Genomic DNA, 41,504 nt, shown 5'->3' on the forward strand with positions numbered 1-41,504 from the left:
AATGCCATCCGCATCGCTGTCTTTGCTCAGTGGATTGGTGCCCAGTGTTTTTTCCACGCTATCCGATAAGCCATCGCCGTCGGAATCTGCACTTTTGGGATCAGTGCCAAGGGTCGCTTCTTCGGCGTTGGTTAGGCCGTCCTTATCCGTATCAGCGAGTGGCCCATCGGTATCATCTTTATCAAGGTAGTCAGGGATTTTGTCGCCGTCCGTATCATCATCCAGCGGTGTACCGCCGTTGTAATTCTCAGATTTGGTGAGAATACCATCGTTATCATCGTCAGAATCCACGGCGTTGATTTTGCCGTCATTGTCGGTGTCGATCGCAACACCATCAGGTGCTTCTATGTTATCAGGAATGCCATCACCATCACTATCAGCGTTCAGCGGGTCTGTACCTATGGCTTTTTCTACACCATCTTTGAGACCGTCACCATCCGAGTCAAGGCTGTCCTTACAATCCGCAGTAGTGCCGTAATTTTGTAGGTAGTTATTTTCAGAAAAGTCACCCCAACCTCCGTTGGTGAATTGGTTGCCAGGGTTCGTACCAGCGGAGTTACTTCCACTGTTAACGATGAATGGGTCAGTCTGATTGTTGATTAAAGCAACAGCTCCTATGCATTCCCCGCTATTCCCAAAGTTATAGACTTCTTGTTCTACATTAGCTTTCCATTGAAAGGCATCAGGCTTGAACATACTCAGGCTGAATGATAGATAGTCAACACTGGGCTCTTCAATCGGCGCATCAACGCGAGAGTCATTTGACCAGTTGGTATTCGCTACATTGGCCTGTGGGTTATTCACCGTAAAGGCTTTGGTACCCTCAGCATGAGGTACTCGAATGGTAAACTGTCCTGTTGTACTGATGTCTTTAGGGGTTGGTGTCGCATTCGGCTTCATGAAGACGTGATAACGGTCATCCTTTGTGTCCCAGCGGATACTGTACTCAAGTGTTTGGGCAGCCCAAGCACTATTGCCCGCCAGTAATAGCACTGATGTACTTAAGCCAAGATATTTACTAAGTTTAATGGAGCGCATGGTCAGACTCTCTTGCCTATTTTTATAATTGTTGGATACGAGATTTTCTAACGAAAAGGAAGCGATAAACGTATTATTTTTTACAGGTGATGGCGTCACCGTAATTACCTAAATAATGATTTTCGCTGACAGAGCCCCAGCCTAAGTTGGTAAATTGGTTGCCAGGATTCGTGTTAGCAGAATTAGGACTTACATTAAAAGCATCCTCATTAGCGATCAACGTTACATCCTCTACGCATCCACCTTCGTTTTGAAAGCTGAAAACCACTTGTTCTGTACCTTTTTTCCAAGCGTAATTACGTGCACTAGCGCCTTGTAAACCAACGAAAGAGAAAGAAATATAATCATGTTCAGCATCTTCTTTGGGGGCATCGACACGTGATGCTTCAATCCAATTGGTGCCATCGATAGCGCTGGTAAGGTTCGTAACGTTGAAGTTGCTATTGTGTGGTGCTTTAAGTGTTACCTGACCCGTGAGGCTAATATCTGGTTTTGGTGTGACTGATGGCTTCATGACTATTTGATAGGTTTTACCATCTTCTGCCAATGTGATTTTGTATGAAAGTACTTGTGCAGAAGTCTCTTCCGTATCTGCTTTGGCGGTGCTGGTAGCCTTGTCTTTAGCCGCTACATTCCCTGCTGCCATAGCAAGAACAACAGCGCCAGTTAACGTGATAAAATGGTGGAAAAATTTATTGGTTTTCATTTATTAATTCCGGTTGATTCTAGATAAGGCGATACAGTTTTCAAGTGAAGACATCTATGGTTGGTAAGTGGTAAGGGATACTTGAATAAAACATGGCACGTGCCCATAGACGCTGTTTGTTATTTGAAAATGTAGTATTACTTCAGCAATGTTCCCTGAACAATGTTATTCGTTGCAGATAGCTCCTTAACAGGATGCAACAACACATCATAGTTACGAGGATTGTTCCAGTTAATGACATTAACGGCAATAAATAAGTGATTAGCGGTAGTAAAGGTGTGTGAATGGCAGGCGTAGTGAGCTTGCTGGGCTACAACCCTTAACGTTTTTTGATAGACTCTCTGACTTGTTTTCTAGCGTTATGTAAATAATAAAATGAGCTTACAAATTCCTGCTTTTGAACGGGCGCGTGTACTAGTGGTCGGCGATGTGATGCTGGATCGTTATTGGTCAGGCCACACCTCGCGCATTTCTCCTGAAGCCCCGGTTCCGGTGGTGCATGTGAAAGCCAATGAAGAGCGCCCCGGCGGTGCGGCCAACGTGGCTTTGAATATTGCCAGCCTTGGCGGTCAGGCGGTATTGCTGGGTTACGTCGGTAATGACGAAGCCGGGCGCTCGCTCGACAGCACCTTGCAGGCGCGTGGCGTGCAAACCCGTTTCGTGGCGCTGGATAATGCGCCGACCATTACCAAATTGCGTGTCCTCAGCCGTCATCAGCAACTGATCCGGCTGGATTTTGAGGAAGGTTTTGCGGGGCAAGATCATGCCGCGCTATTACGCCATTTCAGCGAATTGCTGGCAGCAGCAGATGTGGTGGTGCTTTCCGATTACCGCAAGGGCACGCTGGAACGGGCGCGGGAGTTGATCGCGTTAGCACAGGCCGCAGGCAAACCGGTGGTGGTTGACCCTAAAGCGCAGGACTTCGCCACCTATCAGGGCGCGACTGTGATTACCCCGAATCTGGCGGAATTCCGCGAAGCCGTCGGCGATTGGACAGATGAAGCCGATTTGGTACAGCGTGGGCAAGCCTTGCTGGCGCGTTGTGGGCTGGGCAATTTGCTGATTACCCGCAGCGAACAGGGCATGACCTTGTTGCGCGATGGGGTAGCCCCTTACAACTTGCCGACCCGCGCCCGCGAAGTCTTCGACGTGACCGGCGCTGGCGATACCGTGGTGGCAGTGTTAGCGGCGAGCATGGCAGCCGGTTTAGTCGTGGAACAGGCTATGGCGCTGGCGAACCTCGCGGCGGGTATTGTGGTGGGCAAAGTCGGTACGGCCACGGTTAGCGTCCCCGAATTGCACAAGGCATTGCAAGCACACCATGCGCAAGCCAAAGGGGTGGTCAGCGAGGCACAATTGCTGGCGGCGGTGCAGGATTCGCGCATCCACGGCGAACGCATTGTCATGACCAATGGTTGTTTCGACATCCTCCACATCGGGCACGTCACCTATCTGGAAGAAGCCCGCAAGCTCGGCGACCGCCTGATCGTTGCGGTAAATACTGATGAATCAGTACGTGAGTTGAAAGGTCCAACCCGCCCAGTCAATACCATGGCGAACCGTATGAAAATGCTGGCGGCACTTTCCTGCGTCGATTGGGTAGTGGACTTCAGCGAAGATACCCCCGAACGCCTGATATGCGCCGTCAAACCCGATTTGCTGGTAAAGGGCGGCGATAACGACCCACAGAAAATTCCCGGCAACCGCTGCGTGTGGGATAACGGCGGCGACGTGGTGGTACTGAGTTTTGTGGATGGCGTGTCGACCACCAGCACGATTGCCAGAATCCAGAATATGCAAAAGGAATCCTGATGCAAGTCGATACCTTGATCGTCGGTGGCGGCATTGCCGGACTCTGGCTGCTGGCGGAACTCCGCTCACAAGGCGTCAACGCACTGTTGGTCAGCGATGAGCTTGGCAAAGGCCAGACCATTGCTTCCCAAGGGATTATTCACGGCGGTACGAAGTATGCGCTCACGGGCAAATTGACCGGCGCAACGCTGGCGATTGGCGACATGCCACGTTTGTGGCGGGCTGCGTTGAACGGTGAAAGCGCGGTTGATTTGAGCCGCGTCAACATCCTCACCGAATCGCAATTGTTGTGGACGTCTGGCGGTATTGGTTCGCGCATGACGGGTTTTTTCGCCAGCAAGGCGATGAAAAGCCGCATGGATGCTGTGCCGCGTGATGCTTACCCGGAATTGTTCCGCCACGCTGAATTTCATGGCGGTTTGTACCGCTTGGATGAGCCGGTGTTGGATGTGCCATCGTTGCTGGCAACTTTGCGGGAACAGCTTGATGATGCGTTGCTACAGGTGGATGTGCAGCGTTCGGGCTTGCAGCCAGTGGGGGATGTTTACCGTTATCAGGCGGTTTTGCCGGATGGGTCTGAGCTGGCAATCGACGCGGGGCAAATCATTCTGACAGCGGGCGCAGGTAATGAGGCATTGCTGGCTTCGACTTCGCTCAGCCAACGGGAATTCCCCGGAATGCAGCGCCGCCCTTTGCAAATGGTGTTGGTGCGTGGTGATTTGCCGATGATTTATGCCCATGCGTTGGGGATGAGTGATAAGCCGCGAGCCACGATTACTTCGCACCGCGACGCAGAAGGTCAAACCGTCTGGTATATTGGCGGGCAACCGGCGGAGCAGGGCGTGGGCAAGCCAGCAGCGGAAGTCATCGCCGCCACTCAACGAGAACTCGCCGACTTGTTACCGTGGATGGATGTCAGTGGCATGAAGTGGGGAACGTGGGCGGTTGACCGTGCTGAAGGTGGTCAGCCGGATGGTAGCCGCCCCGACCAGCCCGTGTTTTACCACCATGCTAATGTGACGGTGGCGTGGCCGACCAAGCTGGCATTTGCGCCGATGTTGTCCGCACGCTTGCAATCAGCACTCAGCATGGCAAAATCAGGCGCGAAACCTGTAGCCTCGGGATTACCCTCACCACCAGTGGCTACTAGCATTTGGAACGTATAAAGAATCAATGACACAGCACCACCATTACTTTTCAAGAAAGACTTAAACAAGGAGATTGTGTTATGCAAATCAAGATGATACCCGCCAGCCGTCCGGTTGATTGGTACAAACAGGGCTGGATGTTGTTTGCCAAAGACATGACAACGTGGGTGTTGATGGCGTTGGTCATGGGAATTGGGGGCTTTGTACTGAATTTCTTGCCGATTTTGGGGCAGATTGCGATTCTGGTGCTCTTGCCTGCTTTGATCGGTGGGTTGCTGTATTCAGCGCAACAAGCAAGTGAAGGTAAGCCGCTTAAACTGGAATATTTGTGGAAGGTATTGTTGGATAAGGATAAGCGTAACCAATTCCTTGGGTTGGGTGGCATCCTGTTTGGGTTGGCGGCGATGGTTGGAATCATTAGCGTCGTCTTTGTTGGCGATAGTTTATTGCGTGGTGCGACGGCAGGTGTCGGTGGCATTGGCATTGGTGGTGTACTATTTCTGCTGATTGTGGGTTTTGCGTCTTTTGTGCTGTTCTATTATACGACTGCATTGATGCTCTTCCGTGAATTGTCGCTGTTTGATGCGCTGACCCTGTGTGCAAGTACTGCGGTTACGCAGGTAGTGCCACTGTTCGTATTGTTCCTGATGTACTCGGTTTTGAGTCTGGTGGCGGTTATCCCGTTGGGTTTGGGGATGCTGGTGCTGATTCCGGTGACAGCAGGCGCTGTTTTTGTGGGTTACAAAGAGATTTTCTAATATGAGCTATCTTGAGCTGGCAAAGCAGGGGAAAAATCAGTGGTGGCGTTATTTGCTGGGCTTTTTCCTTATTTTGCTGGCTTGGCAGGGGATTGGCTTGATGCCAACCTTTGCGTTGGCCTACTGGGTGGAGGTGGATCAGGATGAAACCACTCGCTTCAACCCTGATTCATGGCTGTTTGAAGGATTGTCGGCGACATTGACGTTTGTGGACATTATGGCGATGTTCCTGTTTCTGATGGCGGGGATTTGGCTGGTTGTACGTTTTTTGCATAAGCGTCCGTTTTTGTCGCTGATCACACCGTTGCGGCGCATCAGTTGGTTGCGGGTGGCGCAGGGCGCGGCGGTGTTTGCGGCGATTTATCTGACGGTTGGCGTGGTGGGCGAATGGTTGAGACCTACCCCGGCTGGCGAGATGGAATATGTATTCAATCCTGAGAAGTTTTTAGCATTTTTGCCGGTGGCACTGCTGCTGATCCCGATTCAGACATCGGCGGAAGAATTGTTGTTCCGGGGTTATGTGATGCAGGGTTTGGGACTGGTGATGCATAAGTGGGGCGCGGTGCTGGTGAGTGCGCTGATGTTTGCTTTACCGCATTTGTTGAACCCGGAAGTGTACGGGGTAAATATGTGGATTGCGTTTTTGCCCTACTTTTCAATTGGCTTGTTGCTGGCGCTGATTACTGTGCGTGATGGTACGCTGGAATTGGCGATAGGCGTCCATGCCATTAACAATATCATCGCGTTTTTGTATGTGACAGTGCCGCCTTACGATATTTTTCCATCGGTATTTGTGTATCACGGGGAATTGTTTACGTGGGAAACGGTGATCTCGGAAGTGTTAACGGCGGTGTTGTTTTATTGGGTGATTTTCCGATTTTTTGCCCGCCCGCCGTTGGAGGAGACTAAGCCATGATAAAAATTACGCCCAAGGTGGATTACGCGTTTGCGCTGCAACTGTCCCGTAGCAATATGGCTGAGTATTACGCCAAGCATGGCATCGTTTGGGATGACACGTATTTCGCACGTTTTTGGGAAGCCTCGGAAAACTTTGGTTTGTATCAGGATGATCAGTGCATTGGCGTGGTGCGGATCAGGCTCGAAGACGATGCTATCCATCTGGCTGACTTGCATGTGGTACCTGAGTGTCAGGGAACAGGGATTGGCGGGGAAGCGTTGCAATACATGATGCAGCTTGCCAAGGTACGGCGTAAGCCGTTGATGCGTCTGACGGTGTTTGGGGATAATCCGGCACGGCGTTTTTATGAACGGCATGGGTTTCAGGTGGTTGAGGAAGAGGGTGCGTTGTGTAAGATGGCGTGTGTGGTGGAGCACTCATGAGTATGCAGACAGTTCTACCCGGTAATGAACTGGCGGTTTGGAGTCTGACTGACCCGAAGAGTCCCTCACTGGTGGGTACGGCATCGCTGGCATTGGGCGGGCGCGGTGTTGCGTTTGCCTATGAGCGTAGTTGGTTGGCAAATGGCTACCCGTTGTCGGGCGATATGCCGCTGCAACGCGCTGTACTGACACCCACGGTACGTGATCGGCTGTTTGGCGCGTTGGATGATGCCATGCCTGACCGTTGGGGTGAACGCGCCATCCGTTTCATTGATAATCCACCACGGGCAACAGCTCTGGATTTTCTGTATTACGCGGGTGATCACCGCTTCGGGGCGTTAGGGTTTTCTGTTGATCAAACGGCTTACGTGCCGCATCGTGGTGAACCCTTGCCGAGTGCGGACTCGATCCATGCCTTGCAAGCACTGATTGAGCGGATTGATGCTAATGAACCCATGACAGAACAGGAAAAACTGATTGCGGGAACCACCAAAACCATGGGCGGGGCGCACCCCAAAGCTTTGGTGACGATGGCGGGTAAAGACTGGATTGCCAAATTCCCACGTGGGGCAAACATTGATCTTGGCTTGATTGAACATGCCTCCCTGAAACTGGCGGCGCAAGCAGGTATTAATGTTGCCCATTCGGTGGCATTGCCTGGACTTTTTGGGCATGTGGTGGCTATCGAACGCTTCGACCGACGGGCAAACCAGCGTTTACGTACCCTTTCTGCTAAAACCGTGTTGTTGGCGGGGGTGGGGTTTGGTGCGCCGCTGGATGAATTGAGCTATGGGGCAATGGCAACGTTTGTGTTGCAAGCGGGGGCGGCGGATGTGCAAGCGCAGCAACGGGCAGAATTGTTTCGGCGGATGGCGTTCAATATCCTGATTGAGAATTCTGACGATCACGAAAAGAATCATGCATTTGTGTTTGATGCGGGGTTTTGGTCGCTTGCGCCTGCCTTCGATGTATTGCCGAATACGTCAAACGCGGGTTATCAGCAGATGGGGGTTGGTAAGCAGGGGGCGCTGGGGACATTGGATAACGCGCTTTCGGAATGTGGTTTGTTTGGGTTGAGCCGTGAGCAGGCGATTGAGGAGTGGTTCAAGGTGGCTGCGGTGGTGGTGGAATGGGATCAGGTTTTCGCGAGTCTTGGGGTGTCGGGTAAAGATATTGGGTATTTGAAGACATTCATTGATCAGCCGGAGCGTAAAGCAATGCGGTTACGCTAATGTTCTTGTTCTTGTTCTTGTTCTTTGAAAGAAGGCAGCATAGACTAGTCATGTAACTGGTCATTTGGAGGTGTTGTTATGCAAACGTGGGCTGTTCAAGATGCTAAGTCTCGGTTTAGTGAGTTTTTGGATGCGTGTCTCGCACAAGGGCCGCAAGTCGTTACGCGGCGTGGTGCTGAAGCGGCGGTGCTTGTCCCGGTTGATGTGTGGCGCAGACTCCAAGCGGCGGCAAAACCATCACTGAAAGATTTATTGTTGTCTGATCAGGGACGGGGTGAGCTGGTGTTACCGGAGCGGGGGCAGGCGAGGAGAAGACGTGTGCAAGAGGTTCTATAAATCATGTATTTATTGGATACCAATGTTGTCTCTGAATTACGGCGGCAGAAACCGCATGGGGCAGTGGTCGCATGGCTTCAGTCAGTCGATGATAAAGATTTATACCTCTCGTCGGTAACATTAGCCGAAATTCAAGCGGGTATAGAAATCACACGGGATCAGGATGTGCAACGTGCTATTGAATTGGAAGAATGGCTGGATGCCGTCGCGACCACCTATAATATCTTAACGTTGGATGGAGCGGCTTTTCGTGCTTGGGCAAAGCTGATGCATAAAAAATCTGACACCTTATATGAGGATGCCATGATTGCAGCTATTGCCAAAGTCAATAAGCTGGTGGTGGTTACTAGGAATATCACTGATTTTGAATCTTTTGATGTGCCGTTATTGAATCCATTTGAGCATCAAAGTTTAACGCTGCGCTCTGCGGAAATTTAGGAGCGCAGCGAGTAAATTTTCCGTAGCAGCGCCTTTTTGTTAGCTGGCTTGAGGCAACAAGAGAGAATTTTGATTAAGGAAACCATCCATCTCTTCGGAAATACTTTCGCAGCGCTTCAATCTTTCGTCTATATCTTTATCAAGCTTGTCCAATACGTATCTTGTTTCCTGTGATTTTATAATACCAAGAATATCCATTTTATCTATTAAATAAGCAACCAAAGACATTGCAATAGCTGTTAATGATCCAACGATTACCGCTGTTGCAACAGAAGCAAATGGCGCAAGGAATGGTACGCTTAGAACAATCTTTTCAATAACCTCCTCAAGTGCTACACCGGCAATAACAATCCCTCCAACTGCAATTAGCTTCATGGCTTCATGTGTTGCTTCGGTAAAACTCATGTCCGCAGGAGGAAAAAGAATGAGTTTCAACGCTTTCAATAAGGAAAATACGCCCTCTCTTATCATTCTAACCAAGCGCTTTGCTGTGGTTACAAACATATTCACAAGCGTTGTAATTATGTTTGATATAAAACCTGATATAAAACCAGCAGAGAAGCCTTCTACTACCCCCTTCCATTTGTCTGCAATATTTCGGCCAATACGAATCAAACGGGTTTTGATGTCCTTATACAAACTATTCCCCTCAAGCCCATTATTGTATGCATCCTTTATTTCAATAATTGCACTTGAAAAAAACTCTACCAATAAATAGCCAAATGCTTGTTGGACACCCATTTTCGCGCCTTCACCCACTCCTGTCGATACTGAGTTTTTAAGATAGTATTTTGCTTTATCGGTATTTGATGGCAAATGCATCGCCGAAGTTTCTTTGCCTTTTTGGATCTGCTCCTTTAGTTTTTTCTCATCTATGTCGAAACGCTCTTTATTTTCAATTCCAGATTTATTCTGCTTTGAAAGCCACTCTTCCTTATCAAAATCTCTCATTGATTGATTTATTGAACGATCTGTTAGTGCTAGGTTGTCTTCATCCGTTGCAAAGTCAGCTTTTTTTTCTGACGTCTGCATGAAACCACCATTTTTATGATATTGTGACAAAGACTCGATATGATCGGGGCTGGTAGTATCAGCTTTTACTACTTTACCCGTGTAAGCATCCTGAACCATTTGATTCTCGTCCATTTGAGAGCGGGTATAAATAGCGCCAGCACTGTTTTTTCCTGCGTTAGCAAATTGCTTTCCCTCACTATTCTTACTGTGTGTGTAGTTCTCTCTTTTATAACGGTCTTCATCTTTCGCATAAACACCATTATTTGCGTTGTTGATTGTTGTGACATTGCCGCCTGTCTTATCATACGCACTTATTATTTTGCCAAGTCCAAATGGTCCTGCAATCGATGATATGACGCTGTGCTTCGTTTCACCTAAAAAATGTTCCAGTCTGTCTTTGTTGAATGAAGCTCGAAGGTCAGAAAGCAAAGCCTCGACCTCTGAGGCATTCACCTCCACAGAAACGTTAAGATCAGTTGAATAATCAAGACTTGCCACTCTATTGCTATCTATGCCTTGGTGAAGAAGTTTGTCGACCAATTCTTGATCAATTACGCCGCGAATGAACGGCAGAGACTGATTTTTCTTTATAATTTCTTTCCTTTTCTTAAAACGATCAATTCTTCCGCTCATTATTTATTACTCCATATCTTATGCAACTTTAAGTTGATTCCAAGCGTGAACAAACGCCTCTTCTTCTGGCTTTATGCCATCTATTTGCATGACAAATCTGATTAAATCTTCATATAGATCTAGAGACATACCAGAGTCTTTTGCCAGTAAATACGCCTCTTCAACAGTAGGTGGATTGTCATAAATACTTTGGATCTGAGCTTTTACATCCATTGGAATGCTCTGAGCAATCATTCCTTTGACAAACTCACCGATTTCTTCCCTTTCATTATCAGAGAAGTCACCATCACATGCTGCGCAAGCAACCCCAACTGCTTCCATTGCAATAATAGCTTTGAAATGTTCATCATGAGATTTGAGCTTTTCCAGCGCTTGTGAAAGTTTGTTTTCAAGTTTTTTTATCCGTGCAGAATTTTCTGCTTTTTCCTCAGCTCTTCCTTGGTCTTTGATCCGTTTCTTCTCATTATCATCACTGTCAGCCACGGCAGCGCCAACAACCCCTCCCACGGCACCAGCACCCAATGCTGCCGCAATAGTTCCTGCACCTGAGAGTGAGGCGATCAAAGATGCCCCGCCCAATAATGAACCACCACCGGTAAATGGTGCAGCAGCAACCGCACCAACACCAACAACCACACCAGTTAAGATCTTACCCCACATATTTATCTCCTTTTTTAGAGCTAGTTTAAATACACAAATTTTGATTTAGGCAGCTAACGTCATAGCATTTTATGCTCGGTGCTGCCGCACATGGCATAAAATGCTATGACGTTGGACGGCGCTCAGAAATATCAGAATAGACAGCTTGCGCTCAATCAAGGGACACCGCAGCCTGTCTGATTCTTAGAGTCTTCCGCATAGTCTGGGATTGTCATAACCTACACTCCTTAAAGAATTCCCCCAATGAGCGCGATCTTAACAAACCTCGTGTAGCCAGAAAGTGATCATTGTACCATAAATTATTTTTATTAAATAAAAATTGTCAACGCTATCATGCATCCATCTTCGTAGGTCGGACTTTAGTCCGACATTGCCCGCAATAGCCTGTTGTCTCTGGTTGTCGGACTAAAGTCCGACCTACGCTGAGGCGTAAATTGCAATTCCATCCCTCACGTTGCACACTGCTGCTTCCATAACCTCCCATCAAGACCCCATGAAATTCGACATCCTCTCCCAACAAAATCTCTACAAAGGCTTTTTCCGCGTGGATGCCTACGAATTCCGCCACGAACTGTTTGCAGGCGGTTGGTCGGGTACGTTCAGGCGGGAAATTTTCGAGCGCCGCAATGCGGTGGCGGTGCTGCTGCACGATCCGGTCGCGGATACGCTGTTGGTGATTGAGCAATTCCGCCCCGGTGCTGCCTTGCGGGATGCGCAAGGTGCGTGGATGGTCGAAATCGTCGCGGGCATTGTCGAGTCCGGCGAAAGCAATGAAGATGTGGCGCGGCGCGAAGCTCAGGAAGAGGCGGGTTGCACCATCGACACGCTGGAACACATTATCGACTTCTACCCCAGCGCAGGCGGTTCAACCGAAATCGTCAGCTTGTATTACGCCCCGGTCGATTTATCCGCCGTACCCACCGGCATCCACGGCTTGCCTGAAGAACACGAAGACATCCGGGTATCCGTCATCCCGCGCCACACCGCGCTGGCATGGCTAAAAGCCGGTAAAATTCAAGCATCATTGGCGATTATTGCGCTGCAATGGCTGGCGCTGGAGAAGCCGTCTCGTTGATGTGTTTGCTGGCCGTGTTTTGGGGTAAACTCAGCTATCACCCTAACCTCTTGTCCAAAAGCGACTCCCGCAGTTATAGCAGCGGTAATACGTTTTTCCTGCTGAAAACAATCGCCGCCAAAAACCCACACGAACAAGCCGTGCAGCCGATAAACAACGTGGACAAGTACAAACATTCGTGATTGCCATGTGGTGCTAAATTTCCCTAAGAGTTAACCAAAAACAACCAGAGCATAGCTGTGGTTGCAAGGAACAAATCCAATGGGGGTGAAAACAGTCGGATTGTCCCGTCGATAGCCTAAGACAGTGTATGGCAGATACTAACGGAAAATAACGGGTTTGTAGGATGATTTATTACTATTTGTAAAAAATTTTTATGACAGGAGTGCACTAAGTTGTCAAATTGCAGTGAATCTTGAACTATGCTTAGTAAATAGACAAAGGACAAGGATTGTTAGTGTTTAGCGAGGGAGTCGCCATGAATAGTGTATTTAGCAGACATAGCACAGCTGCGGATGTAGATATGAGCATGTCATCAACACAATGGGCTAAAGCCCCGTGTCCCCAGTGTGGTGGCTTTTTTTGGGTTAAACGACCTTGTAATTGGTGGCGAGGTCTACTGCACCCTAATCGACACCGGTGTTTTTGCCGCCAGTGTCGTGAAGAGTTTTGGTTGAAAAAGCAAAGCGTGAATTGACTCAAGCGTCTGTAGCGTGCATTTTTCCCGAAAACAGGCTGGAGGCAAGGATCATCGCTGCCCCGATCCACTCCTGCCAATCCATCCGTTCTTGTGTTAACCAATAGGCGGCAACGGCTGCCACGATTAGTTCAAACAAGAAAATGACGTTGGACTGGCTGGCGGGAACGTGGGTAACACCGTATTGTACGGCATAAGTGACGCTGCCAATGGCTACCGCCAAGCCGAGTAAGACCCAAATGGCATTGGGGGTGAACACTTGCAAGCCACCTTGTAAGGGTACGAATAGCAAGCCGATGCCCGTCAATATCGCGACACCGAGCCATACTGCTAATGTTTTCGCACCATTACTCATATCAGTCCCTAAATACCTGCCTGCAACAATGCTTAGGGCGAACGTCACGCCTGCGGATAGGCCAAGCCACTCCGCTTGATTGGCGGGTAGGGGTAAGCGCCCATCAGGTTGCCATAACATAATCAGTGCGCCACCGAGTGATAAGGCGACGACTAACCAGCCGAGTTTATTCAAACGTTCTCGTAACAGGAACCACGCAAATAACACCGTCCAGAGTGGTGAGAGGTAGAACAGTAAGAGCACGCGCATGATTTCCCCATCCAGTGCCCCGAGTACGTAGCCAACATTGCTCCAGCCAGAGGTGATACCTAATATGATCAGCCATAGCCAATGTGCACGTGCTTGCCACAAATTTTTGGCATACCACCAGCCGACGACTAACGTTGGTAACAGGTAAGCCAGGCAGGTGGCGGTCAGCCCATCCACGCCCATGTTATCGAGTAGGCGGAATGGGTACCAAAACAAGCCCCATAAGGTGGCAGAATAAAACAGAGTTAACAGCGCAATGCTGTGCTGCAAACGGTGTGATGGCATAAAAATTTCCGAATAATGGGCTGGTGAACCAGTTTACTGGAAAATTGATTTTGTTTTGGCGTTATAATGCAGATCACTTTCCTTGTTATATTTCTAATAATATCAAATTCATGTTACAGCTAGATAAAAGTCATATCCAAGCCCGCAAGGCCGAGCTTGATGTTGCGAAACGGGCACTCAAACAGCATTTCGTTGGGATAGATAAAATCATCGACGAGTTGATGGACTGTATTCAAGTCTGGTATTTAATGCCGGAACTGCTTAAGCGTCCCGTTATTATTAATCTATGGGGCATGACAGGGGTCGGCAAAACCGACTTAGTGCGCCAACTGGTCAAGCACCTGCATTTTCAAGACAGATTTGCTGAGGTTGAACTCTCGAATACCGGCATAACCTCGTGGGGTTCGTCGGTGTCAGCGGTGTTGGATGATTACGGCTTCCATAATCGCAAGCCTTGCATTGTCTTGTTCGATGAAATCCAGCGTTTTAATACCATTGATTCTAAAGGTGAATCTCTGGGGCAAACCAAGTTCATGGATTTTTGGGAATTACTCTCTGATGGGTATTTGTCTAAAAAAGAGAAGGATGATCTGGATAGCTTCCTGTATGAGTATTACCAGCGTGAACGCAACGCCCAACGCAGACGCAATAAGGGCGAGAAAGATGAAGAAGAAGATAGCGGCCCTTCGTATATCAGTATGTGGGATGCGATTAATCTCAAAAAGTCGCTGAATCTGGATATGGATGTCGGCGATATGCTGGATATTACCGAGGAGGAAATGGTCAATATGATCCTTTCCGCCAAGCGTAAAAAGGTGATTTACGAACCGATCAACCATACCCAGACGCTTATCCTGATTTCGGGCAACCTGGATGATGCTTTCCAGATGGCGCATCAGGCGGCAGAAGCGGATGTGGATGCGGATATTTTCCACGCCTTCACCACCAAAGTGACGCTGATGGATATTAAGGATGCGCTGTTACGCAAGTTCCGCCCAGAACAGGTGGCGCGTTTTGGCAATATCCACCTCGTTTACCCCAGTCTGCGCAAACAGGATTTCAATACCCTGATTGCGCGGGAAGTCGAGCGGGTACAGACCGATACCGAGCAACGCACCGGCATCCGGCTAGTGACTGATGAGAGTATCAATCGCCTGATTTACCGTAACGGCGTGTTCCCGGTGCAAGGCGTGCGCCCGCTGTTTTCCAGCGTGACCGATATTCTGGAGGTCAATCTGTCGCGGCTATTGCTGCAAGCGTTGACCGATGATGCTGATGAAATTCACCTGCATTACGATGAGGCGCAGCAAAAAATCATGGCGCGTTTGGGTGACAACACGCTGGAATACCCTTACGTGGGGCGTATCGACAAAATCCGTCAGGACAATACCTTGGCTGCCGTAGCCAATATCAGCGCCCACGAAGCGGGTCATGCGGTGGTTTACATGGTGCTGTTTGGGCTGATTCCGCTGCAATTGCAAAGCAAGGTTGCCAGCAGTTACGCCAGCGGTTTTACTTTTCCACACCAATTGCACCGTACCCGGCGCAGCTTGCTGGACATGATTAAAGTGTATCTGGCGGGCGGGGTTGCCGAGGAATTGCTGTTCGGGTATCAGGAGGCTTCCACCGGGCGTGAAAATGACCGCGAACGCGCCACCGAACTGGCGATGGATTATGTGCGCCGCTACGGTTTCGACGACGAATTTCAGGCCACTTACACGATTGAAGATTACCCGCACCGCATGAATACTGCCGTGACGGATATGGATGTGGAAAAAATGATGATGCGGCTGGTGAGCGAAACCAAGGAATTGCTGGGACAATACGCCCACTTCTTGCACGCGCTTTCCAACGCGTTGGCGGATGCGGGCAAGCTGGAAACGCAAGATGTGGCAGCGATTGCGCAACAGCACGAGGTTCAGGCCGAGATCAAGCCAGAAGGCCATTTGCATATCGCCGATTACGATGTGCAGTTGCGCAAGCCCTTGGTATGGCGCGGGCGGAGTAGCTGAGTTATTGAGTTGAATTCAGTAGCTGTTCCACAAACGCGGGCACGATTTGGCTGGCCAAGCCGTTGATGGATTCGTCGAACAGCTCGCTGTTGTTGGTGGGGTCAAGGTTCAGTTCTACTGTCCTGACGCCTTCTTCCTGAGCAATTTTGACTAGCCCTGCCGCCGGGTAAACCAGCCCGGAGGTGCCGATGGCAATAAACAGGTCAGCTTCTTCCAGCGCCCTGAAAATATCTTGCATCTGGAGCGGCATTTCATCGAACCAGACAATGTGCGGGCGCAAATTGCCGGGGCGCTGGCAGCAGTCGCAGATACTGTCGGTATCAATATCATCCAGCCAATCGTAGACCAACCCGCTTTGCTGGCAGCGGATTTTGGCAAGCTCGCCGTGCATGTGAATCAGGTTTTGGCTGCCCGCCCGTTCGTGCAGGTTATCGACATTTTGCGTGACCAGCAGCACCTTGCCGGGGTGTTCGCGTTCCAGCTTGGCAAGTGCCAAGTGCGCGGCGTTGGGTTGAACCTTGGGGTCATGCAGTTGCCGCCGCCGGGCATTGTAAAATTCGTGTACCAAGGCCGGGTTGCGCTCGAAACCGTCAGGGGTGGCGACATCTTCGATGCGGTGTTCGTGCCACAGCCCGTCGCTGGCGCGGAAGGTTTGGATGCCGGATTCGGCGGAAATCCCCGCGCCGGTGAGAATTACGATGTGTTCGTGCATGTTCATACATTCAGCTCGCTGTTTTCAGGACTCGTTTGGGTGGTAATGACACCATGGGGCTTAACAACATTCTTGCCACACCAGCCTGTCAAATCCCAAGGCTACCACGGCGAGGCAATGCAGCCGCGCCGGTTCTTGGTATTTTTCTGCCAGCACGCGTTGATAATCCTGCAATTGTGCCAAGGCTTCGCGCAACGCTGTTTGCACCGCCGGTAAGGCCGCCAAGGTTTCGCGGGATTGCTCACGTACTTGCGCCCCGCTGAGTTTTAAGTCAGCTAATGACAGGTATTTGAATTCCAACACGATGTCTTTGAGGGTGGGGTATTGGCGCATACTGGGGCGGATAATCATCACCAAATCGGCATAACGCCGTTTGAGTGCGGTTTCGGAATCCATGATGTAGTAAATGTCATTGAACAGCAGGGTGAGAAACGCCGTTTTGACGGTCAGCTCGTTGCTCCAAGCGTAATCACGGTTATTGAATACGGCGAAGTATTTTTGCTCCAGATAATCAGCGAGTGGGTGCAAGTCGGCGGATTGGTAGAAACGTTCTGCCATCGCTGCGACCGCGATACGCTCTTGTGCAGCAGGTAGGACGCGCTGTTTGAGTTCATCCACATACAAGGCGCGGGTGACAAGGTTGGGAATGCCCAGTGCCAGTTTGCCCAGTTCGCCCGTTCCGGTGATGGTCAACACCCCGAAATAGTACAGCAGTGACAGCATATAGCGTTCGTCGTGCTGTAACTCCCCCAGTTTTTCGACCCCGAAACGGTTTTCTAGAAAGTCCAGCAACACGGGGTGTTCTTCGTTCAGAATGCTTTCGATCACCCGAAGGCCGCTGGGTTGGCTGGCAATGTAACGGATACGGGCGGCATCCATCGCTAAATTACCGTCGAGCATTTGGCGCGGTGCGGTACATTCGTCTTGATAATGGCGCAGAAAATGGAAACACAGAATGGGGTTATACAACAGCGGTTTACCCATCTCATAGCAAAAACGGTAGCCATTGTAGAATTGTTTGAGGGTTTGTAACATGCCCTCACGCAAGGCATCGTCATGCTTGCAATGCTGTAGGACTTGCGTCACTAGCCCATCCAATTCGTCGTGGGTTATGCCGCATAATGCATTGAAACGTGGCATTTGTGAAATGTCTGTGGCGACATTATAGCCGCTGGTAGCGTCACTCAAGACCAGTGGCGACACGCCAGTGATGAATACTCGCGCTATTTTCCCTTCTGACGCGCTGGCTTTGATCACTTTGAACAGGGTCTTGAGAATGCCTTCGCCTTCCAACAGGTCGCGGTAACGTTGGGCGTTGTGAACGTCCCGCACTAGCACTTCATTGGCGAAATTGTCGTATTCGTCGATCAGCAGGTAGAGTTTTTGCCCGTTGTTTTTCAACGCTTCCAGCAGTTGTTCGAGCGAGGAGAGGGCGTTATCAAGGTTGAGTACGACATTCGGGTTGGGTAATTGTGGGTGGTAATGGTCAAGAAACCCACGAATGCGGTCGTTTAGATGGTCAAACAGGTTTTGTCTGATCTGCTCAATATCGCCTTGTGCGGATACTGTGGAAAAATCCCAACGTAAAATCAGGTAACTGTTGCGCTCTGGGGTTGGGTGATTGCCCACGCTTAAGCCGCCAAAGAGTGCATCGAATTGATCTGCTTTATTAATGTCGTAATAATTCGCTAGCGTAGACAACAGCAATGATTTACCAAAGCGGCGCGGTCGCAGGAAAATCAATTGTTTACCTGCCGCTTCCAGCACGGGGATAGCGGCGGTTCGGTCGAGGTATAAAAAACCTTCAGTACGTAACGCGTGGAAGTCACTGATGCCATAGGGGAAATGAATCATAATCTGTACTCCTTTGCGTTAGTTTAGCCAATATTTCCTTCTAACAACGTGACTTCCCCCGCATCCAGCCCAAACAGCGCATAAACCGCCGCGTTCAACGCCTGTTCTTGCGTGGCAAGCTGATAGCTCAAGTGTTGAATGGCTGCTTTATCCTTGTCAAACCACGCTTCCCACGTATTGCGTTCTGCCAGTGGGATTTCCTGCTTGAAGAGCTTTTTTACTTCGTCACGGAAGGCGGCGAAATCCATTTCCCACCAGGCTTGCAGCTTTTGGGAGAGCTTCGGGTCTTTGGTTTTGGGGCAGAGGTCAGGGATACGGTGGCGGAAAGCGTTTTGTAGCGCGTAGCGTTGTTCTGCCAGCGTTTGGCAGTTTTCCGCCAACCCTGCAATGACCACCTTCTGCTCATCCGTCGCCGCCGGAATCGGCAACGTGTCGATAAAATAGCTACGAACTTCGTAAAATCCACCACGAACTGATGGGCACATGGCTGAAATGCAAAACCAATGGATTGCTGAATTTAGTAATCCAAGTAAGAAATAATTTGCATTAATTAATAAATAGCTTTTGTCGTTGGAGTAGTAGCCTTTCGTGTCAAGGCGGAACAACGCATTAGGTGAAAAATGCCCGTAGCTGATTTTAGGGTCTTCAAACGCCGAATAATAATCACATGAACGTAACTCCCACCAAAACTCACCTTTATCGCCACGTTTTTGTCCGCGCTCCATAAACGGTTCGAGCCATTCACAGATGGCAGGATGTTGCTGTTTGAGCCAGTTCCACGCGGTGGCTTCGTCAACGGGTTCGTTTGCGCTGCCTATCTGCTGTCGTGTCCAGCCTTTTGGAAACAGGATCAGGTAAAGGTTGCGTGATTCCGCCCGCCATTGTTTCAGGTCTTTGCCTTCCAAAAAGGGTTTCAAGCGGCCGAGTGATTGCGGGTTAGCCGCCACGATGCGGTCACGGGTGGTTTTGTCGATAACAAAGGCTTCGTTGAGTCCGGTTTTGATGCCGTAGAGGGGTGAGCCGTAGGCTTCTTTGAGGGTGCGTTTGCCTTTGGTGAGTTTGGTGCGCAGGGCTTGCAGGCGTTCGTCTTCGAGCCGCCAGCCGTCAAGGGCGAGTTTGTTTTGTTGCATTTCGCTAAACGCGCCCGCCTTGAGTTCGCCCGCCAACTGGCTAACATGCGTCGATTGTACGTTGAGGAACTGGAAGGCGTAATCCTTCGGCGGATGTTTGCGGGCATGGCTGGGCTTTTCCATGATCAGAATGGCGGGGTAGGTGGTCACACCCTCAAAGACTTGCAAATCGCCAAAATCCACCACGTTTTTCAGATTTGCCTCCACCGCCAAAAACTGCCGCAGATTCTCACCGCTGCCCGTGCGGAAAAACGTCGCGGAACTGATGAAACCCAGCATCCCGCCCTTTTTCAGCAAGCCCAAACCCAACTCAAAAAAGTACGTGTAAAGGTCAGCCACACCATGATACGTGCGGTAATGTTTCTCCAGATACGGCTTGATCGGAATCAGGCGTTCCTGCCGCACATACGGCGGATTGCCCAGAATGACATCAAACTCCTTGAACTGCTTAAACCAGTGGAAAGCGCGTTTATCCACGCTTTTGTCATCCACCACGCTATTGCCCTGGCGGATATTGTCCCGCAACGACGTCAACGGCTTGCCATATTCCGCCGTCGCCAAATGCAGGGAAAGCCGCGCAATTTCCACCGATTCGGCGTTAATATCCACCCCGAACAGGTTGTTATGCAAAATATCGTGGTTAAGTTCCGTGCTGACCAGTTCGCTGGGTTCACCCAATTCTGCCAAGCGTTGGTTAACCTGCTGGTATTCCCGCTTCAAATAGTTCAGCGCCGCCACCAAAAACGCGCCGCTACCACACGCCGGGTCAAGGATGCGCGTGGTCGCCAAGGTTTGCCGATACGCCGCCCACCACGCCAAGGAATCCGCCTCCGCCGCAATTGCCAATTTGCACTTACTGAGGTATGCGCCCAATGTGTGCTGCACAATCCACGCGGTAATGAAATCTGGCGTATACACCACGCCATCCTGCTTGCGCTTGCCGCTCGTGCCGTGCTTTTGCTGAGTCAATTCGAGGTCGGTTTGCTCATCCAACGACTCGTAAATTTGGTCAAGATCAGCGATGGATTGCTCGAAAATATGCCCCAAGATCGTCACGTTGACATCGGAATCAAAGTCGTACACCCACAGGCGTTGCAGCTCTTGCAACAAGCCATCGCTGATAGTCAGCTCTTCCAGCGCCGCATCGGGCTTGAACAAATCGCCGTTGTAACGCGGAATGCCGCGCTTGAGGTCGCCGTCATTGACCGCCTTGAACAACCATTTCAGCCTATCCCACGCATCCGTCAGGCTGTCTTTGGCCAGAATATACGTCGCCAAGGTATTGGCAGGCAGCAAGTCACGGTCTTCCGCAAAGGCAATAAACAGCACCCGATCCAGCAAGGTTTGCGCCCGTGCCACCATGCTTTGACGGCTGAAACGCCCGTTTTCGCGCTTCATGCCATTGATCAGCTTCACCCGAATCTCGCGGTAATCGGCGTACAGCGCGTTGGTAATGTCCTTTTCCGCTTGCTGGCTTTGCTCGAACAGCTTTTCAGTCGCGCCCGTCAGCAAGTTTTTTGCCCCCAGCAATAACACGAACCGCGCATATTCTTCAGGCTTAATCAGCTCAGCAATTTGCCAGCTTTCGTAGATGTCGCTGGAATAGGGAAATTTGTAGAGGCGGATTTCAATGCAGTTGGACACCAGAAACCACTTGGCCTCACCGTTGCTATTCACCGCGTATTGCGTGGCTTGGTCAACGGTGGAGAGCTTGCGCCCCAGCATCGGAATATCCATGTTGCTGGTGCGCGGGTCTTTCAATTCCAATGGAGCAAGGCGCTGTTTGTTTTTTTCGGAAAATATGCCGAAGCTCAGGTCAGAAAAGCCTTTACCGCTTTTTTCCTCATAGCCCAGCGTCCATTGCCCGGTTTTTTTATCTTTCTGGCTGAAGCTTTTGTAACCCAACACCACCCCGCACAAGTCACGGAAAAATTCCGGCTGGAGCTTTTTCTCGTTCTGTTTTTGGATTGAGCCGTCGGTAATCATGGCGTGCCATTCCTCCAGCACCTTACGCGCTGCGGCAGGAATCTGCGCATCTTTCAAGCTGTTGCTGGCAGTCAGTGCTTTGCTAAGGGAGCGCGGATGAAATAAGCGTTGAGTGTTCGACATGGGTAAAGATCAGCCTCTTATTGGGAAGGCTAATCCTACCACCTCACAACCCGCCGGACATCATCAGCAAACCAAAAAACGGCGCAAGCACAATCCCACCCAACACGGCCGTTACACCATCTGCCGCCAGTGTCAGCGGAGTCAGGGCAATTTTTGCAGCAGTATCCGCCACACCATCCGGCGCGATAATGGTCAGCTCATACGGCTGGCGGAAGAAGGCTGTTTGTGGCACTCGCACATTGCCTGCCAGATAGCGCGTTCCCTGAATAGCCGCGCTGTATGCCATCATATTGCCCTGTTGGCTGAAACCACGTTGAGTCAGGAATTGGTGCTCATCCACCGTGAGTGTTCCCACATCAACTTGCAAGGTATAACTGCCGCTTACGCCTTGCCCCGCATTCACGGTGAATTTGCCAAAAGTCGGTTTGAGCTTGGTACGCCCCGGCCATTGCAACACCGACTTCAGCGGCTCATTCAGCGGGAAAATGAAATGGTGCTGTTCACCTGCGACCACCAACGTGGCTTTGTCTGGGGTGATCAGGAAACTGTTGATCTTTTCCGTGCTGGTATTTTTGGTGGCGTGCAAGGCATGTGTGGCACAGCCGACTGAGGCAATCCCCAGCATGGCAATGAGTAAATAACGCAGTAAGTGACGCATGGTGATCCCCTGTGGTGTTGGTTAGTAAGATAAGGTTATCTTGCGCCATCCGCCACAGGGTGGAAAGCATCCGGTGTTCAAGTAGCAAATGGCGGTACTTTAAGGCGCATTATTCGCGCTGTCTGTCAGGTCAATACCACTGATTGTGATGATAATCACGGTGTACCGGGCACACTGCTGTTAAAGTTTTTCCAATGTTTCGATCAAGCTTTTGACCGTGCCTGTACTACTGGAAATACAACAAATGCACAATAGACAAATAAAGACCTCATTAATTTTCAGCTTCGTACTGGCCTGTTCGCTGGGCGAAACCGCCTCTGCCGAGTGGTATGAATCCACGGCCGAACCCAGTTTGGTGGTGCGTGCCAAGCCAGACGTGGGCGCTGAAAAATGGGGTAATGTGCCTGTCGGTGGCAAAGTGAATGTGCTTGAGCAGGTGGGCAATGAAGAGTCCATCGGTGGCAATACGGGACATTGGGTAAAAATTCAGTGGAAAGATAAAACCGCCTACGCCTTCGATGCCTTCTTAACCCCTGTTGCGTCGCACGATGCCGCTCCCCAAGCGCAGACACCAGAACAAGCTTCGTCTTTAGAGGACGTGCTAGATATGGTGTATGAGGGTCACGATAAAAATAACTGCCTGCGTTATCATTCTGACACCCCGAAGTATTATTACTGCATGAAGGTTGATCGTGTCGATACGGTAAGAGCCAATGATGGGCTGCGCACCTATGTGTTACTCAGTGGCGAAATGACCAATGGTGACGGGGAGGGTGGTTCCCACGTCGATGGCGGGTTAGTGGGCGCATTAGTGCTTAAGGAAGGCAGCAAGGGTATGGAAATTATTGCCGGTGATCCTGCGATTTCCATGGGAGCCTTTGGTAGTGGTCCAACAAAATGGGATTTAGTGAAACTGGGGGCATCCAGCTACTGGGGTTGGAAAAATACGTGGGGTGATGCGCATGGAGGTATTTCTGGTACGCGTTATTCTATCCTAGCGCCCTATGGTAAGAAGATTAAGGAACTGGCTGGTTTCGTTCAAGACTATTCTGATGAAGGCAATTGTGATGAAGCCGGTGGCTGCAAAGTAACCAGTTACACCAGCCATTTGAAAATCGACTCCACCCAAATCGGCGACAAGGTTTTCCCGCTTAACATTACCGTGAGTGGTACTGAAAAGGGGAAAACGATTCCCGAAAAAACGTGGACATTCCCCTTTGATACCAAGACGTGGTCGTATGTTGAACCCAAGGGTTGGACACTGGAAAACCTGGAGTTTTAGTCAGGAAACCAACCGGATCATATCCTTGCCCATCACGATTTTCTGCTGCTTGTACAGCAAGCCGATGGCGCGTTTGAAATGCGCCTTACTCACCTGAAATTCGCGGTAAATGTCATCCGGTGAACTCTTGTCGGTAAAGGTGGATGTGCCACCTTGCGCTTGCAGGTGATCGAGGATTTTCTGCGCCAGCGCATCCTGCACCACCGGGCTGGGTAATTGCAGCATCAGGTCGATTTTCTGGTCGGGGCGGATGGCTTTGATGTAACCCTGTAAGCGTTGCCCGATGTGCAAGGGCTGGAACACTTCGTTAGCGTACACCAAGCCCAGGTGGGTGGCTTCGATGATGGCTTTGTAGCCCAGTTCCGTGCGTTCATAAATCATCATATCCACGGGCTGGCGCGGCTCAAAATGGCTATTGAATTCGTTGAGGAACAAGTCCAGCCGCGATGAGGCAACGATGGTTTCGGTGTGGTCATCGACGTAAATATACACCACATACGACTGGCCTTCCTTCATCTGCGTGGCCTGTTCCTTACGCGGAACCAGCAAATCCTTCGGCAAACCCCAATCCAGAAACGCACCGAAATGGCTGACAGCCACGACTTTCAGGCAGGCAATTTCGCCGACTTCTGCCCGTGGGGTTTCGGTGGTGGCAATCAGGCGGTCTTCTGAGTCCAGATAGATGAACACGTTTAGCCAGCTTTCGGGTTGGCAGCCTTCCGGCACGTAACGCTTGGGCAGGAGGATTTCACCGTAATTCTCGCCATCCAGATACACCCCGAAGCTGGTGGCCTTGGTGACGCGCAGCAGGTTGAATTTGCCAATTTTTAACATGAGGGGGTTCCTTTAATTGCTGTTCTTGACGCAAATGGGGCTAAAACGCGATTCTAACACCAAAATGCGGCTGTTTTCTGGCTTGTGCAACCTTCCCGATAACTATTGAGTCAGTTCCACCAATACGCCACGGGTCAGGGTTTGCAGGTCTTGCGCTGCCAGCTCGATTTCCAGCCCGCGCCGCCCGGCACTGACGTAAATCGTGGGAAATTGCGCGGCAGAAGTGTCAATGAAGGTTTTCAGCAGCTTTTTCTGACCCAAAGGGCTGACACCGCCGAGCACGTAGCCGGTGGTGCGGGCGACCAGTGCCTTGTCTGCCATGTCGGCTTTTTTTGCGTGGGCGGCTTTAGCGATGGCTTTCATGCTGAGCATCGCCGCGACGGGGAGGATGCCAACCGCGAGTTCCTTGCCATCGAGACTAACTACCAGCGTTTTGAAGACTTGCGTGGGGGGCAGGCCGAGCTTTTCCGCCGCCTCCAGCCCATAGGCTTCATTGGCAGGGTCGTGGGCGTATTCGTGTATCTTGAAGGCGATCTTGGCTTTTTTGGCAAGGTTGATGGCGGGGGTCATGGTTGGCCTTTTTCTCCGGTTATCGCTGTTTCAAATATTCCAGCCTCAATTTTAGACCTATCCGGGTGTCCAGCCAATATACCGCGATACACCCCGCTGCATACATCAGCAAATCGTGGAAACTGAAACTCGTCCCCAGCACCACCCGCGCCCATCCGGTCAGGTGTAGCACATCCGCCAGCCGGAACAGTTGTGCGACTTCAATCAGTGTGGCAAAGGCAAATACGCCTATTGCCAGCCGTTTCGGCTCGAAATCGTAAACAGCTTTCGCAGCGCAATACAACAAGATTACCACCAGAAAATCACCGAAATAGGCGCGGATGAAGTGGTAGTCGTTGAGCTTGGTAGCAATGATTACTTCGACGATGAATAGAATGATGGCTGCGGCCAGCATGGGTAGATTCAAGCGCATGTTGGTATTTCCTGTTATTGATATGGGCGGCATTATTCCTGAAATGTTTGCAGGAAACGTGCAAGCTTGAGGCATCTTTCGTGGATTTTTTTGAATCCATCCAACCAGTTTGTTCGTAGTATGATGTATCAACCACAACCGAAGGAGTGTTTCTCATGAAAACCACTAAACTTGCCCTGTCACTGGGTACTATCATCGTCGCCAGCAGTGCACTTGCCGCGTGCAGCACCCCCGGCAGCTCGCCATTCTCGGCTAAAAGTGCCGATACCACGACGCAAGCAAAACCAGCAGATGGTAGCTGCGGAGCCAAGAAGGACGGCAGTTGCGGCGCGAAAAAAGACGCTAGCTGCGGAGCCAAGAAAGACGGCAGTTGCGGCGCGAAGAAATAACGGCTGTGTGAACTTATTTCGGGCAGGCGGCAAATTCGCAATGCGAGCCGCTGCGCCCTACGTAGGTGACACCATCTGGGCATAATTTGGCTTCCATCGTACACATGACCTTGCCGACATTCTTGTCGTTGATGTTGATGGTGGCGACATCCGCCGGGCTTAGGGTGCGGCGGCTGGTTTCCGCGTTGGCGATGCCGCCGTACAGGATGGCGATGTCTCCAGCGCTGAGTTGCTGGTTGGCATCCTTATCCTGCACAGTTACGCTGAACGGGCTGCTGGGTGTCAGGTTCAACAGGGTGCGCAGGTTGGTTTGCTGGCTGGCGTTTAGCGTCAGGTTTTGGGGCGGAGCAGGTGGCGTGGCGACGCAGGCGCTAAGGGTCAGGGCGGTAAGCAGGGTGGTGATGACTGTTTTCATGGGGGTTCTCCTCGCGTGATAGGGGGCGTATCAAGTTTTGATTCGGTGGGGTGGGGATAGTTCACATAGTACTGACGATAACATTTATTCTACAATTGCTTGGAAATCGGACACCCTGCCCGTTGAACTTCCAAGGAACCTTTCATGCACGTCGTCATCCTCACCGCTATCGTAGTCGCCGTTTTCACATTCCTGATGTTAAGGCGGTGGCGCAGCGCTAAACAGGAGGCGATGCCTGATAACCGTAGTAGTTATGAAGCTTTCGTCAATGCCGACGAGTTCGATGAGATGGTATTGAAAACCTCGCACAAAACGCCGGTAATGGTCGATTTCTATGCCGAATGGTGTGGCCCCTGTCGCGTGCTGACGCCACTATTGGCCGGATTCGCCGACGATTACCAAGGTGCATTCCTGCTGGCGAAAGTGGATGTGGACAAGAACCAGCAACTGATGCAACGCTTCGATATTCGCGCCATGCCGACGGTCTTGCTGTTCCGTGACGGGGAATCTGTGGAACGTTTCACTGGGGCAAAACTCCCCCATAGTATTCGCTACATCCTGACAAAACATGGTATTCACGCACCGAAAGCGGCATCAGGCGGGGAAGATGTGTAGGAGTAGTGGTGCAAAGTTTTAAGTCATGAGTAGCCGTTGTTCAGTAGGTTGTCTTATGCCAAAGGCACAAGCAACAAACTGATCGGCACAGCAAAAAACTGCCGTCCAGCCACCCGAAACGGCAACACCCGCTCCCCACTGTAAAACACCAACCCCGCCTCCAGCCTATCCCCCACAAACGCTGCCAACTGCGCCAACCCTCTGAAATCAGCCTCGCCCACCGATGCCGAAGCCTTGATTTCAATCCCGATCAGCTTGCCGCCGCTGCGTTCCAGCACAATATCCACCTCGTTTTTGCTGGTATCACGGAAGTGGTAAACACCAACTTCCTCCTCCGCCCAGCCCATGTGCTTGAAGCATTCCATCACGATAAAGCTTTTCAGCAGGTTGTCAAAAATGGCAGAAGTCGCCAGTTGCCGCGCTGTCTTAATACCGAGCAAATGGCAAGCCAGCCCGGTATCCACCATGTGCAGCTTCGGCATTCCCACGGTTTCGCGTTTTGCGCTGTTTTTCACAAACGGGGAAATACGCTTGATGATAAACATCCATTCCAACGCCTCGATATAAGAGCGGATGACTTGATCGTTTTGCGCCAAATCGTTGGCAACACTGGCATATTTCAGCAAATTGCCACTCAAGCCCGCGAGGTAAGGGATCAAGGCTTGCAGCTTGGCATGATATTCCCCTCGCGCCGCGTACAGCGTTTCAAAGTCCTTGAACAAACGCCCCTGAATGTAGGATTTGAACCAGATGGCTTTGCCGCGTGCGCTTTTACTTTGCACTTCCGGGTAGCCGCCATCCAGCAGGATTTGCGCCAGTTGTTCGCGCATGCCCGCTTGAGCGCTGGGGTGAGTTCCGGCGCATACTGGAATTCATCCAGCACCAAATTCTGCCCGGCAAAGGACTGGATAAAACCGTGGGGGTCATTGTGTGCCGCTGCCGCTACGGCTTCCTCATCCAGCGACAGGTATTGCATTCCACGCTCGGCGGCAATCATTTTGGCAAGCGTATGGATTCCTCGTCACCTTAATACGAGAAATACTAGACCTTAATACGAGTTTCAGGAACCCTTATCACGAGAAATCGGCGTGCTTAATACGATTTTTTGATAAATTATTTCATAAAAATCAGATTAATAGAAAATTTCTTTGCAAAAAGAGCTACTGCAACAACCACCGATTCGGATCAACATAAAACAGCTTGTTCCAAGCCTGCGGCACACTCGCGTTATACAGCCACGGTTGTGGGTAAGGCGTGCGGATGGCGTAATGCAAGTGCGGTGGCTTGCCCTTGGCATTGCCCGACGTGCCGACTGTACCCAGCGGTTCACCCGCTGTTACCCAGCGTAACGCTTGCGTATCAATGCGTTGCAGGTGCGCGTAATAATGCAAGCGCCATTTGCCACCCAGCACCAGCACGCTATTGCCGCCCATGCTATCCACCCCGGTATGCACCACCAAGCCTTGGGTAGCCGCCAGCACGGGCGTGCCTTCCTTGGCGAAAATGTCGATGCCTTTGTGTGTGCCGGAACGTCCCCACGGGTAATACCAGAACGATTGCGGGTTCCAGTCTGCCGCCGTCGCGCCGCTGACCGGGATGCGCGGCGTTTCGGGCAGTAATGCAACCGCCGCCACGAATGCTAGTAATAATGCCAGCAAGGTCTTTTTCATTGCCTATCCTTTGCGTGCTTGTGTGTCTGCACAGCATAAGCGTAGGTTTTGCAGAAACACCTCAATCAATACGGAAAGTTTGTGCAGAGTTAGCCGTTTGTCGTTTAAACCGTTTTGGCTGGGCTTGCGTTGTTACTTTTCGGCTAAACAGGCAGACTACGCAGGTGAGTAATACGTCATGCTCAAGAAAGGAGTTTTCATGCTGACTGTCAAGATTGTTGAACCGCTTCAGGCCATCGAATGGTTGAAGTTCGGTTGGCGCATGTTCCGGGCGAATCCGGTGAATTGGGCGCTGATGGGGTTATTGTTTGGGGTGATTGTGCTGGTCTTAAGCATGTTGCCGTTTCTCGGTGGGGTGCTGCTGAATATGGCCGTGCCCTTGCTCACCGGCGGCATGTTGCTGGCCGTGAAAAATGCTCATGCGGGTAAGCAGACCGAAATTCCTGAGTTATTCAGTGCATTCAAGGATGAAACCACCCGTTACCAGTTGTTGATGCTGGGCGCTTTGATGTTGGGCGCGGGTTTCGTCGCCGCTATCCTTAGCAAGCTGTTGGTGGGGGATATGATCAGCATTGATGAGCTGACCGGGATGCCGATCTTCAATTTTGGTGGCAGTATACTGGTTTTCCTGTTGTTGGTTAGCTTGGGCATGGGGATGTTGTTCACCTATGCGCCTGCCTTGGTGGTGTTTAACGGCATGAGTGCGTTGGAAGCAGTGAAAGGCAGTTTCCAAGGTGCGTGGGCGAATGCGTTACCTTTCGTGGTATTTGCTTTGCTTTATATGGTGCTGGCGTTTGTGGCGTCGATTCCGATGATGTTGGGTTTTCTGGTGCTAATCCCGGTCATGATGGGAGCCGTTTATGCCAGTTACAAGGATATTTTTAAATGATGGAAAAACGTCCGGTAGCCGCTACCGGCATGGCAATCAGCCCGTTGGGGTTGGGCACGGTCAAATTCGGGCGTAATCAAGGCGTTAAATACCCACAGGGCTTTGAACTGCCTTCCGATCGAGAAGTGCGCGAATTGCTGGCGCTGGCCTTCGACCTTGGCATTAACCTGCTGGACACCGCACCCGCCTACGGTTTGAGCGAGGAACGTATCGGCAAACTGCTGCCGACTTCCCGCCACGAATGGGTGATCGAAACCAAGGTGGGCGAACATTTCCGTGATGGCGAATCCAGTTTCGACTTCAGTGCAGCGGGCACGCGCCTCAGCGTGGAAAACAGTTTGCGCCTGCTGAAAACCGATTACCTCGACATGGTGCTGATCCATTCCGATGGCGATGATGTGCGCATTCTGCGTGAAGAGGCAGTGCTGGATACCTTGTTACACATGCGCGAGCAAGGCTGGGTGCGCTCGGTCGGCATTTCCTCGAAAACCGTGGAAGGTGGCTTGCTGGCCTATGAACTTGGTTGTGATGTGGTGATGGCGGCTTACAACCCGCTGTACACCGCCGAATTGCCGGTGCTGGAAGCCGCTGCTCAACAGGGCAAGGCCGTGCTGGTGAAAAAAGCCTTTGCCAGCGGGCATCTGGATAAATTCAGCGGTGCGAATCCTGTAGAACAGGCGCTGAGCTTTATCCTCGCACAAGCGGGCGCTACCAGCGTGGTGCTGGGAACGATCAACCCCAAACATTTGCGTGAGAACGTCGCGGTGGCGCTAGAGGTGTTAGGTGAGGCGTAGTCTTTACACCGCGTTGATGTACCTGCTGTCGCCCCTCTTCATCCTGCGTCTGCTCTGGCGTAGCCGCGCCAACTCGGCATATCGGCAGCGCCTCGCCGAGCGTTTTGGCTTTGGTACGGTGCGCGGTTCCTGTATCTGGCTGCACGCGGTATCCGTCGGGGAAACCATTGCCGCCCGCCCGTTGGTGGAACGTTTGCTGAAGGAGTTTCCCCAACACACGCTGCTGGTGACCACAACCACGCCCACGGGGTCGGATACGGTCAAGCGCCTGTTCGGTGAACGGGTCAAGCACTGTTATTTGCCTTACGATTTGCCGGGGTCGCTGGCGCGTTTGCTGGGCAGGGTGCAGCCTACGTTGTTGGTGGTGATGGAAACTGAAATCTGGCCGAATCTTTACGCTGCTTGCGCCCAACGCAATATTCCGCTGCTGTTGGCGAATGCACGGTTGTCGGAACGTTCGGTGCGTGGTTATGCGCGGCTGGGTCAGTTGGTGCGTGAAACGTTGGCAAACGTCAGTTTGATTGCGGCACGCGGCGGGCAAGATGCTTTTCATTTTCTACAACTCGGGGCTTATTCTGAACGGGTGGTGGTGTGTGGTAATATTAAGTTCGATTTGCAGGTTCCCGCTGGGCTGGTAGAACAAGGTCAGCAGTTACGCCAACAGTGGGGGGCAAGCCGTCCGGTGTGTGTCGCTGCTAGCACGCATCAGGGCGAAGATGAGATGATTCTGCGGGTGTTTGCCCGTTTGCGGGAAGTATTGCCGGACTTGCTCTTGATTGTGGTACCGCGTCACCCGGAACGCTTTGATGCTGTTGCTCGCCTATGTGCAGACAGCCACTTTCCCAGCGTGCGGCGCAGTACGGGCAGTGCCTTTGCTGCCGATACCGCTATTATTGTGGGTGATAGCATGGGGGAAATGTTGTTGTGGTATGCTTCCGCCACGCTGGCTTTTATTGGCGGCAGTCTCGTGGCGCATGGCGGGCATAACCCGCTCGAAGCCGCTGCTTTTGGCTTGCCAGTTGTTAGTGGCGTACACGTACATAATTTTGCTGACATCTTTCCACCCCTCTGTGAGGCTGGTGGCGCAAAATTGGTGGCGAATGAAACTGAACTGTATGCACAATTGCTGATGTGGTTGCAGCATAACAATCGGCACCAACAGGCTGGGGTTGCGGCTCACACATTTTTTGAAAAAAATCAGGGTGCTTTGGATTGCCTAATGCAATCTGTACGCTATTTGATGAAATTATAAAGAGGCTAAACGATGAAATCACTGACACCTTTGCTGTTAGCCATGGCTATTGCGGCACTGACGTTGACCGCTTGTGGCGAGAAGCAAACCGATGCGGCTGCTACTCCAAATGAAACGGGTAAATCCGGGCAGGCAGTTGCGCCCAATTCACCACCAACAGCAACGCAAGATGCACAGGCCGCTAACGGCGAGCATTTGGGTAAGGCTATCCATGATGCCAATTGTATCAGTTGCCATGATGCCGGTGTTTACACCCGTGCTGATCGCAAAATGACCGATTTTAATATGCTCGCCGCACAAGTACGTCGTTGTGATGCGAACCTTGGCACGAAACTGTTCGATGACGATATTGAGAAAGTAACCGAATACTTGAACGACACCTACTACAAATTCCCGAAATCCTAAGTTAGCAACAGCCCATGTCCTATACCGTTACGATCCAGAATACCCCTTGGCGCTTTCAGGTGAATGCCGGTGAAACCGTGCTGCAAGCCGCTTTGCGTCAGGATATTCCGATGCCATGGGGGTGTGGGGGCGGTATTTGCGGCGTGTGCATGGGGCAAATCGTCTCGGGGGAAATGATTTACCCCGACGGCGAGCCGCTGGCCTTGTTTGAAGAAGATGCGGCAGCGGGCAAGGGGCTTTTTTGTGTTGGGGAGCCTGTTTCTGATTTGGTGCTGGATGTGCCGGAAATCTAGTCTAATCCACCAATGGTGTCTTTCCACGGCTTGCCGCTAATCAGCAAGTCGCGGATGGCGGCATTGCCTTGATCATCCACCGCCAACACCAGTTCACCTTGTCGGTCACGCACTTTGTCTTCCAGTACTTGCGCATAAGCATCGGGGATGTAGAAACGCTCAATCCCTGCGCTAAATGCCCCATCGTTACACTGCCCATGAATGAATAGTGTGCAATCCGTTGGCAATTCACCCGTTGGATAGAACCCTCGTTTAGGCTTCAGGCACACGCTGGCTGGCCCCTGCTGTTTGTCACAAGTTACTTCCACGCCGTAATCCACCCGATAAATCAGGTAATGCCCGGAAAGCAAATCACGCGGGTCGAAACCACTGATAGGCAGGGTCACTGCCTCGCCGCTGTTACGCTGCACGCTTTTCAGGTAAGCACTGCCCGCCAGCGCCAGAATCGGTAATGCCAAGGCCACGACCAGCCAGAGTTTTCGGTTCATGCTTGTAACCCCGTTGTCCATGCCCGCAGACGCTCACGCGACTTGTACCACAGCCAAGTCATACCAATGATCAAGCTGCCAGAAACGATCAGCCCCACGCCGGTGGCTGCCAGCCCGCCCATCGCCTGAAAGTACAGGATTACAAAGCGCAGCCCGATCACAAACGTCACCAGATTGAAAGTATGCTGCCGCCCGCTATTTCCCGAATGCAGCGCATACAAGAACAGGATAGCGAGTGTCAGTAAGGGGGCGCGGATGTCATCTGCCTGCCAGAAACCGACCGTGGCATGTGCCTGTGAGCCGAACAGGCTGTAACGACTTTGTCCGCTAAACAGCCAATCAGGGTGGAAATACAGCAGCAACAAACCTAGTGCGCTCAGCAATAACAGCTTGTTCAGCCAGCGATAATGACGGTGGGACAGGATTCCCAGCGCCAGCAAGCCCGCAGCAATATACGCAGGCACAAACCACGCTATTTGATACTCTGTCATTTCGCCGCCAGAACGCGCAATGTCGATTGCTGCCAGTGCAATCATCGCGGTAATCTGGAACCAGAAATACAAGCTGGTGCTAAAGCCGCGCAAGGTTTTCACTGGAAACGTGGCGTAATACAACGTGGCGGAGAGCAAGGGAGCCAGCAGCAACACCGCTGGCAAGGCTTTCCAGTGTTGCCAGATGTCAGGGATGGTGAAATCCACCAGACTCCACACTAGGCCTTGCAGCAATAAGGTTACCCAGAAAAAGCGCGTAAACAGGCTGCGGGCAAACAAACTGAGCAAAAACGTAATTGCCGCCCAGAACAGCAGCGCGTGATACCACTGCCCGCCAAGGTGGAAAATTTGCGAAATCAAGCCGATACTCGCCAGGCACAGCAACATGAAACCCACCAGCAGCACTTCAAACCATACCCCGTGGCGGCGGTTGGGGTATTGCCAGAAAACACCCACTGCCAATACGAATAGCAGCGAAAAATCTATCCCAAGCTTGGTGCTATCGGTGATGTTAGCCCAGTTCGCTGCAATCAACGAAATGACGCCCAGCCCGATAATCACAGCACCGAGTATCATGAAACTGTACAGCCAGCCGTTCGAACGCGGTTGGTTTTCAGTCTCAAAAGCACTGATAGCCGCGTATTGGTCTGGTGTGATTAGCCCGGCTTGAAGCCATTGGTTAAGTTTAGTGAGGGTATTCATAGCGTGGATGGTTGCAGGTTTCGTTAGCTATCACAAGTTTGGTTTTAGTTGTTTGATCAAAACGGTGGGAGCCATCCCCGGAAGCAGGCACAATAGCAGTATGATCGAACTGGAAACAACACGGCAAGAGGGAACACTTCGCCTGAACTTGCAGGGCAAGTGGACATTTGCAGAAGCGGATGCCATCAAGACGCAACTGTCTGCCATCGGGCTGGAAGCAGCGGTGGGCGTGGTGGTGGATGCCAGTGCGCTAGAACGTCTGGATGTAACCGCTGCATGGCTGGTTTATCAGCAGGCACAGGTCTGGCAGCAACAAGGTGCCGAAATCCGCTTTGAACATTTCCCCGCTGAATACCTCGGCTATTTTGAGAAAGCGCGACAGCGTGATCAGCCTGTTATGGGGTGGGGTGCATTCCTGCAAACACCCGTGCGGCGTTTGGGGCAATCTGCGCTGGCTTTGCTGGCAACTTTGCGGTCGTTCATTACGTTTTTTGGCCACAGTCTGGTCGGGTTGGTCGTCGCACTGTTTTCACCTTCTACCTTCCGGTTTCGCTCGGTATTTCATCATGTATTTTCCACGGGAATCAGTGCCGTGCCGATTGTGGCTTTGATTGCCTGCCTGATCAGCATTGTGATTACCTATCAGGGCGGTGGGCAATTACGCGATCTGGGGGCGGAAATGTACACCGTCGACATGGTGGCGATTTCGGTGCTGCGGGAGTTGGGCGTATTGCTGACCGCGATCATGGTGGCGGGGCGTTCCGGCAGTGCGTTTGCGGCGGAAATTGGTTTGATGAAAACCAATCAGGAAGTGGATGCGCTGCGGGTGATGGGTGGCGACCCGTTCATGATTCTGGTGATTCCGCGTCTGGTGGCGTTGGTGATTGCCTTGCCGTTGCTGACAATACTAGCGGACATTATGGCGTTGGCGGCGGCGGCGCTGATTTCTTCCGCGATTCTGGATATTTCGTTTAGTCAGTTTTATTCGCGGGTGGCGTTGAATGTGGAATTTCGCACCTTTGCGGCCGGGTTGATCAAAGCGCCGTTTTTCGCGGTGGTCATTGCCCTGATCGGTTGCTGGCAAGGAATGCGGGTGACAGGTTCTTCCGAAAGTCTGGGCGAACACACCACCAAAGCGGTGGTGGATTCGATTTTTCTGGTGCTGTTGCTGGATGCGCTGTTTTCCGTGCTGTTCTATCAGCTTGGGTTTTAGCAAGGGGGAGTCATGGAAACCATCATTGCCGTCAAGCATCTGGTCAATCAGTTTGGCAGCCAGCGGGTGCATGACGGGTTGGATCTGGAGATTCGCCGTAATGAAGTGCTGGGCATTGTGGGCGGTTCCGGTTCGGGCAAGTCGGTGCTGTTGCGCACGATTCTGGGTTTGAATACGCCCACCAGCGGGGAAATTTATTTTCAGGGGCAGGAATTGACCGGGATGAAGCGGCAGGAACTGGCTTGTCTGAAACGGCGCTGGGGGGTGATGTTTCAGCGGGGGGCGCTGTTTTCCTCGTTGAGCGTGGCGGACAATATCCAGTTTGCCCTGCGTGAGTTTTCACACCTGACCCCAGCGGAATGCCGCGAGTTGATGCTCGTGCGTCTCGAAATGGTGGGTTTGGAAGCACATGTGGCCAACAAGTTCCCCTCTGAGCTTTCCGGGGGGATGATCAAGCGCGTGGCGTTGGCGCGGGCGCTGGTGCTTGACCCGCAAGTACTGTTTCTGGATGAGCCGACCTCTGGCCTTGACCCGGTATCAGCGGAAGAGTTTGACCAGCTCATTACGACCTTGCACCACAATCTGGAATTGACAGTGGTCATGGTAACGCATGACCTGGATAGTTTAGCGTCTGTCTGTGAACGTATCGCCATGCTGGTCGATAAGCGTATAGTGGATGGTACATTAGCAGAGCTATTAGCAAGCCCGCATCCGCAAATCCGCCAATATTTCAGCGGTAGGCGGGCGCAGGCAATCATGAGGGAGAACACATGGAACGGGATGCCCACTACTTCGTAGTTGGTTTGTTTGTCATCGCGATGGCGGTGGCGGGTTTCCTGTTTGCCGGGCTATTTTATGATGATCAGGCGGGCAGGGATTTCGTCAGTTACGACATCCATTTTGATACACCCGTGGATGGTCTGGAGCGGGGCAGTGAAATCCGCTACATGGGTATCAAGGTCGGCGAGGTGACGCAGGTTTTTCTGTTACCCGGTGGTGATGCGCGGGTTGGGGTGCGGGTACGGGTGGAAGATTATACGCCGGTCAATTCCGCTACGATCGCCACTTTGCGTCAGCAAGGGCTGACCGGGCTACCTTTCATCAACCTGACCCAGAATGACAAGGTGGGTAAACCGCAACCGCTGGTGGCTGCCGAAGGTCAAGCGTTGCCGGTCATTTTTACCGAGCCGTCGGAGCTGGACGCCTTGGTGCAAAAGCTTCCCGATCTGGAGAAAAATCTCACCGTATTGCTGAATTCCGCCAGTGAAGTGCTGAATAAGGAAAACCGTGAGAACGTTGCCAGCTTATTGAAAAACCTGAATACGGCGGTGGCAGGTATTCCACCTTTGGTCAGCGGCTTGCAGCAGACCAGCATCCAGTTGGGGCGGCTAGTCGATACGACCAACAAGGCGGTGAGCCATTCAGAGCAGGGGATTAATGCCAGTATGAAAGAGTTTCAGACGACGTTGGGCGCTATCCGCAATACCTCGCAAAAGCTGGATACCTTGCTGAAAGATGTCGACCGGGTGGTGGTCAATAACGAAGGGCAGGTTAACGAGTTACTGGGCGAAGGCAGTGAAAACCTCCGACAATTGCTGAATGAATCGCGTAAGACGGCGGTATCCATCCGTCAGTTGAGCGACCGGTTGGGGCAAAATCCTTCGCAGATCATTTACCAACCTGCCCCGCAGGGAACGGAGTTGCCACGATGAACATACGCCCTCTTCTGCTATCGTGCGTGATGTTGTTATCGGCCTGTTCGTCACCATTGAAAAGCGACTTGCCTGCCGACCAGACCTACCGACTGAATCCGCAGGTAGCCGTTGCCCCACAACGCCTAAGCATCAATCTGTATGTGCCGAAAGTGTCGGTCAGCCCAGCGTTGGATAGCGACCACATTACGCTGATGAAACCGGGGTTCCAGCAGGATTTTATTGCGCACAGCCGTTGGCCTGATGATTTGTCGGTGTACCTGCACGCGGTCATGCTGGATACCTTGTCACGCAGCGGCGGTTTCCAGTCGGTTTCCGAACAAATGCTGGGCAAGGGCGGAAACTACAAGCTGTTGCTGCGCGTATCTGCGTTTCAGGCAGAGTATCCGGCGGATGGCAAAGGCAGTGCCGCCGTGGTCGTGGGGATGGAATCCATCCTCGTGCGGGTGCAGGATCAGCAGGTTATGGGGCAACACCGTTACGATAGTCGCAAAGAAAATATACCCGTGAGCACCCGCAAGATTGTCGAAGCACTGAATCAGGCGTTGGCAGAATCCACCCGGCAGTTGATTCTGGATTTACAGCGGGATTTGTAAGGCTTCCCGCATGGCCTGTTCGCTGCTCGGCAGTGCCAGCACGGCATGTAGCGGAAACAGGGCGGCGAGTTTATCAACGTACTGCATGTCTTCCTTGTTGCAGAACACGATGACTTTGGTTTGTGGGGAAAAGCGTTGTAAGGCGCGTAAGGTGACATCGAGGTTGCATACATTCGCCCCGGCGTAGTTGTTGCCATAGCCGTAGATGAATTCCCCAGTCAGAAAGTCGGGAGCTTGTTGCTGCAAGGCTTTGTGCAGTTTGCGGGCAGCGTTAAAGCGCTCTTCTTGCATACCAAGCTGCTGGTAGAGAGCACCGAAATTCGGGTGTACTGGGGATTCGATCAAGGAAAAAACTGTTTTCATAACGCTACCGGAAACCATCATGTCACTGCGAATTATCGCATGATAGGGCATAATGGCGGTATTCCAGAAACACGTTGAAAACAATTATGGCAAACAATCACGTTATTTCACGTCACCACACCGTTCCCGTGAAGGTGGGCAATATCACGGTCGGTGGCGATTTCCCGGTGGTGGTGCAATCCATGACCAATACCGATACGGCGGATGCAATCCGCACGGCGGCGCAATGTGCGGAGCTGTACCGCGCTGGTTCGGAGCTGGTGCGCATTACCGTCAATTCGCTGGAGGCAGCGCAAGCCGTGCCCGAAGTACGCGACCGCCTCGACAAGATGGGCTGCGACGTGCCGCTGATTGGCGACTTCCATTTCAACGGCCACAAGCTGCTGACCGCTGTGCCAGAATGTGCGCAAGCCCTCGCCAAATACCGCATCAACCCCGGCAATGTCGGGCGCGGCAAAAAGCGTGACGAGCAATTCGCGCAAATGATCGAATTCGCCTGCCGTTACGACAAGCCAGTACGCATCGGCGTTAACTGGGGGTCGTTGGATCAGGAATTGCTGGCACGCAAGCTGGACGAAAACAGCAAACTGGCACAGCCGCTGGAACTGTATGACGTCATGCACGCTGCACTGATCGAATCCGCCCTCACCAGTGCGGCCAAAGCCGAAGAATACGGCCTGCCACACGATCACATTATCCTGTCATGCAAACTCAGCGAAGTGCAGGGTTTGGTACGTGCTTACCGCGACTTGGCGAGCCGTTGCGATTACCCCTTGCACCTCGGTTTGACGGAGGCGGGCATGGGCAGCAAGGGCATCGTCTATTCCACCGCTGCCCTCTCGATCCTGTTACAGGAAGGCATTGGCGACACCATTCGCATTTCCCTGACACCCGAACCCCACGCCAAGCGCGAAAAGGAAGTCATCGTCGGGCAGGAAATTTTGCAGTCACTCGGCTTGCGTTCCTTCACCCCGCAAGTGGTGGCTTGCCCCGGTTGCGGGCGTACTTCCAGCGATTATTTCCAGCACCTTGCTGAAGACATCCAGAACTGGTTACGCGAACAGATGCCGGTGTGGAAAGATCAATACGCAGGCGTGGAAAGCATGTCGGTGGCGGTGATGGGTTGTGTGGTTAATGGGCCAGGCGAGAGCAAACATGCCAATATCGGCATTAGCCTGCCGGGTAGCGGTGAAACGCCGGTTGCCCCTGTTTACGAAGATGGGCAGAAAACCGTCACGCTGAAAGGCGAAAATATTGCACAAGAGTTTCAGGCATTGGTCGAAACTTACGTGCAAAAAACGTATGGATAACAACCAAAGGAGTGTTCACATGAAGAAAATTGCTGCATTAGCGATTGTTGGCTTGTCTTTGTTAAGTGCTAACGTCATGGCTGCTGTGAAAAGCGAAGCCGTGAATTATGAACTTGATGGCACAAAATTCATCGGTCAGATGTATTACGATGATGCTGTGACAGAAAAGCGCCCCGGCGTATTAGTTGTCCACGAATGGTGGGGATTAAACGACCATGCCAAAAACCGTGCCGAAGAATTGGCTAAAATGGGTTATGTCGCCTTCGCTGCGGATATGTACGGCGATGGCAAAGTCACCGACAAACCTGCGCAAGCCAAGGAATGGATGACAGAAGTCACCTCCGACGTGGATGCATGGCGCGGTACTGCGCTGGCAGGTTTGGAACAGCTCAAGAAAAGCGACAAGGTGGATACCAGCAAGTTGGCAGCGATTGGTTACTGCTTCGGTGGTGGCACGATTTTGCAGATGGCGTACAGCGGTGTGAAAGATTTGGCGGGTGTGGTCAGCTTCCACGGTTCGCTGCCTTCCGCGCCGGATGGCACTGAAATCAACACCAAAGTGCTGGCTTTCCACGGCAATGCTGATGCGATGGTGCCACCTGCGACTGTCACCAAGTTTCTGGAGCAGATGGAAAAAACCGGCGCAGACTGGCAATTTGTCGCCTTCGGTAGTGGCGTGCGTCATGCCTTTACTAACCCCGATGCAGGCAAGTACGGTGTCGAAAACCTGAAATACGATGATAAGGCTGACAAGCGTTCTTGGGCAGGAATGCAGACGTTTTTCAACGAAATCTTCAAATAAACCTTACCGCGAACGTGCCACGCGGAAGCCCCGGAATATCTGGCGACCGTTGGCGTAATCCTTGACCCGGTAGGCGGCGCGTAAATAGCGCGGCCTGTCGTTCCACGAACCACCACGTAGCACGCGCTCGTGGTGGCTTCCGGCTTCTTCCCATGCCTGCGCGTTGCTGGGTGCGCCTTGGTAGGTGTCGTGCCAGCAGTCTTGCACCCATTCCCAGACATTGCCGCACAAGTCGTGCAAGCCGAAAGCGTTCGGTGGGTAAGCGTCGACCGGTGTGGTCATGCCGTGTTGCATCTGGTGGTTGGCGTGTTGAGCGTCTGCCTGCATTCCCCACGGGTAAGCCGCGTTTGTGCCGCAACGGGTGGCGTATTCCCATTCTGCTTCGGAAGGCAGGCGATAGCCTGCGCCGTTCAATTCACACAGCCAAGCGCAATAAGCTTGCGCATCATCCCAACTCACGTTGATGACCGGGCGTTTGTCGCGTCCCCAGCCTTTGTCGTCGGGCAATGGCGTGTTGGTTTCGTGGCAAAAGGCGTCGTATTCGGCAAAAGTGACTGGGTATTTGCTCAGTGCAAACGCGGCTATGTAAACGTGGCGGGTAGGGCGTTCGTTGGCGGTGCAGCCGCCTTCCACGTCATCGCGCCCGTCTTGCCCACCCATGAGGAAGCGTCCCGCTGGAATGTTGACCATGCGCGGCAAGGGTAGGGCGAGGCTGTGCGGGTGTAGTGCTGGGTACATGCGCTTATCGTAAAACAAGGTAGCGGCGCTTTCCTGTTTGGCTGACAAGCTGTCTGTGGTAGCGTTACGGTTTTTTACGCCAAAGGAATCATCACCATGCGCTGCCGGGTTAAAGTTTGCGGGATCACTTCAGTTACGGATGCGGCAATGGTCGGCACAGCGGGTGCGGATGCGATGGGTTTGGTGTTTTACCCCAAGAGCAAGCGTAATTTGAGCATTGCGCAGGCGGCGGACATTTGCCGGGCTGCGCCGCCGTTTGTGACGGTGGTGGGTCTGTTTCTGGATGCGGAGGCGGATTTTGTGCGCGACGTGCTCGACGCAGTGCCGCTGGATGTGTTGCAGTTCCACGGTTCGGAAACACCGGAGTATTGCCGCCAGTTTCCGCGCCCGTATATGAAGGCGGTGGGGATGAAGGGTTTGGCAGCCAGCGGTGGTTTTGCCGCTTACGCTGACCATTACCCCGATGCGCAAGCGTTTCTGGTGGATAGCCATGCGCCGGGCGCGGCAGGCGGCACGGGTGAAACCTTTGACTGGACGCAAGTGCCGCAGGATTACCCTAAGCCGATTATCCTCGCAGGCGGTTTGACCCCGGAAAACGTGGCGGAAGCGATCCGCACCAGCCGCGTGTATGCGGTGGATGTGAGCAGCGGGGTGGAATCCGCGCCGGGGGTGAAGGATGCGGCGAAGGTGCAAGCCTTCATCAGTCGTGCGCGAGATACCCCCGCCTTTAGGCATGGGTAGGGATAGCGCGTCGGCGACAGCCGACCCTCTTCTCGCTCCTCCGTTTGGTTTGCTATCTTCGGTTGTTGACTCTTCACGAAATATACGATATTTTGTGAATAATGAAAACTAAACGCGCCTACCAATTCCGATTCTACCCAGACCCACAACAAGAAACGTTGCTGGCTCAGACGTTCGGTTGTGTGCGCTACGTTTACAACAGCATCTTGCGTTACCGCACGGATGCCTACTATCAGGCTCAGGAAAAAGTTGGGTACACGAAAGCGAGTTCCCAAC

46 protein-coding genes are annotated in these 41,504 nt (G+C 51.9%); 27 read left to right on the forward strand and 19 right to left on the reverse strand.

The genetic code is table 11. From position 1 onward, the window contains the following. Both Q394_RS21655 and Q394_RS20660 read right to left on the reverse strand, forming a co-directional pair. Positions 1–1,038 (reverse strand): hypothetical protein (locus tag Q394_RS21655; RefSeq protein ID WP_051543486.1); only part of this gene is annotated, 1,038 nt, incomplete at its 3' end. 73 nt (positions 1,039–1,111) lie between these two features. Continuing rightward, on the reverse strand, positions 1,112–1,744 hold the full coding sequence (locus Q394_RS20660; protein WP_211248830.1) for a cadherin: 633 nt from the start codon (positions 1,742–1,744) through the stop codon (positions 1,112–1,114). Between the two features lie 375 nt (positions 1,745–2,119). Between Q394_RS20660 and hldE the strand changes: the two genes are divergently transcribed. From hldE to Q394_RS0115040, 8 genes are all read left to right on the forward strand, one after another. After that, a complete protein-coding gene (gene hldE, locus Q394_RS0115005) occupies positions 2,120–3,556 on the forward strand; it encodes a bifunctional D-glycero-beta-D-manno-heptose-7-phosphate kinase/D-glycero-beta-D-manno-heptose 1-phosphate adenylyltransferase HldE (protein ID WP_028489976.1) in 1,437 nt (478 codons plus the stop codon). Next, the gene (locus tag Q394_RS0115010; RefSeq protein WP_038141719.1) at positions 3,556–4,722 is read left to right on the forward strand and encodes an FAD-dependent oxidoreductase; all 1,167 of its coding nucleotides are present in this window, start codon (positions 3,556–3,558) and stop codon (positions 4,720–4,722) included. The genes hldE and Q394_RS0115010 overlap by 1 nt, the downstream gene beginning before the upstream one ends. 62 nt (positions 4,723–4,784) lie before the next feature. Continuing rightward, positions 4,785–5,462 (forward strand): BPSS1780 family membrane protein, encoded by a 678-nt coding sequence (locus Q394_RS0115015; RefSeq protein WP_028489978.1) that lies wholly within the window; start codon positions 4,785–4,787, stop codon positions 5,460–5,462. Position 5,463: 1 nt separating this feature from the next. Further along, the gene (locus Q394_RS0115020) at positions 5,464–6,378 is read left to right on the forward strand and encodes a CPBP family intramembrane glutamic endopeptidase (RefSeq protein WP_028489979.1); all 915 of its coding nucleotides are present in this window, start codon (positions 5,464–5,466) and stop codon (positions 6,376–6,378) included. Then, a complete protein-coding gene (locus Q394_RS20665; RefSeq protein ID WP_051543487.1) occupies positions 6,375–6,803 on the forward strand; it encodes a GNAT family N-acetyltransferase in 429 nt (142 codons plus the stop codon). The genes Q394_RS0115020 and Q394_RS20665 overlap by 4 nt, the downstream gene beginning before the upstream one ends. Then, positions 6,800–8,035 carry a type II toxin-antitoxin system HipA family toxin gene (locus Q394_RS20670; RefSeq protein ID WP_038141726.1) on the forward strand — a complete coding sequence of 412 codons (1,236 nt, stop codon included), beginning with the start codon at positions 6,800–6,802 and terminating at the stop codon, positions 8,033–8,035. The genes Q394_RS20665 and Q394_RS20670 overlap by 4 nt, the downstream gene beginning before the upstream one ends. A gap of 78 nt (positions 8,036–8,113) precedes the next feature. Then, positions 8,114–8,371: a type II toxin-antitoxin system Phd/YefM family antitoxin gene (locus tag Q394_RS0115035; protein ID WP_028489980.1), complete on the forward strand. Its 258-nt coding sequence runs from the start codon at positions 8,114–8,116 to the stop codon at positions 8,369–8,371. 3 nt (positions 8,372–8,374) lie between these two features. Further along, positions 8,375–8,809 carry a type II toxin-antitoxin system VapC family toxin gene (locus tag Q394_RS0115040; protein ID WP_028489981.1) on the forward strand — a complete coding sequence of 145 codons (435 nt, stop codon included), beginning with the start codon at positions 8,375–8,377 and terminating at the stop codon, positions 8,807–8,809. A gap of 39 nt (positions 8,810–8,848) precedes the next feature. On the opposite strand, the gene Q394_RS0115045 is transcribed toward Q394_RS0115040, so the two are convergent. Both Q394_RS0115045 and Q394_RS20675 read right to left on the reverse strand, forming a co-directional pair. Continuing rightward, positions 8,849–10,456 carry a hypothetical protein gene (locus Q394_RS0115045; protein ID WP_028489982.1) on the reverse strand — a complete coding sequence of 536 codons (1,608 nt, stop codon included), beginning with the start codon at positions 10,454–10,456 and terminating at the stop codon, positions 8,849–8,851. A gap of 18 nt (positions 10,457–10,474) precedes the next feature. Next, positions 10,475–11,116: a hypothetical protein gene (locus tag Q394_RS20675; protein ID WP_051543488.1), complete on the reverse strand. Its 642-nt coding sequence runs from the start codon at positions 11,114–11,116 to the stop codon at positions 10,475–10,477. A 493-nt stretch (positions 11,117–11,609) separates the two neighbouring features. Between Q394_RS20675 and Q394_RS0115055 the strand changes: the two genes are divergently transcribed. Together Q394_RS0115055 and Q394_RS0115060 are read left to right on the forward strand one after the other, a co-directional pair. Beyond that, entirely contained in the window at positions 11,610–12,191 is a 582-nt protein-coding gene (locus Q394_RS0115055) for an NUDIX domain-containing protein (RefSeq protein WP_051543489.1), read from the forward strand. Continuing rightward, on the forward strand, positions 12,161–12,373 hold the full coding sequence (locus Q394_RS0115060) for a hypothetical protein (RefSeq protein ID WP_156946894.1): 213 nt from the start codon (positions 12,161–12,163) through the stop codon (positions 12,371–12,373). The genes Q394_RS0115055 and Q394_RS0115060 overlap by 31 nt, the downstream gene beginning before the upstream one ends. Positions 12,374–12,889: 516 nt before the next feature. On the opposite strand, the gene Q394_RS0115065 is transcribed toward Q394_RS0115060, so the two are convergent. Continuing rightward, a complete protein-coding gene (locus Q394_RS0115065; RefSeq protein ID WP_028489985.1) occupies positions 12,890–13,777 on the reverse strand; it encodes a DMT family transporter in 888 nt (295 codons plus the stop codon). Between the two features lie 110 nt (positions 13,778–13,887). Between Q394_RS0115065 and Q394_RS0115070 the strand changes: the two genes are divergently transcribed. After that, positions 13,888–15,789 (forward strand): AAA family ATPase, encoded by a 1,902-nt coding sequence (locus Q394_RS0115070; protein ID WP_028489986.1) that lies wholly within the window; start codon positions 13,888–13,890, stop codon positions 15,787–15,789. Between the two features lies 1 nt (position 15,790). On the opposite strand, the gene cobB is transcribed toward Q394_RS0115070, so the two are convergent. Genes cobB through Q394_RS0115090 form a run of 4 tightly spaced genes read right to left on the reverse strand, consistent with a single transcriptional unit; the run spans position 15,791 to position 22,252 of the window. Continuing rightward, a complete protein-coding gene (gene cobB / locus Q394_RS0115075) occupies positions 15,791–16,507 on the reverse strand; it encodes a Sir2 family NAD+-dependent deacetylase (protein ID WP_156946895.1) in 717 nt (238 codons plus the stop codon). Between the two features lie 54 nt (positions 16,508–16,561). After that, positions 16,562–18,355, reverse strand: coding sequence for an AAA family ATPase (locus Q394_RS0115080; protein WP_028489988.1), 1,794 nt, complete (start codon positions 18,353–18,355; stop codon positions 16,562–16,564). A 23-nt stretch (positions 18,356–18,378) separates the two neighbouring features. Further along, complete coding sequence (locus Q394_RS0115085) at positions 18,379–21,594, reverse strand: Eco57I restriction-modification methylase domain-containing protein (RefSeq protein WP_051543490.1); 3,216 nt, start codon at positions 21,592–21,594, stop codon at positions 18,379–18,381. 43 nt (positions 21,595–21,637) lie between these two features. Then, positions 21,638–22,252 (reverse strand): hypothetical protein, encoded by a 615-nt coding sequence (locus tag Q394_RS0115090; protein ID WP_028489990.1) that lies wholly within the window; start codon positions 22,250–22,252, stop codon positions 21,638–21,640. 244 nt (positions 22,253–22,496) lie between these two features. Between Q394_RS0115090 and Q394_RS0115095 the strand changes: the two genes are divergently transcribed. Continuing rightward, on the forward strand, positions 22,497–23,534 hold the full coding sequence (locus tag Q394_RS0115095) for an SH3 domain-containing protein (RefSeq protein WP_028489991.1): 1,038 nt from the start codon (positions 22,497–22,499) through the stop codon (positions 23,532–23,534). On the opposite strand, the gene Q394_RS0115100 is transcribed toward Q394_RS0115095, so the two are convergent. From Q394_RS0115100 to Q394_RS0115110, 3 genes are all read right to left on the reverse strand, one after another. After that, a complete protein-coding gene (locus tag Q394_RS0115100) occupies positions 23,535–24,368 on the reverse strand; it encodes a CvfB family protein (protein WP_028489992.1) in 834 nt (277 codons plus the stop codon). It lies immediately after the preceding gene. A gap of 102 nt (positions 24,369–24,470) precedes the next feature. Beyond that, on the reverse strand, positions 24,471–24,938 hold the full coding sequence (gene ybaK / locus Q394_RS0115105; protein WP_028489993.1) for a Cys-tRNA(Pro) deacylase: 468 nt from the start codon (positions 24,936–24,938) through the stop codon (positions 24,471–24,473). 19 nt (positions 24,939–24,957) lie between these two features. After that, positions 24,958–25,350: a ribosomal maturation YjgA family protein gene (locus tag Q394_RS0115110; RefSeq protein WP_028489994.1), complete on the reverse strand. Its 393-nt coding sequence runs from the start codon at positions 25,348–25,350 to the stop codon at positions 24,958–24,960. A 155-nt stretch (positions 25,351–25,505) separates the two neighbouring features. Here Q394_RS0115110 and Q394_RS0115115 point away from each other — a divergent pair, with 155 nt between their 5' ends. Then, the gene (locus tag Q394_RS0115115; protein ID WP_028489995.1) at positions 25,506–25,739 is read left to right on the forward strand and encodes a hypothetical protein; all 234 of its coding nucleotides are present in this window, start codon (positions 25,506–25,508) and stop codon (positions 25,737–25,739) included. 13 nt (positions 25,740–25,752) lie between these two features. On the opposite strand, the gene Q394_RS0115120 is transcribed toward Q394_RS0115115, so the two are convergent. Next, positions 25,753–26,154: a hypothetical protein gene (locus tag Q394_RS0115120; RefSeq protein WP_028489996.1), complete on the reverse strand. Its 402-nt coding sequence runs from the start codon at positions 26,152–26,154 to the stop codon at positions 25,753–25,755. Positions 26,155–26,298: 144 nt separating this feature from the next. On the opposite strand from Q394_RS0115120, the gene trxA reads away from it, so the two are divergent. Then, positions 26,299–26,769, forward strand: a complete 471-nt coding sequence (gene trxA / locus Q394_RS20680) for a thioredoxin (protein WP_051543491.1) — start codon at positions 26,299–26,301, stop codon at positions 26,767–26,769. A 53-nt stretch (positions 26,770–26,822) separates the two neighbouring features. Here the strand turns inward: trxA and Q394_RS20685 are convergent, their stop codons facing one another. Together Q394_RS20685 and Q394_RS0115135 are read right to left on the reverse strand one after the other, a co-directional pair. Then, positions 26,823–27,599 (reverse strand): ATP-binding protein, encoded by a 777-nt coding sequence (locus Q394_RS20685; protein WP_051543492.1) that lies wholly within the window; start codon positions 27,597–27,599, stop codon positions 26,823–26,825. Between the two features lie 330 nt (positions 27,600–27,929). Beyond that, entirely contained in the window at positions 27,930–28,439 is a 510-nt protein-coding gene (locus Q394_RS0115135) for a M23 family metallopeptidase (protein WP_028489997.1), read from the reverse strand. 199 nt (positions 28,440–28,638) lie between these two features. Between Q394_RS0115135 and Q394_RS0115140 the strand changes: the two genes are divergently transcribed. Genes Q394_RS0115140 through Q394_RS0115160 form a run of 5 tightly spaced genes read left to right on the forward strand, consistent with a single transcriptional unit; the run spans position 28,639 to position 32,072 of the window. After that, the gene (locus Q394_RS0115140; RefSeq protein ID WP_028489998.1) at positions 28,639–29,328 is read left to right on the forward strand and encodes a BPSS1780 family membrane protein; all 690 of its coding nucleotides are present in this window, start codon (positions 28,639–28,641) and stop codon (positions 29,326–29,328) included. Continuing rightward, positions 29,325–30,122 (forward strand): aldo/keto reductase, encoded by a 798-nt coding sequence (locus Q394_RS0115145; protein WP_245606803.1) that lies wholly within the window; start codon positions 29,325–29,327, stop codon positions 30,120–30,122. The genes Q394_RS0115140 and Q394_RS0115145 overlap by 4 nt, the downstream gene beginning before the upstream one ends. Continuing rightward, positions 30,112–31,374 (forward strand): lipid IV(A) 3-deoxy-D-manno-octulosonic acid transferase, encoded by a 1,263-nt coding sequence (gene waaA / locus Q394_RS0115150; protein ID WP_028490000.1) that lies wholly within the window; start codon positions 30,112–30,114, stop codon positions 31,372–31,374. Before Q394_RS0115145 ends, waaA begins: the two co-directional genes overlap by 11 nt. Positions 31,375–31,386: 12 nt before the next feature. After that, on the forward strand, positions 31,387–31,779 hold the full coding sequence (locus Q394_RS22775; RefSeq protein ID WP_211248831.1) for a hypothetical protein: 393 nt from the start codon (positions 31,387–31,389) through the stop codon (positions 31,777–31,779). 14 nt (positions 31,780–31,793) lie between these two features. Then, positions 31,794–32,072, forward strand: a complete 279-nt coding sequence (locus Q394_RS0115160) for a 2Fe-2S iron-sulfur cluster-binding protein (protein ID WP_028490001.1) — start codon at positions 31,794–31,796, stop codon at positions 32,070–32,072. Here the strand turns inward: Q394_RS0115160 and Q394_RS0115165 are convergent. Both Q394_RS0115165 and Q394_RS0115170 read right to left on the reverse strand, forming a co-directional pair. Next, a complete protein-coding gene (locus tag Q394_RS0115165) occupies positions 32,069–32,560 on the reverse strand; it encodes a GDYXXLXY domain-containing protein (RefSeq protein ID WP_028490002.1) in 492 nt (163 codons plus the stop codon). The two genes, Q394_RS0115160 and Q394_RS0115165, sit on opposite strands and share 4 nt — an antisense overlap. Next, positions 32,557–33,753 carry a DUF2157 domain-containing protein gene (locus tag Q394_RS0115170; RefSeq protein ID WP_028490003.1) on the reverse strand — a complete coding sequence of 399 codons (1,197 nt, stop codon included), beginning with the start codon at positions 33,751–33,753 and terminating at the stop codon, positions 32,557–32,559. The genes Q394_RS0115165 and Q394_RS0115170 overlap by 4 nt, the downstream gene beginning before the upstream one ends. A gap of 100 nt (positions 33,754–33,853) precedes the next feature. On the opposite strand from Q394_RS0115170, the gene Q394_RS0115175 reads away from it, so the two are divergent. From Q394_RS0115175 to Q394_RS0115190, 4 genes are read left to right on the forward strand one after another with little or no spacing between them, the layout of a single operon-like run. Continuing rightward, positions 33,854–34,966, forward strand: coding sequence for an MlaE family ABC transporter permease (locus Q394_RS0115175; protein ID WP_038141729.1), 1,113 nt, complete (start codon positions 33,854–33,856; stop codon positions 34,964–34,966). Positions 34,967–34,978: 12 nt separating this feature from the next. Then, the gene (locus Q394_RS20695) at positions 34,979–35,764 is read left to right on the forward strand and encodes an ABC transporter ATP-binding protein (RefSeq protein ID WP_038141731.1); all 786 of its coding nucleotides are present in this window, start codon (positions 34,979–34,981) and stop codon (positions 35,762–35,764) included. Next, a complete protein-coding gene (locus Q394_RS0115185) occupies positions 35,737–36,678 on the forward strand; it encodes an MlaD family protein (RefSeq protein WP_028490005.1) in 942 nt (313 codons plus the stop codon). Before Q394_RS20695 ends, Q394_RS0115185 begins: the two co-directional genes overlap by 28 nt. Beyond that, positions 36,675–37,274, forward strand: coding sequence for an ABC-type transport auxiliary lipoprotein family protein (locus Q394_RS0115190; RefSeq protein ID WP_028490006.1), 600 nt, complete (start codon positions 36,675–36,677; stop codon positions 37,272–37,274). Before Q394_RS0115185 ends, Q394_RS0115190 begins: the two co-directional genes overlap by 4 nt. Here Q394_RS0115190 and Q394_RS0115195 read toward each other — a convergent pair. Beyond that, positions 37,257–37,637: a hypothetical protein gene (locus Q394_RS0115195; RefSeq protein ID WP_028490007.1), complete on the reverse strand. Its 381-nt coding sequence runs from the start codon at positions 37,635–37,637 to the stop codon at positions 37,257–37,259. The two genes, Q394_RS0115190 and Q394_RS0115195, sit on opposite strands and share 18 nt — an antisense overlap. A gap of 86 nt (positions 37,638–37,723) precedes the next feature. Between Q394_RS0115195 and ispG the strand changes: the two genes are divergently transcribed. Together ispG and Q394_RS0115205 are read left to right on the forward strand one after the other, a co-directional pair. Then, positions 37,724–38,947 (forward strand): flavodoxin-dependent (E)-4-hydroxy-3-methylbut-2-enyl-diphosphate synthase, encoded by a 1,224-nt coding sequence (ispG, locus tag Q394_RS0115200; RefSeq protein WP_038141733.1) that lies wholly within the window; start codon positions 37,724–37,726, stop codon positions 38,945–38,947. Positions 38,948–38,966: 19 nt separating this feature from the next. After that, positions 38,967–39,749 carry a dienelactone hydrolase family protein gene (locus Q394_RS0115205; RefSeq protein ID WP_028490009.1) on the forward strand — a complete coding sequence of 261 codons (783 nt, stop codon included), beginning with the start codon at positions 38,967–38,969 and terminating at the stop codon, positions 39,747–39,749. Positions 39,750–39,752: 3 nt separating this feature from the next. Here the strand turns inward: Q394_RS0115205 and Q394_RS20700 are convergent, their stop codons facing one another. Next, positions 39,753–40,535 carry a formylglycine-generating enzyme family protein gene (locus Q394_RS20700; protein WP_051543493.1) on the reverse strand — a complete coding sequence of 261 codons (783 nt, stop codon included), beginning with the start codon at positions 40,533–40,535 and terminating at the stop codon, positions 39,753–39,755. A gap of 48 nt (positions 40,536–40,583) precedes the next feature. On the opposite strand from Q394_RS20700, the gene Q394_RS20705 reads away from it, so the two are divergent. Next, positions 40,584–41,228 (forward strand): phosphoribosylanthranilate isomerase, encoded by a 645-nt coding sequence (locus Q394_RS20705; RefSeq protein ID WP_038141736.1) that lies wholly within the window; start codon positions 40,584–40,586, stop codon positions 41,226–41,228. A gap of 101 nt (positions 41,229–41,329) precedes the next feature. Next, on the forward strand, positions 41,330–41,504 hold a 175-nt coding region (locus Q394_RS22050), incomplete at its 3' end, for a helix-turn-helix domain-containing protein (RefSeq protein WP_156946897.1).

The organism is Thiothrix lacustris DSM 21227 (assembly GCF_000621325.1).
In the GTDB taxonomy this organism is placed as follows: Bacteria; Pseudomonadota; Gammaproteobacteria; order Thiotrichales; family Thiotrichaceae; genus Thiothrix; species Thiothrix lacustris.

Bases quoted from the DNA above. Each gene is read 5' to 3' on its own strand.
- Q394_RS0115115 (WP_028489995.1), top strand. From the start codon at position 25,506: ATGAAAACCACTAAACTTGCCCTGTCACTGGGTACTATCATCGTCGCC.
- Q394_RS0115190 (WP_028490006.1), top strand. From the start codon at position 36,675: ATGAACATACGCCCTCTTCTGCTATCGTGCGTGATGTTGTTATCGGCC.
- Q394_RS0115170 (WP_028490003.1), bottom strand. From the start codon at position 33,753: ATGAATACCCTCACTAAACTTAACCAATGGCTTCAAGCCGGGCTAATC.
- Q394_RS0115165 (WP_028490002.1), bottom strand. From the start codon at position 32,560: ATGAACCGAAAACTCTGGCTGGTCGTGGCCTTGGCATTACCGATTCTG.
- Q394_RS0115135 (WP_028489997.1), bottom strand. From the start codon at position 28,439: ATGAAAAAGACCTTGCTGGCATTATTACTAGCATTCGTGGCGGCGGTT.
- Q394_RS20685 (WP_051543492.1), bottom strand. From the start codon at position 27,599: ATGCGCGAACAACTGGCGCAAATCCTGCTGGATGGCGGCTACCCGGAA.
- Q394_RS0115060 (WP_156946894.1), top strand. From the start codon at position 12,161: ATGGCTGGCGCTGGAGAAGCCGTCTCGTTGATGTGTTTGCTGGCCGTG.
- ispG (WP_038141733.1), top strand. From the start codon at position 37,724: ATGGCAAACAATCACGTTATTTCACGTCACCACACCGTTCCCGTGAAG.
- Q394_RS0115140 (WP_028489998.1), top strand. From the start codon at position 28,639: ATGCTGACTGTCAAGATTGTTGAACCGCTTCAGGCCATCGAATGGTTG.
- Q394_RS0115015 (WP_028489978.1), top strand. From the start codon at position 4,785: ATGCAAATCAAGATGATACCCGCCAGCCGTCCGGTTGATTGGTACAAA.
- Q394_RS0115080 (WP_028489988.1), bottom strand. From the start codon at position 18,355: ATGATTCATTTCCCCTATGGCATCAGTGACTTCCACGCGTTACGTACT.
- Q394_RS0115040 (WP_028489981.1), top strand. From the start codon at position 8,375: ATGTATTTATTGGATACCAATGTTGTCTCTGAATTACGGCGGCAGAAA.
- Q394_RS20675 (WP_051543488.1), bottom strand. From the start codon at position 11,116: ATGTGGGGTAAGATCTTAACTGGTGTGGTTGTTGGTGTTGGTGCGGTT.
- Q394_RS0115085 (WP_051543490.1), bottom strand. From the start codon at position 21,594: ATGTCGAACACTCAACGCTTATTTCATCCGCGCTCCCTTAGCAAAGCA.
- Q394_RS0115195 (WP_028490007.1), bottom strand. From the start codon at position 37,637: ATGAAAACAGTTTTTTCCTTGATCGAATCCCCAGTACACCCGAATTTC.
- Q394_RS0115020 (WP_028489979.1), top strand. From the start codon at position 5,464: ATGAGCTATCTTGAGCTGGCAAAGCAGGGGAAAAATCAGTGGTGGCGT.
- Q394_RS0115045 (WP_028489982.1), bottom strand. From the start codon at position 10,456: ATGAGCGGAAGAATTGATCGTTTTAAGAAAAGGAAAGAAATTATAAAG.
- Q394_RS20695 (WP_038141731.1), top strand. From the start codon at position 34,979: ATGGAAACCATCATTGCCGTCAAGCATCTGGTCAATCAGTTTGGCAGC.
- Q394_RS0115070 (WP_028489986.1), top strand. From the start codon at position 13,888: ATGTTACAGCTAGATAAAAGTCATATCCAAGCCCGCAAGGCCGAGCTT.
- Q394_RS0115010 (WP_038141719.1), top strand. From the start codon at position 3,556: ATGCAAGTCGATACCTTGATCGTCGGTGGCGGCATTGCCGGACTCTGG.
- Q394_RS0115160 (WP_028490001.1), top strand. From the start codon at position 31,794: ATGTCCTATACCGTTACGATCCAGAATACCCCTTGGCGCTTTCAGGTG.
- Q394_RS0115205 (WP_028490009.1), top strand. From the start codon at position 38,967: ATGAAGAAAATTGCTGCATTAGCGATTGTTGGCTTGTCTTTGTTAAGT.
- Q394_RS0115175 (WP_038141729.1), top strand. From the start codon at position 33,854: ATGATCGAACTGGAAACAACACGGCAAGAGGGAACACTTCGCCTGAAC.
- Q394_RS0115100 (WP_028489992.1), bottom strand. From the start codon at position 24,368: ATGTTAAAAATTGGCAAATTCAACCTGCTGCGCGTCACCAAGGCCACC.
- trxA (WP_051543491.1), top strand. From the start codon at position 26,299: ATGCACGTCGTCATCCTCACCGCTATCGTAGTCGCCGTTTTCACATTC.
- Q394_RS20660 (WP_211248830.1), bottom strand. From the start codon at position 1,744: ATGAAAACCAATAAATTTTTCCACCATTTTATCACGTTAACTGGCGCT.
- Q394_RS0115110 (WP_028489994.1), bottom strand. From the start codon at position 25,350: ATGCGCTTGAATCTACCCATGCTGGCCGCAGCCATCATTCTATTCATC.
- Q394_RS20670 (WP_038141726.1), top strand. From the start codon at position 6,800: ATGAGTATGCAGACAGTTCTACCCGGTAATGAACTGGCGGTTTGGAGT.
- Q394_RS0115035 (WP_028489980.1), top strand. From the start codon at position 8,114: ATGCAAACGTGGGCTGTTCAAGATGCTAAGTCTCGGTTTAGTGAGTTT.
- Q394_RS0115145 (WP_245606803.1), top strand. From the start codon at position 29,325: ATGATGGAAAAACGTCCGGTAGCCGCTACCGGCATGGCAATCAGCCCG.
- cobB (WP_156946895.1), bottom strand. From the start codon at position 16,507: ATGAACATGCACGAACACATCGTAATTCTCACCGGCGCGGGGATTTCC.
- Q394_RS0115185 (WP_028490005.1), top strand. From the start codon at position 35,737: ATGGAACGGGATGCCCACTACTTCGTAGTTGGTTTGTTTGTCATCGCG.
- Q394_RS0115090 (WP_028489990.1), bottom strand. From the start codon at position 22,252: ATGCGTCACTTACTGCGTTATTTACTCATTGCCATGCTGGGGATTGCC.
- ybaK (WP_028489993.1), bottom strand. From the start codon at position 24,938: ATGACCCCCGCCATCAACCTTGCCAAAAAAGCCAAGATCGCCTTCAAG.
- Q394_RS22775 (WP_211248831.1), top strand. From the start codon at position 31,387: ATGAAATCACTGACACCTTTGCTGTTAGCCATGGCTATTGCGGCACTG.
- Q394_RS0115055 (WP_051543489.1), top strand. From the start codon at position 11,610: ATGAAATTCGACATCCTCTCCCAACAAAATCTCTACAAAGGCTTTTTC.
- hldE (WP_028489976.1), top strand. From the start codon at position 2,120: ATGAGCTTACAAATTCCTGCTTTTGAACGGGCGCGTGTACTAGTGGTC.
- Q394_RS20705 (WP_038141736.1), top strand. From the start codon at position 40,584: ATGCGCTGCCGGGTTAAAGTTTGCGGGATCACTTCAGTTACGGATGCG.
- Q394_RS20665 (WP_051543487.1), top strand. From the start codon at position 6,375: ATGATAAAAATTACGCCCAAGGTGGATTACGCGTTTGCGCTGCAACTG.
- Q394_RS0115120 (WP_028489996.1), bottom strand. From the start codon at position 26,154: ATGAAAACAGTCATCACCACCCTGCTTACCGCCCTGACCCTTAGCGCC.
- Q394_RS0115095 (WP_028489991.1), top strand. From the start codon at position 22,497: ATGCACAATAGACAAATAAAGACCTCATTAATTTTCAGCTTCGTACTG.
- Q394_RS0115065 (WP_028489985.1), bottom strand. From the start codon at position 13,777: ATGCCATCACACCGTTTGCAGCACAGCATTGCGCTGTTAACTCTGTTT.